The organism is Corynebacterium sputi DSM 45148, from assembly GCF_000427865.1.
In the GTDB taxonomy this organism is placed as follows: domain Bacteria; phylum Actinomycetota; class Actinomycetes; order Mycobacteriales; family Mycobacteriaceae; genus Corynebacterium; species Corynebacterium sputi.
Genome location: NZ_ATYV01000014.1, coordinates 1 through 57551, shown reverse-complemented (window position 1 = coordinate 57551; position 57551 = coordinate 1). Strand labels below are relative to the sequence as shown.

General features: G+C 61.6%; 55 protein-coding genes and 1 pseudogene (1 of these 56 running past the window's edge). 41 read left to right on the top strand and 15 right to left on the bottom strand.

All coding sequences use genetic code 11. The features are described from left to right. The 3 genes from metH to YWU_RS0108645 all read left to right on the top strand — a co-directional run. Positions 1-1605 carry the final stretch of a methionine synthase gene (gene metH, locus YWU_RS0108655; protein WP_027020167.1) on the top strand. It extends 1992 nt beyond the left edge of the window, so 1605 of the gene's 3597 nt are visible here — the last part of the coding sequence; its start codon lies off the left edge, out of view; it ends in the stop codon at positions 1603-1605. Positions 1606-1821: 216 nt separating this feature from the next. After that, positions 1822-3132 (top strand): glycoside hydrolase domain-containing protein, encoded by a 1311-nt coding sequence (locus YWU_RS17585; protein ID WP_051260203.1) that lies wholly within the window; start codon positions 1822-1824, stop codon positions 3130-3132. A gap of 324 nt (positions 3133-3456) precedes the next feature. Continuing rightward, entirely contained in the window at positions 3457-4125 is a 669-nt protein-coding gene (locus YWU_RS0108645; RefSeq protein WP_027020166.1) for a glycoside hydrolase family 25 protein, read from the top strand. Here the strand turns inward: YWU_RS0108645 and YWU_RS15985 are convergent. From YWU_RS15985 to YWU_RS0108630, 3 genes are all read right to left on the bottom strand, one after another. Next, complete coding sequence (locus YWU_RS15985; protein WP_051260202.1) at positions 4122-4982, bottom strand: thioesterase family protein; 861 nt, start codon at positions 4980-4982, stop codon at positions 4122-4124. The two genes, YWU_RS0108645 and YWU_RS15985, sit on opposite strands and share 4 nt — an antisense overlap. Before the next feature lie 54 nt (positions 4983-5036). Beyond that, positions 5037-7304: a UvrD-helicase domain-containing protein gene (locus YWU_RS0108635; protein WP_027020165.1), complete on the bottom strand. Its 2268-nt coding sequence runs from the start codon at positions 7302-7304 to the stop codon at positions 5037-5039. A gap of 212 nt (positions 7305-7516) precedes the next feature. Further along, positions 7517-8089, bottom strand: a complete 573-nt coding sequence (locus tag YWU_RS0108630; RefSeq protein ID WP_027020164.1) for a TetR/AcrR family transcriptional regulator — start codon at positions 8087-8089, stop codon at positions 7517-7519. An 84-nt stretch (positions 8090-8173) separates the two neighbouring features. Between YWU_RS0108630 and YWU_RS0108625 the strand changes: the two genes are divergently transcribed. Continuing rightward, complete coding sequence (locus YWU_RS0108625) at positions 8174-9184, top strand: alpha/beta fold hydrolase (RefSeq protein WP_084142006.1); 1011 nt, start codon at positions 8174-8176, stop codon at positions 9182-9184. A gap of 22 nt (positions 9185-9206) precedes the next feature. Here YWU_RS0108625 and YWU_RS0108620 read toward each other — a convergent pair whose 3' ends face one another. Next, complete coding sequence (locus YWU_RS0108620; protein ID WP_156892772.1) at positions 9207-9590, bottom strand: hypothetical protein; 384 nt, start codon at positions 9588-9590, stop codon at positions 9207-9209. Between the two features lie 80 nt (positions 9591-9670). Beyond that, a complete protein-coding gene (locus YWU_RS0108615; RefSeq protein WP_156892771.1) occupies positions 9671-10498 on the bottom strand; it encodes a DUF4352 domain-containing protein in 828 nt (275 codons plus the stop codon). Between the two features lie 56 nt (positions 10499-10554). Between YWU_RS0108615 and YWU_RS0108610 the strand changes: the two genes are divergently transcribed. The 6 genes from YWU_RS0108610 to YWU_RS17580 all read left to right on the top strand — a co-directional run bounded on the left by YWU_RS0108610 (position 10555) and on the right by YWU_RS17580 (position 15559). After that, positions 10555-11346: an HAD family hydrolase gene (locus YWU_RS0108610; protein WP_084142004.1), complete on the top strand. Its 792-nt coding sequence runs from the start codon at positions 10555-10557 to the stop codon at positions 11344-11346. A gap of 34 nt (positions 11347-11380) precedes the next feature. Continuing rightward, positions 11381-11644 (top strand): phosphoribosyl-ATP diphosphatase, encoded by a 264-nt coding sequence (locus YWU_RS0108605; RefSeq protein WP_027020159.1) that lies wholly within the window; start codon positions 11381-11383, stop codon positions 11642-11644. Between the two features lie 51 nt (positions 11645-11695). After that, positions 11696-12541 (top strand): ATP phosphoribosyltransferase, encoded by an 846-nt coding sequence (gene hisG, locus YWU_RS0108600; RefSeq protein ID WP_027020158.1) that lies wholly within the window; start codon positions 11696-11698, stop codon positions 12539-12541. Between the two features lie 3 nt (positions 12542-12544). Further along, complete coding sequence (locus YWU_RS0108595) at positions 12545-13270, top strand: DUF1648 domain-containing protein (RefSeq protein WP_027020157.1); 726 nt, start codon at positions 12545-12547, stop codon at positions 13268-13270. 32 nt (positions 13271-13302) lie between these two features. Next, a complete protein-coding gene (aspA, locus tag YWU_RS15980) occupies positions 13303-14850 on the top strand; it encodes an aspartate ammonia-lyase (RefSeq protein WP_084142002.1) in 1548 nt (515 codons plus the stop codon). A gap of 178 nt (positions 14851-15028) precedes the next feature. After that, positions 15029-15559, top strand: coding sequence for a hypothetical protein (locus YWU_RS17580; protein ID WP_027020156.1), 531 nt, complete (start codon positions 15029-15031; stop codon positions 15557-15559). On the opposite strand, the gene YWU_RS0108580 is transcribed toward YWU_RS17580, so the two are convergent. After that, a complete protein-coding gene (locus YWU_RS0108580; RefSeq protein WP_051260199.1) occupies positions 15556-16377 on the bottom strand; it encodes a RecB family exonuclease in 822 nt (273 codons plus the stop codon). The genes YWU_RS17580 and YWU_RS0108580 overlap by 4 nt on opposite strands. Positions 16378-16449: 72 nt before the next feature. On the opposite strand from YWU_RS0108580, the gene YWU_RS0108575 reads away from it, so the two are divergent. The 10 genes from YWU_RS0108575 to YWU_RS0108530 all read left to right on the top strand — a co-directional run bounded on the left by YWU_RS0108575 (position 16450) and on the right by YWU_RS0108530 (position 27726). Then, positions 16450-17286 (top strand): tRNA (adenine-N1)-methyltransferase, encoded by an 837-nt coding sequence (locus YWU_RS0108575; RefSeq protein ID WP_027020154.1) that lies wholly within the window; start codon positions 16450-16452, stop codon positions 17284-17286. Positions 17287-17318: 32 nt separating this feature from the next. Next, a complete protein-coding gene (gene arc / locus YWU_RS0108570) occupies positions 17319-18908 on the top strand; it encodes a proteasome ATPase (protein WP_027020153.1) in 1590 nt (529 codons plus the stop codon). A 1-nt stretch (position 18909) separates the two neighbouring features. Next, positions 18910-20388, top strand: coding sequence for a depupylase/deamidase Dop (dop, locus tag YWU_RS0108565; RefSeq protein ID WP_027020152.1), 1479 nt, complete (start codon positions 18910-18912; stop codon positions 20386-20388). A 45-nt stretch (positions 20389-20433) separates the two neighbouring features. Next, complete coding sequence (locus YWU_RS0108560; RefSeq protein ID WP_027020151.1) at positions 20434-20625, top strand: ubiquitin-like protein Pup; 192 nt, start codon at positions 20434-20436, stop codon at positions 20623-20625. Then, complete coding sequence (gene pafA / locus YWU_RS0108555; protein WP_027020150.1) at positions 20625-22028, top strand: Pup--protein ligase; 1404 nt, start codon at positions 20625-20627, stop codon at positions 22026-22028. The genes YWU_RS0108560 and pafA overlap by 1 nt, the downstream gene beginning before the upstream one ends. Further along, positions 22025-22948 (top strand): helix-turn-helix transcriptional regulator, encoded by a 924-nt coding sequence (locus tag YWU_RS0108550; RefSeq protein ID WP_027020149.1) that lies wholly within the window; start codon positions 22025-22027, stop codon positions 22946-22948. The genes pafA and YWU_RS0108550 overlap by 4 nt, the downstream gene beginning before the upstream one ends. Beyond that, on the top strand, positions 22941-23885 hold the full coding sequence (locus tag YWU_RS17575) for a WYL domain-containing transcriptional regulator (RefSeq protein ID WP_051260198.1): 945 nt from the start codon (positions 22941-22943) through the stop codon (positions 23883-23885). Before YWU_RS0108550 ends, YWU_RS17575 begins: the two co-directional genes overlap by 8 nt. A 30-nt stretch (positions 23886-23915) precedes the next feature. Continuing rightward, the gene (gene tatA / locus YWU_RS18180) at positions 23916-24098 is read left to right on the top strand and encodes a Sec-independent protein translocase subunit TatA (RefSeq protein WP_034647564.1); all 183 of its coding nucleotides are present in this window, start codon (positions 23916-23918) and stop codon (positions 24096-24098) included. A gap of 69 nt (positions 24099-24167) precedes the next feature. Beyond that, positions 24168-25082: a twin-arginine translocase subunit TatC gene (gene tatC / locus YWU_RS0108535; protein WP_156892778.1), complete on the top strand. Its 915-nt coding sequence runs from the start codon at positions 24168-24170 to the stop codon at positions 25080-25082. Between the two features lie 13 nt (positions 25083-25095). Then, positions 25096-27726: a DEAD/DEAH box helicase gene (locus YWU_RS0108530; RefSeq protein WP_051260197.1), complete on the top strand. Its 2631-nt coding sequence runs from the start codon at positions 25096-25098 to the stop codon at positions 27724-27726. Between the two features lies 1 nt (position 27727). On the opposite strand, the gene YWU_RS0108525 is transcribed toward YWU_RS0108530, so the two are convergent. After that, positions 27728-28402, bottom strand: coding sequence for a potassium channel family protein (locus YWU_RS0108525; RefSeq protein ID WP_027020146.1), 675 nt, complete (start codon positions 28400-28402; stop codon positions 27728-27730). Between the two features lie 9 nt (positions 28403-28411). Next, complete coding sequence (locus YWU_RS0108520; protein WP_051260196.1) at positions 28412-29740, bottom strand: TrkH family potassium uptake protein; 1329 nt, start codon at positions 29738-29740, stop codon at positions 28412-28414. A gap of 32 nt (positions 29741-29772) precedes the next feature. Between YWU_RS0108520 and YWU_RS0108515 the strand changes: the two genes are divergently transcribed. The 7 genes and pseudogenes from YWU_RS0108515 to YWU_RS15955 all read left to right on the top strand — a co-directional run bounded on the left by YWU_RS0108515 (position 29773) and on the right by YWU_RS15955 (position 37002). Next, positions 29773-30858: a M24 family metallopeptidase gene (locus YWU_RS0108515; RefSeq protein ID WP_027020144.1), complete on the top strand. Its 1086-nt coding sequence runs from the start codon at positions 29773-29775 to the stop codon at positions 30856-30858. Next, positions 30855-31571, top strand: coding sequence for an SDR family NAD(P)-dependent oxidoreductase (locus tag YWU_RS0108510; RefSeq protein WP_027020143.1), 717 nt, complete (start codon positions 30855-30857; stop codon positions 31569-31571). Before YWU_RS0108515 ends, YWU_RS0108510 begins: the two co-directional genes overlap by 4 nt. Beyond that, on the top strand, positions 31532-32719 hold the full coding sequence (cbiE, locus tag YWU_RS0108505) for a precorrin-6y C5,15-methyltransferase (decarboxylating) subunit CbiE (RefSeq protein WP_240484095.1): 1188 nt from the start codon (positions 31532-31534) through the stop codon (positions 32717-32719). Before YWU_RS0108510 ends, cbiE begins: the two co-directional genes overlap by 40 nt. Beyond that, on the top strand, positions 32716-33480 hold the full coding sequence (gene cobM, locus YWU_RS0108500) for a precorrin-4 C(11)-methyltransferase (RefSeq protein ID WP_027020141.1): 765 nt from the start codon (positions 32716-32718) through the stop codon (positions 33478-33480). The genes cbiE and cobM overlap by 4 nt, the downstream gene beginning before the upstream one ends. After that, positions 33468-34217, top strand: a complete 750-nt coding sequence (locus YWU_RS0108495) for a cobalt-precorrin-6A reductase (RefSeq protein WP_027020140.1) — start codon at positions 33468-33470, stop codon at positions 34215-34217. Before cobM ends, YWU_RS0108495 begins: the two co-directional genes overlap by 13 nt. Continuing rightward, positions 34205-34936, top strand: a pseudogene (locus tag YWU_RS15960) (class I SAM-dependent methyltransferase). Before YWU_RS0108495 ends, YWU_RS15960 begins: the two are co-directional and overlap by 13 nt. Positions 34937-35286: 350 nt before the next feature. Then, positions 35287-37002, top strand: coding sequence for an HNH endonuclease signature motif containing protein (locus YWU_RS15955; protein WP_034647563.1), 1716 nt, complete (start codon positions 35287-35289; stop codon positions 37000-37002). Between the two features lie 58 nt (positions 37003-37060). Here YWU_RS15955 and cobJ read toward each other — a convergent pair whose 3' ends face one another. Genes cobJ through YWU_RS0108470 form a run of 3 tightly spaced genes read right to left on the bottom strand, consistent with a single transcriptional unit; the run spans position 37061 to position 40313 of the window. Beyond that, positions 37061-38578 (bottom strand): precorrin-3B C(17)-methyltransferase, encoded by a 1518-nt coding sequence (cobJ, locus tag YWU_RS15950; RefSeq protein ID WP_034647561.1) that lies wholly within the window; start codon positions 38576-38578, stop codon positions 37061-37063. Then, positions 38578-39216, bottom strand: coding sequence for a precorrin-8X methylmutase (locus YWU_RS0108475; protein ID WP_027020139.1), 639 nt, complete (start codon positions 39214-39216; stop codon positions 38578-38580). Before YWU_RS0108475 ends, cobJ begins: the two co-directional genes overlap by 1 nt. After that, the gene (locus YWU_RS0108470; RefSeq protein WP_027020138.1) at positions 39213-40313 is read right to left on the bottom strand and encodes a precorrin-3B synthase; all 1101 of its coding nucleotides are present in this window, start codon (positions 40311-40313) and stop codon (positions 39213-39215) included. Before YWU_RS0108470 ends, YWU_RS0108475 begins: the two co-directional genes overlap by 4 nt. Positions 40314-40461: 148 nt before the next feature. On the opposite strand from YWU_RS0108470, the gene YWU_RS0108465 reads away from it, so the two are divergent. After that, complete coding sequence (locus tag YWU_RS0108465; RefSeq protein WP_027020137.1) at positions 40462-43950, top strand: cobaltochelatase subunit CobN; 3489 nt, start codon at positions 40462-40464, stop codon at positions 43948-43950. On the opposite strand, the gene YWU_RS0108460 is transcribed toward YWU_RS0108465, so the two are convergent. Further along, positions 43951-44382 (bottom strand): VOC family protein, encoded by a 432-nt coding sequence (locus YWU_RS0108460; RefSeq protein WP_027020136.1) that lies wholly within the window; start codon positions 44380-44382, stop codon positions 43951-43953. A 42-nt stretch (positions 44383-44424) separates the two neighbouring features. After that, on the bottom strand, positions 44425-46410 hold the full coding sequence (locus tag YWU_RS0108455) for a PTS sugar transporter subunit IIABC (protein ID WP_027020135.1): 1986 nt from the start codon (positions 46408-46410) through the stop codon (positions 44425-44427). 123 nt (positions 46411-46533) lie between these two features. On the opposite strand from YWU_RS0108455, the gene YWU_RS0108450 reads away from it, so the two are divergent. Genes YWU_RS0108450 through YWU_RS0108440 form a run of 3 tightly spaced genes read left to right on the top strand, consistent with a single transcriptional unit; the run spans position 46534 to position 49305 of the window. Then, complete coding sequence (locus YWU_RS0108450) at positions 46534-47022, top strand: FxsA family protein (protein WP_027020134.1); 489 nt, start codon at positions 46534-46536, stop codon at positions 47020-47022. Continuing rightward, a complete protein-coding gene (gene lnt, locus YWU_RS0108445; protein WP_027020133.1) occupies positions 47019-48539 on the top strand; it encodes an apolipoprotein N-acyltransferase in 1521 nt (506 codons plus the stop codon). The genes YWU_RS0108450 and lnt overlap by 4 nt, the downstream gene beginning before the upstream one ends. Next, on the top strand, positions 48532-49305 hold the full coding sequence (locus YWU_RS0108440) for a polyprenol monophosphomannose synthase (RefSeq protein ID WP_027020132.1): 774 nt from the start codon (positions 48532-48534) through the stop codon (positions 49303-49305). Before lnt ends, YWU_RS0108440 begins: the two co-directional genes overlap by 8 nt. Positions 49306-49338: 33 nt before the next feature. On the opposite strand, the gene YWU_RS0108435 is transcribed toward YWU_RS0108440, so the two are convergent. After that, positions 49339-49728: an RNA polymerase-binding protein RbpA gene (locus YWU_RS0108435; protein ID WP_027020131.1), complete on the bottom strand. Its 390-nt coding sequence runs from the start codon at positions 49726-49728 to the stop codon at positions 49339-49341. Positions 49729-49831: 103 nt separating this feature from the next. Between YWU_RS0108435 and YWU_RS0108430 the strand changes: the two genes are divergently transcribed. The 9 genes from YWU_RS0108430 to YWU_RS15940 all read left to right on the top strand — a co-directional run bounded on the left by YWU_RS0108430 (position 49832) and on the right by YWU_RS15940 (position 56716). Beyond that, complete coding sequence (locus YWU_RS0108430; RefSeq protein WP_027020130.1) at positions 49832-50140, top strand: hypothetical protein; 309 nt, start codon at positions 49832-49834, stop codon at positions 50138-50140. A 43-nt stretch (positions 50141-50183) separates the two neighbouring features. Then, a complete protein-coding gene (locus YWU_RS0108425) occupies positions 50184-50867 on the top strand; it encodes a YceI family protein (protein ID WP_027020129.1) in 684 nt (227 codons plus the stop codon). Positions 50868-50876: 9 nt separating this feature from the next. Continuing rightward, a complete protein-coding gene (locus YWU_RS0108420; RefSeq protein WP_027020128.1) occupies positions 50877-51083 on the top strand; it encodes a hypothetical protein in 207 nt (68 codons plus the stop codon). Between the two features lie 172 nt (positions 51084-51255). After that, on the top strand, positions 51256-53973 hold the full coding sequence (locus YWU_RS15945) for a DUF4040 family protein (RefSeq protein WP_084141996.1): 2718 nt from the start codon (positions 51256-51258) through the stop codon (positions 53971-53973). Further along, the gene (locus YWU_RS0108410; RefSeq protein WP_027020127.1) at positions 53970-54302 is read left to right on the top strand and encodes a cation:proton antiporter subunit C; all 333 of its coding nucleotides are present in this window, start codon (positions 53970-53972) and stop codon (positions 54300-54302) included. Before YWU_RS15945 ends, YWU_RS0108410 begins: the two co-directional genes overlap by 4 nt. After that, positions 54299-55774, top strand: a complete 1476-nt coding sequence (locus YWU_RS0108405; protein WP_027020126.1) for a monovalent cation/H+ antiporter subunit D family protein — start codon at positions 54299-54301, stop codon at positions 55772-55774. The genes YWU_RS0108410 and YWU_RS0108405 overlap by 4 nt, the downstream gene beginning before the upstream one ends. Next, the gene (locus tag YWU_RS0108400; protein WP_338025280.1) at positions 55771-56130 is read left to right on the top strand and encodes a Na+/H+ antiporter subunit E; all 360 of its coding nucleotides are present in this window, start codon (positions 55771-55773) and stop codon (positions 56128-56130) included. The genes YWU_RS0108405 and YWU_RS0108400 overlap by 4 nt, the downstream gene beginning before the upstream one ends. Further along, on the top strand, positions 56127-56384 hold the full coding sequence (locus tag YWU_RS0108395; protein ID WP_027020124.1) for an MrpF/PhaF family protein: 258 nt from the start codon (positions 56127-56129) through the stop codon (positions 56382-56384). Before YWU_RS0108400 ends, YWU_RS0108395 begins: the two co-directional genes overlap by 4 nt. Beyond that, positions 56381-56716 carry a cation:proton antiporter gene (locus tag YWU_RS15940; protein WP_034647560.1) on the top strand — a complete coding sequence of 112 codons (336 nt, stop codon included), beginning with the start codon at positions 56381-56383 and terminating at the stop codon, positions 56714-56716. Before YWU_RS0108395 ends, YWU_RS15940 begins: the two co-directional genes overlap by 4 nt. Here YWU_RS15940 and YWU_RS15935 read toward each other — a convergent pair. After that, positions 56713-57306: an amidohydrolase family protein gene (locus YWU_RS15935; protein ID WP_084141993.1), complete on the bottom strand. Its 594-nt coding sequence runs from the start codon at positions 57304-57306 to the stop codon at positions 56713-56715. The two genes, YWU_RS15940 and YWU_RS15935, sit on opposite strands and share 4 nt — an antisense overlap. A gap of 19 nt (positions 57307-57325) precedes the next feature. Between YWU_RS15935 and YWU_RS0108380 the strand changes: the two genes are divergently transcribed. Then, positions 57326-57551, top strand: a 226-nt coding sequence (locus YWU_RS0108380) for a transposase (RefSeq protein ID WP_034647558.1), incomplete at its 3' end; no start/stop codon positions are given.

Genomic DNA, 57551 nt, shown 5'->3' with positions numbered 1-57551 from the left:
CTCGACGCCGGCATGCAGGAGAAGGCCCCGATCCAGATCATTAACGAAGATCTGCTCAACGGTATGAAGACTGTCGGCGAACTATTCGGCTCCGGCCAGATGCAGCTGCCGTTCGTTCTGCAGTCCGCAGAGACGATGAAGACCGCCGTGGCGTACCTGGAGCAGTTCATGGACGCCGAGGACTCCACCGGGTCCAAGGGCAAGATCGTCCTGGCGACGGTCAAGGGCGACGTGCACGACATCGGCAAGAACCTCGTGGACATCATCATGTCTAACAACGGCTACGAGACCGTCAACATCGGCATCAAGCAGCCGATCGCCAACATCCTCACCGCTGCCCACGACAACAATGCTGATGTCATCGGCATGTCCGGCCTGCTGGTGAAGTCCACCGTCATCATGAAGGAAAACCTGGAGGAGATGAACTCCTCCGGCGACTCCCAGTATCCGGTGATCCTCGGTGGCGCGGCGCTGACTCGAAGCTACGTCGAGGACGACCTCGACGAGGTCTACCAGGGCGACGTTCACTACGCCCGCGACGCCTTCGAAGGCCTGCGACTGATGGACGAGATCATGGCTCTCAAGCGTGGTGACACCTCGGGAATTGACGCCGAAGAAGCGGAAAAGGCCGCCAAAAAGCGCGAAGAGCGCAAGGCCCGCCGCGAGCGGTCCCAGCGCATCGCTGCCAAGCGCGAGGCAGAGAAGGAACCGGTCATCGTGCCGGAGCGTTCCGACGTCGCCGTCGACGTCCCCGTCGCCACCCCTCCCTTCTGGGGCACCCGCACCATCAAGGGCGTGTCCCTGAACGATTACCTGACCTGCCTGGATGAGCGTGCGCTCTTCATGGGCCAGTGGGGACTGCGCGGAACTCGCGGCGCTGATGGCCCGTCTTACGAGGACCTCGTTGAGACCGAAGGCCGTCCGCGCCTGCGGTCCTGGTTGGACCGACTGTCGACCGCCGGCGTTTTGCAGCACGCCGCTGTGGTCTACGGGTACTTCCCGGCTGTCTCTGAAGGTGACACCGTCCACATTCTGCCGCTGCCAGCTGAGGGTGAGCAGCCGGATCCGTCCGCAGAACCGGTGGTCTCCTTCGACTTCCCGCGTCAGCAGCGCGGCCGTTTCCTGTGCATTTCGGACTTCGTCCGTTCCCGTGAGGTGGCGATCGAGAAGGGCCAGACCGATGTCTTCCCGTTCCAGCTGGTCACCATGGGCCAGCCGATCGCGGATGTGGCCAATGATCTCTTCGCCAAGGATGAGTACCGCGAGTACCTCGAGATCCACGGTGTCGGCGTGCAGCTGACCGAGGCTCTCGCGGAGTACTGGCACTCGCGAGTTCGCTCTGAGCTTGCCCTGTCTGACGGCCGCAGCGCCGGCGACGAAGACTCTGACAACACCGAAGACTTCTTCGACCTGAAGTACCGCGGTGCCCGTTACTCCTTCGGCTATGGCTCCTGCCCGGACCTGGAGTCGCGCATCGACATGGTCAAGCTGCTGCAGCCTGAGCGCATCGGTGTGGAGCTCTCTGAGGAGCTGCAGCTGCACCCGGAGCAGTCCACGGACGCGTTCGTGCTGTACCACCCGGAGGCGAAGTACTTTAACGTCTAGATTCGGCTCGGGCGCAGAGTAGGAGGAGTCTCTGCAGCGCGTTGTCACCTATAGGTGACAACGCGCTGCGAAGGCACCTCTTGGAGCTACCGCAATCACAGTGATTCCGGTGGATAGCAGTCTCGTGAGAAATCCTGCGGTGTCAGGGGGCTAGCTGATCTCTAGTTCCAGAACCCCTTCGTGGCATAAATGCTGTGCCCTGGGACACAATGGAGAATGGCTGAAATTCTCGACTACGCATCCGGTCCGCCGCGCGCCGCCGACATCGCCGCGGACGGATTCATTGGAGTCATCCGTTACCTCAGCCCGACTCGACCGGGCGCCGAAGGCTGGATGACCGGAAAACCCCTCCGCAGAGCCGAGGTCCATGACCTACAGGTCCATGGTCTCGGTATCGCTGCCTGCTGGCAGTTCGGTGCAGGGTCGGTGGGGGAGTCGGACGTCATGCGCGGCTATGAAGGTGGACTTCAAGACGCCCGCGCCGCCGACAACACCCTGGCAGATCTTGACCTTGGAGCATTGCCAGTGTTCTTCGCCGTTGACTTCGACATTTCCCTGGATCAGTGGAACAACACCGCGGTGCATTATTTCCGAGGCTGCGTTGACGTTCTTGGAGTCGAGCGGGTCGGGATCTACGGACACTCGCGAGCATGTGACTGGGCCCGCGAGGACGGAGTGATCGGCCCTGCTGGCCCGAACCATCACCTGATGTGGCAGACGACTGCATGGTCCGGCGGTGTCGTTCATTCGCGGGCGGTGTTGTTGCAGTATCGGCACAATGTTCCGGGGCCGTCGGGAGTGCTGGTTGATGTCAATGCAGTGCGACACCCCTGGTGGGGTCAGAGCCCACCAGGTGTGGAGCCTGGCACCGAAACCCCGGTGGAGCCACCACCGATGAACTTAATTTTTTCAACCGAGCAGTTCCTCGCTGACCGAGACCTTTTGACAAGCCGGGACACGGGCGTTCGTAATGAACGACGGCTGTGGGTGTGTCTGCACACCGACGAATCGGCAGTGAACAATCCGGCCGGGCCCGCCTGGACCGCGGACAGGCTTGCTGAGTACAACCGGGAGGTCACCGACCCGATGGGTGCTCGCGGGTCGTATCACCTGGGGATCGATCGGACTGGGCGCGTCGTAAGGCAAAACGATGACATCTTCGGCTCCTGGTCGGTTGCCTCCAGCGGGAATAACACTGCTTTCCATATCTGTTTGACCGGTACCGCTCACCAGAGTCGCGACCAGTGGTTTTCGCACGTGGATCAGCTCACCAAGGCAGCGGACGTCGTGGCGCATTACTGCCTGTTGTACGGAATCGACATCCGCCGAGCGGTGGCAGGTGACCTGCGGGCAAACGTGTCTGGGATCTGCGGACACGGTGACTTCACTGCCGGCCTCGGAGGAACCACGCACTGGGATCCGGGTGGATACGGAGACATGTATCCAGGCGTTGTCGCTGGTGGTGGAGGGTTTCCGTGGGATGACTTTGTGGGGATGGTCCATGAGGCTGCTGACCGTAGGCGGTAGGCGTTGGTTGAGGAAAAGGCGTCGGGAGCAGTTGTAAAACCGAACCGGAAATCAGTGACAGCGAAGTAGCTATTTCGAAAGAAACCTGAAATGCGGTGCCCATAATTTAATAGGCAGTTCCCCGGAAAACCTAGGAACACCGCATAAGAGAAGGAGCTTTTCCGTGGGTCTTGTTGCTGGTCTCATTGCTATTGTTGGTGATCTTTTGAGTCTGCTGCTCGGGGGTCTCTGAGCTCAGGCGCAGTAATTTTGGGTAGGTGGACCCCCGGCCGGATATTCCGGTCGGGGGTCCGTCATGTCCGGTGGAACTTCTACACTGAAGAGATGATCGGCATCGATGTCAGCGAGCACCAGGACGGCTTGTCGCTAGTGCAGGCCCGCTCGGAAGGCGTGGAATTCGTGATCATCCGGCTGTGCGACGGCACGTACGTCGACCGGGTCTTCCAGTCTCATCTCGATGACGCAGAGATGTGCGGGCTGCCCGTTTCTACGTACTGGTATCTGCGGGCGCCGAGCGAGGGAACGACGATCGCCGAGCAAGTCGACGTCATTGACTCCCAGATGAACGGCCGCCGCGATCTTGGCGTGTGGATCGACGTGGAATCAACTGGCAAGTTCCGGAAGAAACTGCTGACACTCAACGACATCACTTTCGCCCGCACCGAACTCCTGAGCCGCGGATACCGAGTCTGCGGGATCTATACCGGTGCTTGGTACTGGCGGAAGATCAGGGGAGGGGAGCCGTCCATGACCGGTCTTGGCTATCTGTGGGCCAGCAATTACGGGCACAATCACGTCGGCGTGCCGGCGCAGTTGTACGAGGCTGACGGTGGCGACGACCATCCTGGCTGGGACTACCCGCTCGGCAATCGCATCCCTGACATACTCCAGTTCGGCTCGCGAGGGACCGTCGCCGGCCGCGAGGTCGATATCAACGCGTTTCGTGGCACGCCGAATGAGCTGAAGAAGATCTTCTACGGCGGACGGGTTTAGCTCCCAGGCCTAAACGGGTCGAATCCGCTGTCCTTTGGCTGCGGCTGAACCAGCAGAGTCTGGAGGGAGCGGCCGATGGGGCCGTGTTCGTCGTGAAGCGAAGCTGAAGTCATTCCCACGCCATCCGGGCCGATGCTGCCGTGCGCGGAGATCCCAGTCCACGGCGACACCGGCAGTCGGTGCAGGTGCACGACCAAGTCAGTGTTCATGAAGGAGTACTCGCGAGGGTCGAGAGTCGCGCCGATGCCATTGGCGGTGTCGACGACACTCATTAGGCTCTGCCATGGCGTCGGGACTTCACCCTCGACGACTGGGTGGTCGGTGCGCACCCAATGGGCCTGCGGTGACTCACCCGGGATCGAACGCGCATCGATCGAATCGATGTAGCCGCCGCTCCAACGGCTCAAGGGAGAGTCTCCCGCCTCGCCGACCCCGGGAATAGGGGAGTCGAAGGTGCGCTCGACGGCGGAGGTATCGATGGTGGAAAGCAACCACGCGCTTCCCGACGCCACCTGCCTCCACACCCCCTTTACCTCTGCAAGGAGCTCCGACTCAACCATGCTGATCTGTTTTCCCGGTCGGGTGACCCAAGTCCTGGTGCGGAGCGCTGTGTAGGGCACCGGACCCAGCAGATTCGTCGCGACCCGGGAGATCCGCATCCCCTCCGGAATGCCTTGCTCCATGCACCTGGTGAGGAGCGCCGGCGGCGGCGAGCCGTGCTGGAACGGGCCCCACGGCCCGTGGGTGTGCTCGGTCGGCTGGAAACGCTCGACGGTGACAGCAGTTCCGGCAGACGAAGTCTCGTCAGGGAGCTGGCCGAGGGGGATGAAGTACGCGTCGCTAGTAGGTGCGGTCATGAGGTGGACGTTACTTAATCGGCTTTCGGCGGGTAGCTCCGCCCGACCGGCTGATTACGGCAAGATCGGGGACTTGCGGCCCGTGCAGGTGATCATCAGCTGGTCACGGGCGCGAGAGGCGGCCACGTACAGCAGTGACCGCGCACGAAGAATCACGTCCGCTCGGTCAGTGTCATTGAGCCCTGCGAGCTCCCGCTTGTTGGGAATCGCATCTTCGCTAATACCGACGAGGATGACATGGGTGAACTCCATGCCCTTGGCGCCCTGCATGGTCAGAACGGAGATGCTGGTCTCGGCGATCTTGGCTGCGTTCCTGGTGCGGACAGCTTCGACATTTCGGTCCGCCAGACCCGTGACGATCTTGTTGATCAGGCGACGGTCATCCAAGGTCAGGATGCCGATACGGGCACTGTCATCGTCCTCAACCCAGCGGCTCGCGGTCTCTGCGACGGCGTCGAGTTCTTCGTCGAAGGTGGCGCATTCGGCGATGACCGGTGCCGGGCCGGTACGAACCGAGCGATACCCGGTGAGGTTGTCTTCTTCACCTTCGGAGTCGACCCATTCCTCTCCCTGCAGCATTTGCGACGCATAGGCAAGGTTCTGGCGGGTAGTGCGATAGTTCATCGTTAGTCGACGCGAACGGCCGCTGGTGTTGACTCCGAATCGCGACAGGACGAGCCTTTGGCCGTAGATCCGCTGATGGGAATCTTCCGCCAGGAAAATGTCGTCGGTACCTTCCGGCACTGCGGCGCGCAGCAGACTCCAGTGGCCGGCGTGGAAGTCCTGGGCCTCGTCGACAAGCACGTGATCGAACATGTACCCGGAATCGGAAACTCGGGACCTGAGGATGTGTGCGGCCATCATCGACTGAGCGGCGAAGGTGAATCGTCCCGAGGCTCGGCACGCCTGGAGGAACTCTTCGATGACGGACCACACCTTCTTCCGAGACTCCGGAAGTAGGGCACTGCCGCGGCCGCTGCGGTCGACGGCCAGATACTGCTCCAGGTCCGTGACCTGCTGAGCGAGCACAACATTGCGGTACTCCTGCGCCAGGAACTCCGGGTGCGCAGCATCACCGCGAGGCGGAACCTCGACTGCGGAGAGCGCATCGCGCCACTGCAGGAGCTCTTCAGGGTCACCAAGAGGCAGCGGCGCCGCGGTCTGTTTCTGACCGGCAATAGCGAAGGTAGCCCCTTCGATCTCTTCCTCGGTGGCATTTTTCAGGATGGACTGTGCGAGCGCGTCGATGTTGCTGGTCCAAACGCCCTTAGCACCTGGATAGTCAGCCTCGAGGCTGTCCGGGTTTAGCACCATGAGCTGCGAGCGCAACGAGTCCGCCAGGCCACGAGTGAACGTGGTGACAAACACCGACGGCACCTCGCCGGTGCGCTTGCGTGCCTTCTTCAGCAGTGAGGTAGCGCGGTGCACGATCACCACGGTTTTGCCAGTTCCGGCGCCACCGGTGACGCGGGCAGGGCCGGTGAAGTCTCGGTCGACCAGGCCCTGCTGCGAGGGGTGGAGGAAGACGCGCCACTTGTCGAAGTCGCCACCTTCGATGATGTGGCGCACCGCGTCCGAGCTGCTCCCCACGTAGTGGAATTCACTAGCCGCGGCGTCCATCAGCAGTCCTGCGATGGTCTCTGCGTCGGTGTCGGTGGTCTGTTCGGAGCCGGCCTCCTCGTCTACATCCAACGCCAGATCCGAGCGAACTCCCTCAATGTCCATGCCAGACGCCAGCGCCATCAAGGCACTGGACTCCCATGAGGTGCTGTTCGCAAGTGCAGCGTTGAGATCGTTTTCAGTTGTGAGGTGACGGACTGCCTCAAAAGCCTCTGGAGTGATTCCCAGTTCTTCATGAAGCTGCTCGGCGGTGAAGCCGGCGAGACCCTCACTCGGGTTCTTCAGCGTCACCTCGGCGACGGTGACATCGGAAACGGACGGCTTCGCTGACGGCTCCGGAGTCTCAGTATTGGTCTTCGCTGGCACCTCTGCCATGAACTTCACACTGGTGACTCCCGAGCGAGGATCCACAACCAGCGTCGAGGTGCGGGCTTTAGCGATGGCCTCCTCGCGAAGCTTGGTGCCGATGTACGCGTAGTGCATCGACTTTTCGTCGGAGAGCTCGAACAACACCACCGAGTGGTCGTCATCGACGGAGGAAATGCGGATACGCGAGTCGGCGGCATCGTCTACCGGAAGCAGGCGCTTACGGGCTGCGGGAGTGTCCTTCTGCAGGTCGACCAGCAGTCGGCTTGCCTCTTCGAGGACCTCCTTAGGCAGAGCCTTGTCGTCTGGTGCGTTGCGCATTGTCAAGGTGCTCATGCGAGAGGGAGGCTCCTTCGGAGGTGGTGTAACTGCCCGATGAGGGGACTGTGTAACGGGACCACCCTAGACGATTGAATCTCAGAAGGACCCCAAACGCGGGGACTGGCTGATCGAACACGATAACGAAAACTCATCGCTTCCCGACGTCCCCGCCTGAGGTGCCGGATTCGGCCAGTCGGACAACGCGTCGAATTCTTGGCAGGTCTGCTCTACTGTCCCTCGCCGAACGTCTGCCTGAGCACATCCACCTCTTCACTGACCAACCCCAGCGCCTCATACGCTGGCATTACTCCGATCAGCACTCGCTGCGTCAGTCCGTTACTTAATCCGACGAGGCGTGCTGCTGTGCGAGGGGATGAGTTGGTGGGCACGTGGCCACTGTTGAGCAATTCCTCTGCCCTCGCCACCTGGACGCGCGAGGCCTGCGCGACGATGGCGCCGATCTCTGCGTTGACCACGCCATGGGCCATGTACGCGTACCAAACAGCTGCGCCGAGTCTGAAGGCTGAAGTTTGGGGGATAGGTGAGGTGAGGAGCTCGAAAAGCACTTGCCACGGATCGTCGCCGGTAGGTCGCAACGCCTCGTCGACCATCGCCTGGCAACCGGCCACCACGAGATCGTCCTTGGACTCGAAGTAGTGCTGGATCCGCCCGACGGAGATCCTCGCGGCTGCGGCTACCCGCGCGTACGTGACTCCCTCGATGCCGCGCTCACTGATCACGGCCCAGAGTCCCTGGATCACTTCATTGCGGCGTTCTTCGTGGTCAACGACTTTTGGCATACTTTAAACAGTATCACTATATTGCGAACGTTTGCGATATGAGCGTACTGTAAAAAAGAAACATTCATCCAAGGACGTGCAGATATGCCCGAGACATCCAATGCCGCCTCAGATTCGCCCATAGCCCCTCGAGGTCGCCGTTTGCGGAAAACTGGGGTCGCGCTTCTGGTGGTCCTAGCCCTCATTGGCACCTGGGCTACGTACCGCTTTTTCTTCGGGGCGCCCGGCGTAGGTAATTTCCGCTCTGCCCAGGGCTTCGTTGAATACTGCGAGCTCTATGACGACGCGATGGGCCGCCTTCCGACTCTCGACGCCATTCACGACATCCCCACCGATCACGGCACCGTCCGCGTTTACGAATGGGAAGGAGAAGGCATCCCCGTTGTGCTTTTCCCTGGTCGCGCCTCAGGCACGCCGATGTGGTCGGAGAATCTCCCTGGTTTCGTTGAGAATCGCCGTGTCCTCGCCTTCGACCTCATTGGGGACGCGGGAATGTCGGCCCAGGCAGCTCCTCTCACGTCTTTCGACGAGCAGGCTGTCTGGATCGACCAGGCGCTCAGTGACTTGGCTCCCGATGGTGCTCACGTGGTCGGTCATTCATTCGGCGGGGCCGTCGCGGCGACCTATGCATCGTCCTATCCAGAGAACGTGAAGTCTCTCGCGCTTCTTGAACCAGTCTTCACCGTCGCTTATCCACCGCCGTCGATGCTGTTCTGGTCGATGGCCGTGTCTTTGCCATGGCTGCCGGGTGGTCTGCGCGACACGGCGATGGAGCGTGTCGGCGGTGCGGAGCCAGGGGAGATGGACGGCCAAGATGATCCGGTGGCGCTCATGATCGCCGCCGCCACCGAGCATTACTCCTCGTCGCTGCCGACCCCGACACCGCTCTCAGACGAGCAGGCGTCCCGCCTAACAATGCCGGTCTATATCGCCCTAGCTGATCGGGACTCCCTCGCCGGCAGTGAGGAAAAAGCGAAAAACATGCTTCCCGACGCCTCCATCACCACCTGGCCCGACACCACACACTCGTTGCCGATGCAGGTCCCGGAAGACCTGAACGTTGTGTTGCAGCAGTTTTGGACACGAGCCAGTTAGTTGCTCGGTTTTACGACTCCGTCTATTGCAATCCCCGCCCATCAGGATCGGGAAGGTAGTTGGTGACAAATTTCAGGTGTTCGGTCTGGTGCATAAGTATGGTCTGGGCTTGCTCGCGGACGTACTTAGAGATGCTCCAGAACTCTTTATCGTCGTCCAGGCTTTCCTCCAACCGCTTGCATGCAAGGAGTAAAAGGCCTGCGCTCATTCGCACGACATACGCTTCATCCTCTGACCGGTCTATTGGGCCACGGTTCATAATCAATGATCTGGACACTCCTGAGCCACCGTCGATCTCATGAGCCTGATGAATCATGTTGTTGATTAAGTCCTCCAGAAGGTCGACGACGTATTGCCTCGACGTGAGAACCTGCTGGCGGTGCTTTGGGTCATCAAAGAATTCCATGTGGCGCAAGGTACTGACGGGGCAGACAATCGCCCCCTGGACGCACTCGAAAACCGCGAGGTGTGTTCGAAAACCTAGGTTTAAGGTGACCACGGCTCCTCGCCGTACATGTCATTGAGCTGCCCACATAGCGCGGGATCGTCGATGTAGCCTTCGGCGCAGCCGTAGTGGGCTTGAGATTCTCCGGAACTTCGATAAGGAAACTCATCCGGATTAGCGGCGGGAGGAGCTTCTGGGGCGACTGCAGCTGGGTTGTCCGGCGCAGGGGCGACAGCTTCTGGGGCCGAGTCCACTGGTGCCGGAGGTGTTGGATCTTCGGTTTCTATGGTGGCATCAGTGAGGTCGATGTAGGTGAGGTCGTCGTACGCGACATTGGGGTCGGCGAATCCGAGGTAGCCGACCTCGAAACTCTCCGGCACCTCGTAAATCCACGACATCGTAGTGCTGAATCCTGGATTGAGTGGGTCTCCACAAGTCGGATTTCCCGGAACCCGATAGAGGTCCCCGATGTCGGTGTACTGCCTGTCATCCGAACTGAAGAGCTCAGTTTGTACCGAGAAACTGCATGTCAGGTCCCAGGGTTCTTTGCCGGTGTTCTCGACCTCAGTATCGACACGAAAGAATTTCCCGCCATCGCGGGCCTCGACGGTCTCCTCTGGCATCGTTCCTTCCTCGAAACCCTCGGCAGTCAGGGAAAGCTGCTCCGATTCCGTCAATGCGGTGACGGTCATCGTGACGCCATCTGCGACCACTGGTTCTCCGATAGTTCCTGAAGGGGCAGCAGACGAGGTCGTAGTCTCTGGTGCTGAACTCTCAGCAGGTTCATCTGCGTCGCTAGCGCAGGCGGTAACGAGCATCGGAATGGTGAGAATCGCGGCGAGCAGTCGCCATCGGGGAGTCGTAGTCAAGGTGGTCCTTGTCTGGAGAGAACGCGATAGGTGAACAGAGTTAAACGTTAGCCTCTATGTATTTACTGGGGAAAGTAGATTTCGCGGATTGGCAGCGCCAGGGGAGCCATTGCACCGCTTCGCTTGCCCGCTTCAAGGCGGCTACAGTGCCGTACGTGATACCTGCAATTCTTTGGGACATGGACGGCACTCTCATCGACACCGAGCTCCTATGGGGCGAAGCGGTGTTCACGATGTCTGAGGCGATGGGACGGCGAGCCTCATTGGAGGTCCGCGAGTCGACAATGGGCACCAACGGCCCCTTCACCGTTCGCGCCTGCGCTGACTATGCGGGTCTCGAGCTCACCGATGAGGAAGAGCGCCAGTGGGTTAAGCGTCTCTTCGAGATGTTCCTGGAGAAGCTCTCCAATGGCGCTGATTTGTGTGCCGGCATCCCGGAAATTCTTGCTGAAGGTCGCGAGCAGGGCATTCCCATGATCATTGCTACGAACACCGTGCGGGTGATTGCGGACAAGACCATCGACATCATCGGTCGAGACTGGTTCATCGACACTGTCTGCGGCGACGAGGTTCCCAGCGGCAAGCCGGCACCGGATATCTACCTCGAGGCCGCCCGACGCACCGGCGTTGCACCCGAGGACTGCCTAGCCGTTGAGGACTCCTTCACCGGTTCCTCTGCAGCGGTTGCTGCCGGTTGCCGCACGCTCGGCGCGCCCATCGAAGACAACGGTGAGATCGCCGACGGCGCGCACCGGTTGTCGCAGTTGATCCCCGGTCGCACGGACTTCTCCGGAATGACCCTGGCGGATCTGGAAGAGCTGTACCAGCGGATCGGTACCCCGAACTAAGCACTTGTGCACCTGGCGTGAAAGAATGGCCGACGTGAAAAACTTTGACACCCTGTTCGCGGAACTCAAGGACCGTGCCGAGAAGCGCCCTGAGGGCTCTTCGACCGTCGAGATGCTCGACAAGGGCGTGCATGCGCAGGGCAAGAAGATCATGGAAGAGGCTGGCGAAGTGTGGCTCGCAGCCGAGTATGAGTCCGATGAGGAGCTCGCTGAGGAAATCTCGCAGCTCATCTACTGGCTCCAGGTGATCATGGTCGGTCGGGGACTTACCCCGGAAGACGTCTACAAGCATCTGTAGTCGTCCGCTTCCGAACCCCACCTCACACTCCACCAAAGGACCATCTCTTCAATGTTGCGCGTAGCTGTCCCCAACAAGGGCTCCCTGTCCGAAGCCGCGATGGAAATCCTCGGCGAGGCCGGATATCCCGGCCGCGGCGACTCCAAGCGTCTGACCGTTGCCGATGAGGCCAATGGCATCGAGTTCTTTTTCCTACGTCCGAAGGACATCCCGATTTACGTCGGAAAAGGGCACCTAGACCTCGGCATCACCGGCCGCGATCTGGCTGCTGATTCCCTCGCTCCGGTCACCGAAGTGCTCAACCTCGGTTTCGGAGATTCGACCTTCCGCTACGCAGCCCCGAAGGAAGAGGGCTGGAGCCTGGAGAAGCTCGAAGGCTCTCGCATCGCTACCTCTTACCCGAACCTGGTCCGCGAGGACCTCAAGGCTCGCGGCATCGAGGCCACTGTCTTGCGTCTGGACGGCGCGGTGGAGATCTCCATCCGCCTCGGTGTCGCTGACGTAATCGCAGATGTTGTCTCCACCGGCCGGACCCTGCGCAATCAGGGACTGGAGCCGTTCGGTGACGTGATGGTCACCTCTGAGGCCGTCGTTGTTGGCCAGGACGACCGTGAGCTCGGCCGCGAGGAGCAGGTCTTCCTCAACCGCATCCAGGGCATCCTGCACGCGAAGAACTACCTGATGCTCGACTACAACATCTCCCGCGATCTGCTTGACGACGCCGCCGCCATCACCCCGGGCCTGTCTGCTCCCACGGTCTCTCCGTTGGCGGAGGAGAACTGGGTTGCGGTTCGCGCGATGGTTCCGCGCAAGGACGCCAACGACGTCATGGACCAGATTTCCGGTATCGGCGCCAAGGCCGTCCTAGCCACCGATATTCGTATCGCCCGCCTGTAGTTCATGGCTCGGCGAGAAGAGGCGACGTCCAGGCAATGGCCCTGGTACGTCGCCTCGGTCGTTGTTGCGGCCCTCGCGGGCGGCGTCGTTCTCTCCTTTTACGATCAGATCCCTGACCCATTCCCGACACACTGGGGACCCTCCGGTGAGCCCGGCAATTTCCGGGATAAGTCAGTCAGCAATGTTCTGACGTACCTGCTGATGGTGCCGTTATTCATGCTCTTGATCTTCGGTATCGTTGCAATCGCGGTGGGGGCTGCAGCAAAAAGCGCGGACCGGGAGCCGACCCGATTCGAGTCCGCTGAAGACCTTGGTCGCAAGCGCATGCTGATGTCGGTGACTCTCTGGCACCTTGGGTGGTATCAGTTCGTCATCATCTCGATGCTCACTGTGATGGTGGGGTATGGGTTGTGGATGGGGGCGTCGGGAAGCGGGTTTGTGTTCTGGGCCTGCATGTCGGTGATGATCGCCGCGACGGTGGCGAACATCGTGGCATTGGCGCGACACCAAAAGCGCACGGACAAAGAGATCCCGCCGACGAACTACGACCCGGACAAACTCAAAGCCGGGATGATCTACTGGGACCCTGACGATGAACGGTTATTCATTTCGCAGGCCGACGGCATGAATATGATCCCTAACCTGGCCAGGTCCGGTGCGTGGGGCCTGATGGGAGCCTTGCTGCTGCCTGCGGCCATCGTGACTCTCATAGTCGTTTTAGCAGGATGAAACATCGATGAAACACCGGTAGCCTTACCCGCATGGCTACCGATAGCGCATCTTCTACCTCCGTCCGCACCGAAGTAGACCTCCTCGGTGAACGAGAGGTCCCGGCATCGGCGTACTGGGGAATCCACACCCTCCGCGCGATGGAAAATTTCCCCATTTCCGGCGACACCATCAGTTCTGTTCCGGAGTTTGTCCGCGGCATGGTGATGGTGAAAAAGGCGGCCGCGATGGCGAACCGTCGGATGCACACGATCCCCAAGGATGTTGCTGACGCGATCTCCTACGCCTGCGACCAGATCCTCGACGAGGGCCGGTGCATGGACCAGTTCCCGATCGATCAGTTCCAGGGCGGCGCCGGCACCAGCTTGAACATGAACACCAACGAGGTAGTGGCGAACCTCGCGCTGGAGCACTTGGGGTTCGAGAAGGGGCGTTACGACGTCATCAATCCCAACGACGACGTCAATCAGTGCCAGTCCACCAATGATGCGTACCCGACCGGTTTCCGCCTGGCACTGAACATGGCGCTGAATGGCCTGGTGGTGGAGCTCGACATGCTCGCGGAGACGCTGCACATCAAGGGCGATGAGTTCGTTGACTACATCACCATGGGTCGTACCCAGCTCCAGGATGCTGTGCCGATCACAGTCGGCCAGGAGTTCCACGCCTTCGCCAACAACATCGAGGAGGAGAAGGCGACGATCATGCGTGTCGCCGACATGCTCCTTGAGATCAACCTCGGCGCTACCGCGATCGGTACCGGGGTCAACGCACCGAAGGGCTACCGTGAGGCCGCTGTACAGGCGCTGCGGGAGATCTCTGGCATGTCAGTGATGTCCGCTAAGGACCTCGTGGAGGCAACCTCCGACACCGGTGCCTACGTTAACGCCCACAGCGCGGTGAAGCGCGCAGCGATGAAGATGTCCAAGATGTGCAATGACCTACGACTGCTGTCCTCGGGCCCGCGTGCTGGTTTCAATGAGATCAACCTCCCAGAGATGCAGGCCGGCTCGTCGATCATGCCGGCGAAGGTCAATCCGGTCATTCCTGAGGTCGTCAACCAGGTGTGTTTCAAGGTCTTCGGCAATGACGTCACCTTGTCTATGGCCGCTGAGGCCGGTCAGTTGCAGCTCAATGTGATGGAGCCGGTTATTGGCCAGTGCCTGTTTGAGTCGATCCACTTGCTGCGTCGCGCTTCCCAGACCCTGCGTTTGAAGTGCATCGCTGGTATCACCGTGAACCCAGAGGTCTGCCGTGCGTACGTGGACAACTCCATCGGCATCATCACCTACCTCAACCCCGTGATCGGTCACCACATGGGTGACGTGATCGGCAGTGAGGCTGCCGCTACCGGACGCTCGGTCCGCGAATTGGTTCTGGAGAAGGGGCTTATCGACGAAAAGGAACTAGACCGCATCCTCTCCGTCAACAACCTCATGCACCCGGATTATCTGGGCCGCAGGTACGTGGAGGGTGAGTCCCGCCTTGACGAGGTCCGCGCGCGCGAAGACAAGCGTTCGCAGGAAGAGACTGCCGCGGCGACAGCGACGGCTCGTCAGATCGACAGTCAGGAGCGGTAACCCACGCATGGGGGTGAGGGGTCTCAAGCCTGAAGGTTGAGACCTGTTGTCATGACACCCTTCTGCGTTCCCGAGCCGCTACGCGGCACTGTGGGAGGCGCGTCCCCAATCTGAGAAAAGTTCAGCCAACGGGTGATTTTCCTATTAGGCTCGGCCTTCTCCAAGCCAGGAGTTGCCTATGACAGCGCCACAGTTCTCCTCCCCGCCGCCAGGGGCGGATGTGCTGATGCCGGCAAAACAGCGCAAAAGCACCTCGACATTGCTGCTGTCGCTGGTGCTTCTGGTGACCGTAGTTCTGCTGGTGGTGTTCACGCCGGTGCGGGCAGAGGAGGCATCCGATCAGCAGGAGGTCCCCGCAGCGCTGATCACCACCAGGGAGGCGCCTGTACAGGAACCATCCGGCCCGTCCACGCTGCCGTGCGACGGTAGGGGAATCCTCATTCTGGAGTCCGTCGTTGTCCCAGAGGGACGCGAAGCCGCCCCGAAGATCAACGCTGCGGTGGCGAAATGGAGCCGGTCCCTTAACCCGGTGCGGTACGCAGAGCCCGGCGGCTGCCCGTCGCTGCGCTCAGAGCTCAACGGTGACGCGATCTACCCTGTGTTCGTCGATTACGGGTTCAATACCGGCGAGCTGTGCAGCGCCATGCGCAACCACGGAGGCAATGCCCGCACCGTCAGCGAGCGCCCCGAATTCCTCAGTCCCTGTTAGTCGCCGACCGCGCCGGGCCAGCCCGGGTACTCCGGCGGTTCATTGCCGAAGGCGGGGCACAAAGTGTCCTTGAAACTGCACCAGTTGCAGAGCTTCGAAGTTTTCGGAGCAAAGTCCCCGAACTTCCCGTCGCGGACGATCTCAGACCACAGCTGGGTAAGTTCGGTCTGGAATCGCTCCAACTCGTGGGAGTTAGGGACATGCACTAGATCGTCTCCGACCTTGAGGTACATCAGGCGAAGCTGGTCGGGGATCCGACCGTGCAGGCGCCAATATGCCAGTGCGTAGAACCGCATCTGGAACAAGGCCTCGGCCTGGAATCTGGGGGAGGGCTTCTTACCGGTCTTGTAGTCGACGATGCGCACTTCTCCAGAGGGAGCGACGTCGATGCGGTCAATGAAACCGCGGGCAGGGACGTCGTCAAGCATGAGGTTGATGAACTGCTCCAGCGAGGCAGCGTCGAACCCCTGGGGGTTCTCCATGATGAAGTAGCCCTTCAGCAAGGCGCGGCACTCGACGAGGTACTCCATCAGATCGTCCTCGGGAACCAGTTCGAGAAGTTCGTCGTCCTTTGCGCACATCTCCTCCCACGTCGGCTTAAGCCTCGCAACCGCCGACGGATAGGTGCGCTCCTCCCGTGGCCACGCATGCATTTGCTCCAGTACCGCGTGGACCAGAGTTCCCTTCACCTGTGCCACGGTCTGTGGCTCTGGGATGCGGTCAATGGAACGGAGCCGGTACTTGAGCGGACACTGTCGATATTCCAATCCCCGGGACGGGGACAAGGCGAGCTTCTTGCGGATGGAGGCGGCTGGCATAGATGTCAGGGTAACCGCTGATATAGTCACCTGCGCTAATCCCAGCGCGACACCCACAACCCCGGAGGCAACATGGCGAACAGCGGTCCGTTCCAGGTCGGAGACCGAGTCCAGCTCACAGACGGAAAGAGCCGGAAGTTCACGATCACTCTGGCTGAAGGGGACCGGTTCTTCACCCACCGCGGCCCGATCGCCCACGATGACATCATCGGCAGCGACGAAGGCACTACTGTCATCTCCGGTGAAGGCACCTCGTACTTGGCGCAGCGGCACACCCTGTTCGACTACGTGCTGTCCATGCCCCGCGGCGCCGCAGTGATCTACCCGAAAGATGCCTCGCAGATCCTCGTTGAGGGAGACATCTTCCCCGGCGCCCGCGTCCTGGAGGCAGGTGCCGGCTCCGGCGCGATGAGCCTCTACCTCCTGCGCGCACTGGGGCCGCAAGGCAAGCTCATCTCCTATGAGATCCGCGAGGATCACCTGGAGTACGCACAGAAGAACGTCACCGAATTCCTCGGTGAGATGCCCGAGAACTGGGACCTGCGCCTGGGTGACTTGAACGAGACCTCCGTCGAGGCCCTTGGCGGACCGGTCGACCGCGTCATCCTCGACATGCTCGAGCCGTGGGAGTGCCTGCAGACCGCCAAGAACGTGCTGCAGCCGGGCGGCATGCTCATCGGATACGTCGCCACGGTGACGCAGCTCTCCAAGATCGTGGAGGGAATCCGCGAACTGGGCTGCTTCACCGAGCCGCGCGCCTGGGAAACGATGGTCCGCGACTGGCACGTTGTCGACCTCGCTGTGCGGCCTGTCCATAAAATGCAGGCGCACACCGCATTTCTCGTCACCGCCCGACGACTGGCTGATGGAACGGTGGCGCCGCGGCCGCAGCGACGGAACCGTCGTTAAGCAAATTTTCTTAGGTAGGTAAGGTCAGGGATATGACCGACCTCCAGCAGAACAGTAAGATTCGCGCCCTCGAACAGAAGAACTCAGTTCTCAGCGACAGGAACACGAAACTCATTGAGGCGTTGCGGGAGTCCCGCAACCAGCTGGATCTCCTGCGCCAGGACCTCGACTCCATGACGCAGCCGCCGTCGACCTACGGCACTTTCCTGTCTGGTAGTTCGGCGAATAACACCGCCGAGGTCTACACCGGCAACCGCCGGATGCGCCTGAACGCGCTGGACAAACTGGACGTTAGCTCCATTAAGCCCGGCGCGATGGTGCGCATCTCTGAAGGTGCCGTAGTTGTTGAAGACTGCGGTTACCAGGATCACGGCGATCTTGCGCTGGTCCGCGAGACCCTGGAGGACCGCCGCCGGGTGCTGGTCTCTAACACCCATGGTGAGGAGTCGGTGCTCACCCTCGCCGGCGCGATTACCCCGAAGGTCGGCGACACGGTCCTCATCGACGATAAGGCCGGATACGCCTTCGAGGTCATCCCCAAGGCCGAGGTTGAGAACCTCGTCCTGGAGGAAGTCCCCAATGTTGAGTACTCCGATATCGGTGGCCTGACTAAGCAGATCGAGCAGATTCACGACGCCGTCGAGATGCCCTTCCTACACCCAGAACTCTTCGAGGCTTACGACCTGCGCCCGCCCAAGGGTGTCTTGCTCTATGGGCCTCCCGGTAACGGCAAGACACTCATCGCGAAGGCCGTGGCCAATTCGCTTGCCCGCAAGATCGCTGCATCCCGCGGCGTCGGGGAAGAAGAGGCGCGCCGGGCACAGGCGTACTTCCTCAACGTGAAGGGCCCGGAGCTGCTCAACAAATTTGTTGGTGAGACCGAGCGCCAGATCCGCCTGATTTTCGACCGCGCCCGGGACATCGCCGAGGATGGCCGCCCGGTCATCGTGTTCTTCGATGAGATGGACTCGATCTTCCGTACCCGCGGCTCGGGAGTTAGCTCCGATATGGAGAACACCGTCGTGCCGCAGCTGCTGGCTGAACTCGATGGCGTGGAGGGGTTGACCAATGTCATCGTCATCGGTGCCACTAACCGCGAGGAAATGATCGACCCGGCGATCTTGCGCCCGGGCCGCCTGGACGTGAAGATCCGCATCGAGCGCCCTGATGCGGACGCCGCGCGCGAGATCTTCAGCAAGTACCTCACCGCTTCTTTGCCGTACGACGCCTCCGAGGTCGCCACTCACGGTTCCCCCGAGTCCGCTGCAGCAGCCCTCACTGATCTGACCGTTGAGCGCATGTACCGAACCTCCACGGAGAACGAGTACGTGAACGTGCGGTATGTCGATGGGACTGTCGACACGCTGCACTTCCGCGACTTCAACTCTGGCGCGATGATCTCCAACATCGTGGATCGGGCGAAGAAGCTCGCAATCAAGGAGGTCATCGCCGGTACCGGCGACGGCATCACCGGCACGCACCTGCTGGAGGCGGTGGCCGAGGAGTTCTCGCAGAACGAGGACCTGCCGAACACCTCTAACCCGGATGAGTGGGCGCGGATTTCCGGACGCCCGGCCGGCCGAGTCCTGGACGTCACCGTGATCAGCCACGAGGAGAACTGATATGCCACGCATCCTGGGCACTGAGATCGAATACGGCATCGTCGCACCGGAGGATCAGGACATCAGCCCGATCATGACCTCCACGATGGCGATCCTGGCGTATGCGAAGAAGCACACCACCGCTAATGGCCGCCGCGCCCGCTGGGACTACGAGCCCGAGTCGCCGCTGCGCGATACTCGTGGTTTCGACCTGCGCCGCTACCGCCAGACGCCGATCGTGGATCCGGACGCTGTGGGCGCGGCGAACATGATCCTCACCAATGGCGCGCGTTTCTATGTCGATCACGCGCATCCGGAGTACTCAGCCCCAGAGACCACCGACCCGATGTCCGCTGTCATCGCCGACCGTGCCGGAGATGTGATCATGCAGGAAGCAGCGGATCTCTCCGAGGTCGAACTGAAGATCTACCGCAACAATGTCGACGGCAAGGGCGCCTCCTACGGAGCCCACGAAAACTACCGGTTCTCCCGCGACACCGACTGGGACACTGTCGCCGCAGCTCTCATCCCATTTTTCGTCACCCGGCAGGTGTACACCGGCGCCGGTCGGGTCGGGCTGGGGCAGCAGGGCCAAGAGGCTGGCTTCCAGATCAGCCAGCGCGCCGACTACATCGAGACCGAGATCAGCCTCGAGACGACCCTCAACCGCGGAATCATCAACACCCGCGATGAGCCGCACTCCAACCCCGACCAGTGGCGCCGCCTCCACGTGATCATCGGCGACGCCAACATGTCCGAAACCGCCACTTACCTCAAGCTCGGCGCGACCTCCTTGGTCCTGGACGCCATCGAAGATGGAGTGGACTTCACCGACCTCACCCTGCGCGACCCGGTCGCCGATGTTCAGCGCATCAGCCGCGACCTCACCTGCACCGAGCGTTTGCAGCACGACGACCACGTCACCCACCGCACCGCCATCGAGATTCAGCGCGAATATCTCCGTCGGGTGCGGAAATATGATGTGGATGGGGACGTCGTAAAGCGGTGGGAGGAAGTTCTCGACTTGCTTGACGACGACCCGATGCGCACCTCCGACATCCTCGACTGGACGGCGAAACTTTCGCTGTTGGAAGGCCTTCGTCAACGCGGAAACCTTGACTGGTCGCATCCAAAGCTGGCTCTCATCGATATCCAGTACACCGACATCGACCCCGCCCGCGGCCTGTATTTCGCACTCGCCTCGCGTGGCCGGATCCGTCGTCTGACTACCGACGAGCAGATCGCCGAAGCGGTGGCCAACGCACCGCGCGACACCCGTGCATACCTGCGCGGCGGATTGCTGCGACGGTTCCCGGACGATGTCGTCGCCGCTAGTTGGGACAGTCTCATCGTCACCGCCGATGGAGACATGGTCAAACTCCAAATCCATGACGTGGAGGGCCTTGGCGCAGACTCGCTGGACAACATCGTCGAGGAAGCGCCGGACATGGCGACACTCGTGGAGGGGCTGCGCCAGCGTGGCCTGGCAGGACTGGCGTAGAATTAACCCGGTTTATTCATTTAGTTAGGGGTAACAATGGCAGGCATTTCCGGAGCACAGGTCCAGGGCGGCGGTTCAGGAGGTGACGACGATGACGAGGTCGCCGACGCAGCCTCATCCGGCCAGGTTCAGGAGCACCTGAGCTCGACCGATGATCTGCTTGATGAGATCGACGGTCTCCTGGAGTCCAACGCGGAGGAGTTCGTCCGCTCGTACGTCCAGAAGGGCGGACAGTAGTGGCGCTGACCAGGCGTATCACCGGTATCGAGACCGAGTTTGGCATTAGCTGCACCCTCGACGGTAAGACGCGCCTGGGCCCGGAGGAGACCGCACGGCGGATGTTCCGCCCGGTCATTGAGCAGTTCGGTGCCACGAACATCTTCACCGGCAACGGTGGGCGGCTGTACCTGGATGTGGGTTCGCACCCGGAGTTCGCGACCGCCGAGTGTGACTCGGTGTCGCAGGTGATCGCGCACGACCGTGCTGGTGAGCGCATTCTTGACGACCTCGCCCAGCAGGCCGAAGCCGCACTTGAGCAAGAGGGCATCGGCGGCAAAGTCCACCTGCTGAAGAACAACACCGACTCGGCCGGTAACTCCTACGGCTGCCACGAGAATTACCTCGTCGGCCGGTCCATGAGTCTCAAGGGCCTGGCCAAGCAGCTGCTGCCGTTCCTGGTGACCCGCCAGTTGATCTGCGGCGCTGGCAAAATTGCCCGTCCCTACCCAGGCAGTCCGTACGAGAACGAGCCGGAGCAGTACTGCTTCTCCCAGCGCGCTGATCACGTGTGGGAAGGCGTCTCTTCCGCGACTACCCGTTCGCGCCCGATGATCAACACCCGGGATGAGCCCCATGCGGACTCAACTCGGTTCCGTCGTCTGCATGTCATCGTCGGTGACTCCAACATGTCTGAGACGACCACCGCTTTGAAGATCGCCTCCACCCAGCTGGTGCTGGAATTGATCGAGGATGAGCGCCCCTTGCCGGACTTGGAGGTCGCCAACGAGACCAAGGCGATCCGCGCCGTCAGCCGCGATCTCACCGGTGCTGCTCAGATCAGGCTGCGACAGGGCGGAGAGATGAGCGCTTTGGAGATCCAGCGGATTTACCTCGACGCGGTGACCTCCTGGTTGGACGAGCGCGTCGAAGACGGCACCGGAACCACCAACGAGGAAATGCGCCGCGCCGTCGAATTGTGGGACCGCGCGCTCACCGCCGTGGAAACAGGCGACCACTCGCTGATCGATCGCGACATCGATTGGGCCATCAAGAAGGCCCTCATCGACCGCTACGTGGAGCGTGGCCTGGAGCTCAACGATCCTCGCCTGGCGCAGGTCGATCTGATGTACCACGACACCCGCCCGGGCCGCGGTATCTTCCACGTCCTGGAGTCCCGAGGCGCCGTGTCTCGCTGGATCGACGACGAGGCAATCAACGCCGCAATCACCGGCCCGCCGACCACCACCCGTGCTGTCCTGCGCGGTCAGTTCCTCGACCGCACCCGCCGTGCTGGTGTGCCCACCGTTGTCGACTGGACGCACCTGAAGATCGCCGGTGACGATCCAGTCACCCTCGTCGTAGACGATCCTTTCGCTGTGGAGGACCCACGTCTGGACGCACTCCTGGAATCCATCGAATGAAAAGCCACCGCCAGTTTGAGCTGCTCCTCCTACTCCTGGACCACCCGTCGGGTCTGAGCCAGGAGGAGATCGCCGCCCGCATCCCCGCATTCGCCGAGGGCACGAAGGACGCCGCCGCGAAGCGCCTCGAGCGAGATCTTAAGGAACTGGAGGAGATCGGAATTCCGGTTCGGTCCCTTGGTGGCCGCCATCTGGTCGATCACGCCCGGTGGCGAATGGATGACCTGGAACTCACCGAAGATGAGTCCCACGTCATTGCCCTGGCCGGTGGCGCCAGATTCCGCGAGCCGTCGCTGCAGAAGCAAGCAGAGCGCGCATGGCGGAAGATCGCTGGCGTTGCTTCTCGCTCCGATCTGCGATCGACAAGGGCCCGCTCACTCATTGCGGATCCGATGTATCTGACGGCTGAGGACGTCGGGGCGCTGCAGAACGCCTGGAGTACCGGCCGCCGCGTCACCTTCTGGCATGTGCCCCAGTACGGTGTGCCGGATAAGCAGCGGATACTTGAGCCCTGGGGCATCGTCAACATTGGTGGGCGCAATTACCTCGTCGGCTACGACATTCACCGCGATGGCCCCAGGTCCTACCGCCTGAATCGGATCACCTCTGTCGAACCCGCCGGCGATGCCTTCCACCCGCGCCCCAGCGCGGACGCTCTGGAGGAGCTCGCGCGCGGTGTCCTGCGTAGGGGAGAGGCCACCGTTCGCGCGGTGGTGCGCGTCAAGGAGGACACGTGCCCGGAGGTCACGCGAAACGCAGAAATGCTTCCCGACGCTCACTGGCTCCTCCCTGACCTCACCCTCCCGGAAATCATCGAAATTGGTTTGAATCACGCCGGTGATCTGGTGATCGTCGAACCGCAGCAGGCCCGAGACAAGGTCGTGCAGACCCTGAAGGAGATCGTGGACGCATATGAGTGACCTCTCCCAGCTCTTGGCTGTCGCGGTGTACTTCGCCGATGAACCCCGCACGTTCACTGAGGCGGCCACCGAGCTGCACATGGATTACCAGGAAGTGAAGTCTGCAGTGGCGACCCTCGCTGACGCCGAGATCCCCGGCCAGACGGCCATCCCTGCGACCATTGTGAACTCAGATGCCCGTCAGGCAAGCATCGTTGAGACGCGAATTCCCTTGCTCACCGAGCCGCTGCGGATCACCCCGCAGGAGGCTGTGACCCTGCTGATGACGCTGGAGACCCTGGAGAACGCCGCCGACCTCGTCGACCCAGATGTGGTCCGTACCGCCACGGCGAAACTGCGGCGAATCGCCGGGGGATTGGTCGTAGACGTCACCCCAGTGGCGGTCCCGACGTCTGATGAGGTCGCCGTCGTTCGCGATGCCGTAACCGCGGGCCGAGTGCTGCGCATCGGATACCGAGACGCCGCCGGACGACGCTCTGAACGCCTCCTCGACCCCCAACAGATGTTCTGGGCCGACGGCTGGACCTTCCTTCGCGCCAGCGACCACGGCGATACAGTCGTGAAGTCCTTCCGCACTGATCGGATCGAGTCCGCAGAGATGCTGGACGAGCCTGCCCGCAGCATCCCTCTGGAGAGCGTCGAAGCCGATGACCCGCACGGGCTGCTCATCGACGACGGCACCGCGTGGGCTCGGGTCGCTGTCGCTCCGGATGCCACCTGGGTTACCGATTACGCCCCGCTGGCTTTGGATACTGATGAAGGCACGGACGAGGACGGCCGGTACCCCGGATGGATTCCAGTCGGTGGTGTCGAGCAAGCGACCCGCTTCCTGCTGCGCACATTTCCCGGGGTTCAGGCGAACGAGCCAGAGTGGGTGCGTGAGGCAGTTCACAGTCGTGCTCAGGCGGCACTCAGGGAGTATGCTGCTGTGGAATAAGAACCACCAGCTCCACGGAAGGTCGTCATCATGCCCAATCTCGGTATGACCGAATTGCTTCTCATTCTGGCCGTCGTCATCCTCCTCTTTGGTGCGAAGCGACTGCCGGACGCGGCTCGTTCCCTTGGCCGTTCCATGCGCATCTTCAAGTCTGAGGTCCGCGAGATGAACAACGAAAACGCAGACTCCGACCAGACGGCGCGGCCCGCGTAAACCGTGACTTCCAACAGCCCGGCCAAGAAGCGCAGCCTCCGACGCAAGCCGAAGAACCCCGAGGGCGTGATGTCCGTCGTGGAGCATCTGCAGGAGCTGCGCAAGCGCTTCCTGCGGGCGCTGGCAGCGATCGCCGTCGGCACGATTATTGGTTACGCCTGGTACCAGGTGTCTTTCAGCATCGGGGCCTTCCGCGTTCATTCGCTCGGTGAGATCCTCAAGGGGCCGTATTGTTCCCTGGATCCGTCGATGCGTTTCGGCGCTCAGCCAGGCGATGAGTGTCGCCTATTGGCTATCGCGCCATTTGAGATGTTCATGCTGCGCTTGAAGGTCGGTGCTTTGGCTGGCTTGGTGTTGTCCTCGCCAATCTGGCTGTATCAGATCTGGGCATTCATCACCCCAGGCCTGGTAAGCAAAGAGAAGCGCAATACCTTCGTCGCTGTTAGTGCTGCGGTTGTGCTGTTTACCTCTGGTGCAGTGCTCGCATACGTCGTCGTCTCTTACGGACTGGAGTTCCTGCTGGGTATCGGTCGTGAGGCTCAGGAAGCAGCACTGACCGGTAATCTCTACTTCAACTTCCTGCTCAGCCTGATTGTGATCTTCGGTGTCAGTTTCTTGATCCCGCTGTTCATGGTGATGCTCAACATCGCCGGGGTGCTGCAATACGAGACCCTCAAGGGCAAGCGCCGGATCACCATCCTGTGCATCTTCATCTTTGCCGCGTTCATGACTCCCGGTCAGGACCCGGTGACGATGTCCGTCATGGCCGTGTCGCTGTGCCTGCTGATGGAAATTGCGATGCAGATCTGCCGTTTCAACGACCGCCGGAAAAAGAAAAAACAGCCGGACTGGATGAACCTCGACGATGAGGAGGCCTCCGGCCCCGTGGAGGCTCCCGAAGCAATTGCGCAAGGAACGCAGGTCAGCGGACCTACTCACGTGCGTCGCGCGACCCCGGTCACCGACTTCGACGACGTCTTGTGACATTCTGGGGACCATGTCACAGACGGTCCTCGACTCGTTTATCGAGCCTCTCAGCTACACCCCCGACGACTTCCAGCTCACCGCGTGCCGCTCCCTAGAGGACGGCCGCGGTGTTCTGGTGTGCGCGCCCACCGGCGCCGGTAAGACGTTCGTTGGCGAATTCGCCATCCACCTGGCGCACAGCCAGGGCACCAAGTGCTTTTACACCACTCCGATCAAGGCGCTGAGCAATCAGAAGTACGCCGACCTGGTCGAGGTATACGGCGACGATGAGGTTGGCCTGCTCACCGGTGACGTGAGCATCAATGGCAACGCGGACATCGTGGTGATGACCACCGAGGTGCTGCGCAATATGATCTACGCGCAGTCGGAGACCCTGCAGCGGCTCTCGCACGTGGTCATGGATGAGATCCACTACCTGGCCGACCGTGACCGCGGCGCCGTGTGGGAGGAGGTCATCCTCGGCCTGCACGAGGACATCCGAGTGGTCGGCCTGTCGGCGACGGTCTCTAACTCTGAGGAGTTCGCCCGCTGGCTCACAACCGTGCGCGGCGACACTGACATCGTGGTCACCGACCACCGCCCGGTTCCGCTGAATCAGTTCATGCTCGTGGGCAACCGCATGCTGCCGCTGTTCGAGAAGGACGGGCAGAAGGTCAACCGCGAGCTTCTCGACGTCTGCGCCTCCGCCGAAGAACGCAGGGTTCGCTTCGCGCGCCGCCCGGACGTCGTGAAGCTTCTTGAAAACCGCGACATGCTCCCGGCTATCATCTTCATCTTCTCCCGCGCCGGCTGCGAGGGCGCGCTGGCGCAGATGGGCAGCTCCAAGTTCGACCTGACGGACTCGGATGAGCGCGAGCGTATCGACGCGATTATCGACGCCGGCATCGACGGCATCCCTCGCGCCGACCTGGACGTGCTCGACTTCTACCGCTGGCGCAACATCGTCCGCCGCGGCTTTGCTGCGCACCATGCGGGCATGCTGCCGGCGTTCCGCCATATCGTCGAGAAGCTCTTTAATGCAGGCCTGGTGAAGGTCGTCTTCGCCACCGAGACCCTCGCTTTGGGCATCAACATGCCGGCGCGCTCGGTGATGATGGAACGGCTAGTGAAGTACGACGGCGAGGCCCACGTCGACCTCACCCCGGGCCAGTACACCCAGATGACCGGTCGCGCTGGACGCCGTGGCATCGACACCATCGGCAACGCGGTGGTGCAGTGGACTCAGGCAATGGACCCCCGGTGGGTTGCGGGGCTTGCCTCCACCCGCACGTACCCGCTGAACTCCACCTTCACACCGGGCTACAACATGGCCGTCAACCTCCTGCGCAATGGCGGCTACCTGGAGTCCAAGACCACCCTGGAGAAGTCTTTCGCGCAGTTCCAGTCTGACGGTGACGTGGTCAGTTCGGTGCGGGCACTGGAAAAGGCACAAGAGCGTGTCGACGCCCTCACCACCACCATCGGCGCCGACCCAGACGGACTGGACTCCTTGATGGAGTATCTGGATCTGCGCGAGGCAATTACTGCTGAGGAGCGTCGAGCCAAGCGCCATGCAATAGAAGATCGCTTCGAGCAATCAGTGGTGGCCCTGCGGCGGCTGCGCCGTGGTGAGGTCGTTGCGATGCCGCGTGGCAAGAAGATTGAGCGCGTCGCGGTGGTGCGGGAGGATTCCTCCGGTCCGAACCCGCGGCCGCTGGTCGTCGGCGCTGGTGGGTTCACCGGACGGATCGACGCGGGAATGTTCCCATCGGCACCGGTGGTGCTCGGCCGCATCCGGATTCCAGCAGATGCCGGACGACGCCCCAAGCGCGCCATCGGCCTCATCCAGTCCGAGATGGACCGCCAGGACATCCGCGGGCCGAAGCGGCTGAAGAAGGCCACCTCCAAGCCCTCGGCGAAACTGAAGGGTTTGAAGAAGGATCTGCGCCAGCATCCTCTGCACGGGGACCCATCCATCGACGCCGCCGCCAAGTCCATGCGCGAGCTCCGTTCCGCACGAGCAGAGGTTGTGAAGCTGCAGGGAACTATCGAGAAGGCGTCTGACACCCTGGCTCGGACCTTTGACCGCATCTTGGACCTGCTGCAGGAGATGGATTACGTAGAGAAGACCGGAACCGACCAGTGGCACGTCACTGAAGAGGGCGATCGCCTGGCACGGATCCACAACAGCTCTGACCTGCTTGTCGCGACCTGTCTGCGCCGTGGCATCTGGGATGACTTGGACCCGGCGGAGCTGGCAGGGGCGGTCTCCACCCTCGTTTTCGAGAACCGTCGCGAGACCCCCGGCACCGACGTGGTGCCAACGGAGAACCTCTCGACGGCGATCTCTCACGTGATGCGCATCTGGGACGAGCTCACCGAGGACGAGCAGCGCCACCGCCTGCCGCTGACTCGAGTCCCGGACACTTCATTCGCCGCCGCGATTCACCAGTGGGCTGCGGGTGCTCCTCTGGCATACGCCTTGGGCGCTGCCGCAGAAAACGGCGCAGAGCTAACTGCCGGCGACTTCGTGCGCTGGTGCCGCCAGGTCATCGATCTGCTGGACCAGGTCCGCGCTACCGCCTACAGCGACGAGGTCCGCACAAATGCACGTAAGGCCTCCCGTGCGATCCGCCGTGGGGTTGTCGCGATCGGCCAATAGGTCACTTCAGTTTCGAGAATTCCTCGACACCCTTGGTTGGTCCCACCACGAGGATCTGGCAACCCTCGTGCAGAACAGTGGTCGACTCGGTGTGAACCCAGGTGCCATCGGCAGCTTGGTACGCGGTGACGATGACCTTGTACTGTCGGGCGGTTTTTGGGTTGGCGACGAGTTGTTTGGGCGTCGCCATCTTCACCATCGCGTACCCAGGGTCAATCTCCACGTAATCGGAGGCTTGTCCACGGATTAGGTGTGCGACGCGCCGGCCCATGTCTCGCTCTGGCTGCAGAACCTTGTGCACCCCGAGCTGTTCGAGAATCATCGCGTGCTGCTGGTCGTCGCCCTTGGCCCACACCACGGGAACGCCCAGTCGAAGTACCAGGGACGCGGTGAGGATCGACGCCTTCACGTCGGCGCCAATGGCCACGACCACGCGGTCGAACTCAGCGATGCTTAGATCCTCGAGAACGTCCTCCTTTGTCGTGTCGGCTTGGACTGCCTGGGTGATCCGGTTGCTGAGGGCTTGCACTGGCTCGATGTCGATGTCAACGCCGAGAACATCGGTGCCAGTCTCAGTGAGCTCTACACACAAAGCGCGGCCAAACCTGCCGAGTCCCAAGACTGCGACCGAGTCATTTGCCGCGAGGCGCTCGTGACGAGAAGGGAAGATGGACATGGGTTACCTCTATCCGATGATCGGGCGTTCGACGGGATACGCGTAGTTCTGTCTGCGGTAGCGTACGGCCAGAGCCGCGGCCATAGCGATCGGGCCGATTCGGCCCATCACCATAAGTACCGCCAAGACATATTTGTCTGAGTTTGTCGCCTCTGCAGAGAAGCCGGTGGTGAGCCCACAAGTGGCGAAAGCGGAGATCGTCTCGAAGAGTATGCGGTCTAGAGTCGTCTCACTGCCCAGCGACAGCAGCGTTGCCGCAGAAAGCACCAGGATCAGGCCCAGGAACGCGACACTGACTGCCAGGCGCAGGGTGCTGTAGGCAATGGTCCGGCCCATAGCGGTGGTGTCTACGGTGCCGCGAGCCTCAGCGATGATGGCGAGAAGTAGTACTGCGAACGTCGTCACCTTGATACCGCCGGCTGTCGAGGCCGAGCCGCCGCCAATGAACATCAGGACACTGCTGAGCATCGTCGCTGTCGGTGTGATCTCGTCCATGTCCACCACAGCGAAGCCGCCAGAGCGCAACATGATTGAAGAGAACACACCATCGCCGATCTTCTCCCACCACCGCAGATGTCCCACCGTGTTCCCGTTGAGCCACTCGGCCCCTGCCCAAGCAAGGGCACCGAAGATCAGCAGGATCACCGTGGTGTTGATCGTCAACTTCGTATGCAGTGTCCAGCGATTGCGCTTCAACAGGTTCAGCAGCACCGGGAAGCCCAATGACCCCACGAACACACCCACCGCGATCGGCACCAACACGAACAAGTTGCCCGCAAACGGCAACAGCCCATCAACATCTGGACTGAACCCGGCATTACAGAACGCCGAGACCGCGTAGAACACCGCGAACCACACCGCCCGCGGCACCGAATCCTCCGAATACAGGAATGACGGTAACAGGAACACCGCCAGGGCAGCCTCCAAAACGAACGTCACCGTCACCACGATCCAGAACAACTGCTTCACATCACCTGGACCCAAACTCTCCCGGGCAAACAATCGTCCCGTGAGCCCCAGCCGGTGGGTGACCATCACCATGAGAAGCAGCGACAGCGTCACCACTCCCAGGCCACCGGTCTGGATTGCTAGCAGAATCACCACCTGACCGAAGAGTGACCAATGCTCGCCAGTGTTCACAGTTGTTAGGCCAGTGACGGAAACGGCGGATGCGGCGGTGAAGACTGCGTCGGGAAGCGGAGTTCTTTGCCCGTCCGCGGCCGCTACGGGAAGAGACAGCAGCACCGTGAAGAATGCGGTGACAGCGAAAAAGGCCAACACGGCGGCCCTGGACGGGGAGTGGCCAAGGGCCCTCCGCAGTCGCGCCCTGATATTCATGGATCAAAGTTATACCCCTTATCATCAGTTCTATGACTGAGCTCTTTTCCGCCGACGTGTATCTCACCCGAATGACCCGAGCCGCCGCCCTGGCAGAGGGCCGTGGCATCGCCGCGCTGGTGTTCGGTACCGGTACCGATTTCGAGTACCTGCTGGGAAGCAAGATCAGCTCCCACGAGCGCCTCACCGCACTGGTTCTACGCCCGGGCCACAAGCCCCTCCTCGTTGTTCCCGCAGTTGAGCGCAGTGACGTTCCTGACCTCGACGTCGACATGCACTTCTGGAGGGACGGGCAGAACCCGCATCAGATCGTCGCCGATCTCATTCCGGCGAACGCCACCGTCGGCTTCGGAGGCTCCCTTACTGCTGACCACCTCCTGCCGATCCTGGAACTGACCGGAGCGCGCCCAGTCCTTGCGACCGAATCGCTCAAGGAACAGTTCATGCGCAAGGACACTGAGGAGATCGCGCAGCTCCGTCTCGCCGGCGCCGCCATTGACCGCGTCCACGCCGCCGTGCCCGACCTGCTCGCCCCAGGTCGTACCGAGGAAGAAGTCGCCCACGAACTGCGCACCCTCATCCTTAAGGAGCACGCCTCCGTCGACTTCATCATCGTCGGCTCCGGCCCCAATGGTGCCAACCCGCACCACGACTACTCCGACCGCGTTATTCACAATGGTGACGTCGTAGTCGTCGACATCGGCGGCACCCTCCCCAGCGGTTACCACTCCGACTGCACCCGCACCTATGTGATGGGGGAGAACGAAAAAGCACAGATGCTTTACGACGTCCTCCGCACCGCCCAAGAAACCGCCGTCCGCGCCGTCAAACCCGGCGTTAAGGCCAAGGACATCGACGCCATCACCCGCGAAATCATCATCGCCAATGGCTACGAAGACCTCATCATGCACCGCACTGGCCACGGAATCGGCCTGAGCCTGCACGAGGAGCCCTTCATCATGGAAGGCAACGACCTTGTCCTTGAAGAAGGCATGACCTTCTCCGTCGAGCCCGGCCTCTACCTCGAGGGGGAAATCGGCATGCGACTGGAGGACATCGTCACCGTCACCGCAGACGGAGTCGAAACACTCAACAACGCTGACCGGAGCCTGCGATGAGCCACGTCCTCATCCTCGGCGGCACCTCCGAAATTGGAGAAGAAGTCGCAGCACGTCTCGCGCCGGGCAATCGCGTGACCCTCGCGGCGCGCCGGGTGGACGCACTGGGCCCGGTTGAGGAGCGCATGTACGCCTGCGGGGCTACCGAGGTGCACCGGCTTTTCTTCAACGCCGACGACATTGCCGCGCAGCCCGGCGTCCTCGATGAGGCATGGGCCCACGAGCCCGTAGACACCGCTGTCATTGCTTTCGGCATTCTCGGCAACCAAGAGCAGGACGAGGTCAGCGGTGAACGTGCCGCCGCGATCATCCACACTGACTTCACGGCGCACGCGTCTGTGGTCACCGAACTGGTCAATCGCATGGAGTCCGGCCGTATCCTGGCGTTCTCGTCGATCGCCGGCTCCCGTGTCCGCCGCGCCAATTACGTCTACGGCTCCGCGAAGGCGGGCCTTGATGGCTTCTTGCAAGGCCTGCAGGATCGCCTCCACGGTGGACCTGTGCAGTTGACGATCGCTCGACCCGGCTTCGTCATCGGCCGCATGACCGATGGCATGAGCCCCGCTCCCATGTCGAGCACCCCAGATCAGGTCGCCGACGAGGCGGTCAAAGCTCTCGGCAAGCCGCACGTATGGATTCCGTTCGGAGTCGGTGTACTCGGCTGGATCTCCAGGTGGGTCCCGCGCGCAATCTGGAGGCGGATGCCGCGATGATCCCCGTCGTGGGCATCGGCGCGGACGGCTGGGAGTCACTGTCTCTTAAAGCCCAAAACACGCTTCACGACGCCCCCATCATCCACGGCTCACCCCGCCAGTTAGACCTCATCCGGGATTACGTAAACGCTGACCTCCGGCCATGGCCGAGCCCGCTCGTACCGGCCCTGCCAGACATCGATTTCACTGGCTCCGCCGTCCTGGCCAGCGGTGACCCAATGTTCCATGGAATCGGCACGACATTGGCAAAGCTCCTTGGTGCGGATGCACTGGAGGTGATCCCGGCGCCGTCGTCGGTGTCATTGGCGTGTGCGCGCCTTGGCTGGGCTGTTAATGAGACGCCCGTGGTGTCTCTCGTAACCGGCGAAACCGGAGCCGTGGTGACCCAGGCGGACTTCGGTCAGCGATTCCTGGTCCTTGGCCGCTCGGCACAGTCTGCCGCTGATATCGCCGCGGCACTCGCACACCGCCCGGGAACCCGGCTGACGGCACTGATGGATCTTGGTGGAGTGGGGGAGAGGGTTGTGGAGGGGGACGTCGGGAAGCCTCCTATCACTACCTCCAACCTGTGCATCATCGCGGTGGAACCGGCAGGGCCCACTCGCCCCTGGCTTTCCGACGCCGACCTCACCACCGATGGCCAACTCACCAAAAGCCCCATCCGAGAGACAACCGTTTGTGCCCTCGGTCCGACGCCGGGGCGCCTGCTGTGGGATATCGGAGGCGGAACGGGTTCGATTTCCGTGGAATGGGTGCGCCACGGTGGGCGAGCTGTGTGCGTCGAGCAGCAGGAAACGCGTGTGTCGCAGATTCGCGACAATGCCCGCGGCACCTTTGACGTGATCCATGGCTCAGCACCGGAGACCCTGCCGGAAGGAACTCCAGAGGCGATCTTCATCGGCGGCGGCGTGACAGTCGACGGAATGGTCGACGCCCTCTGGTCCGCACTTGCCCCTGGCGGACGCCTCGTCGTCAACGCAGTGACCCTCGAATCCGAGGCCGTGCTGTGGGAGTCACGGAAGAAGCTGGGAGGGGAGGTGCGTCGAATTAGCATCGAGCGTGCCGGTACCGTGGGGTCGTTCACGGTGCTAAGACCGGCGCTGCCCGTGCTGCAGTGGATCGCCGACAAACCAGGAGGACTTTCGTGACTGTCTACTTCATCGGAGCAGGCCCTGGTGCCGCAGATCTGCTGACCCTGCGGGCGGACCGTCTCATCAAGTCATGCCCGGTGTGTCTGTATGCAGGCTCGATCGTTCCTGAGGACGTACTGCCTGCTGACGCCGAATTGATCAACACCGCTCGGATGCCGCTGGACGAGATCATCTCGATCATCGCCCGCGCAGATTCCAAGGGCAAAGATGTTGCTCGCCTCCAGTCCGGAGACCCCTCCGTCTGGTCTGCGCTGGCTGAGCAGGCACGACGCCTCACCGAACAGGACATCGCCTACGAGATCGTCCCCGGCGTTCCAGCCTTCGCAGCCGCGGCCGCAAGCCTCGGCCATGAACTGACGGTCCCGACGGTCGGTCAGTCCCTCATCCTCACCCGCGTGTCCGGCCGAGCCTCCGCAATGCCATCAGGGGAGACCCTCGAGAACTTCGGACGCACCGGCGCTACCCTGGCGATTCACCTCGCTGCCCACGACGCCCACCGCGTCGTCACAGAACTCCTTCCGCATTACGGCGAGGACTGCCCAACCGCCGTCGTCGCATTCGCTTCCCGTCCGGAGGAGCAAATCCTCCGCGGCCGACTTGCCGATCTTGCAGACGCCATCACTGATGCCGGCATCACCCGCACCGCCGTCATTTTTGTCGGACCTGTCCTCGGGGCCGAACAGTTCCCTGATTCGTACCTTTACTCCGAGGCCCGCCCCCGAGACGAGCATGGCAGGACGATCCCATGCGTGCTCTGATCCTTGGCGGTACCTCAGAAGCGCGAGCTCTCGCGCGCCGTCTGGTGGCCGAAGGCTGGTACGTGACCTCGTCCTTGGCTGGCCGCGTCGCTGAGCCAAAGCTCCCCGTCGGCCAGGTCCGCATCGGCGGCTTCGGTGGACCCGCAGGTCTTGCCCGTTGGCTTTTGGACAATGACACTGTCGTCGTCATCGATGCCACCCACCCGTTTGCCGAGCGGATCAGCGTCTCTGCCGCTGAAGCATCCAGAGCTACCGGCGTTCCTCTCATCGCTTTGCATCGCCCGGCGTGGGAGCAGACTAAGGGCGACCAGTGGCTTGCAGTCTCCTCAATGTCCGAGGCTGCTGCCCTAGTGGCGGATCGGTTCCAGTCGCCGTTCCTGGCCGTCGGGAGGCAGCAGTTAGCGCACTTCGCCGACGACGCTCACGGCCGCTACCTCATCCGCTGCGTCGAACAACCCTCCGCTCCGCTGCCTCCCAAGCGACGGATCGTGCTCTCCCGCGGTCCTTTCGACGTCGCCGAAGAACGCAAAATCATGCGCGACTACGCCATCGATTGCCTCGTCACGAAGAACTCAGGCGGCTCGATGACTTATGCGAAAATCGAGGCTGCCCGCGACCTAAAGAAGCCGGTCGTCATGGTCCAACGTCCCGTGCTGCCAGGTGCAGACTTCGCCTCTGTCGTGCATTCGGTCGATGACGCTGTCCACATAGCGAGGAAGATCGCGTGGACAGCGTAGAGACCCTCATCGCCGATGCTGAGGCCGCTGACGGCACCGGTTGGGGCTTCGGATTCCTTGACGGCCGCGCCACTGAGGAGCGTCCGCCGTGGGGTTATGCCCGCATGATGGCCGAGCGAGCGCCTCGCGCGGGTCGAGTCCGCCCTTGACCTGGACACCGGCGGTGGGGAAGTGCTCGCTGAGGCTCCGGTCCTGCCACCTCGAATGTGCGCCACCGAGGCGTGACCGTCCAACGCTGCGGTCGCCCGCGAGCGCTTGTGGTTCTCTCGGACTCCTTGCCTTACGACGCCCATACCTTCCACCTCATCACCTCCCGCCACCCCGTAACCCCACAGTGGTCTGAGATTCACCGGGTCTTGCGACCAGGCGGCGAGTATCTGGGACAGCACGTCGGACCTGCCTCTGCTTTCGATCTCATTGAGCTCTTCCTCGGCCCATTGCCCAGAGAACGACGCCTCCGCGATCCCGCCATAGAAATTGCCAATGCCGAGGCTGCTGGCCTCGAGATCGTGGACCTGCGCACTGCTGAGTGCGCGATGGAGTTTTACGATGTCGGCGCCATTGTCTGGATCCTCCGGAAGTGCGTGTGGTGGGTGCCGGACTTCTCTGTAGAGAAGTACCGTTCCGTGCTCCTAGACCTCGACGCTCAAATGCGCTCCGGATCCCCCGTTACCGCAACCTCAACCCGTCATCTCATAATCGCGCGTAAACTGTCATGACCTGGATGACCCTCGCCGCCCTATTCGCTTTACGAGGCGTTCGCCTTGCTGGCTGACGATTCACCCGGCTGGGGCGCCGTGTCACATGGTGGCGTCTCTACTACGGCGGATGGCAGAGGTACCTGTATCCGGTGGTAGCGGTTGCAGCGCTTGGTGCACCTGGCGTGCTCGATCGAGGGTGCACGTAACTACAAGTTATGGACCGTATCATCGCCGTCGAATGCGTACCAACGGGTGAATATTCGATAACTCTATCGAAACAAGGCACTGACCTCTTGTGATGGCTTACTCCTTCTGCAATGATCGAACATGTAGGCGAAACTGTTCGATCTCCAGAAAGGGGCAAGATAATGACCACTACCAAGTCCACTGAAACCTGCCCCTTTGATGCTGCGCTCTCGGAGGAGGCGCCGAAGTGGGGCCACGAAAATGATTCGCTCCGTGCCGGCCTGGCTCTCGCCCGGAATCGCGTCGATCTCGACCTTGCAGCTGCATGCTTGTGTGCTCCTGAGGATGATGCTCGCCACCACGTCACATGTCTTTGTGCTGACTTGGGGCAGTCCGACGCGGCCGCCCGCGATTACCGTCGTATTGGTCTGATGCTCGAGCGCATGCCGAAGTTGACGAAGGTCCTGACTGTTCGTGGCTTCGCGCCGTTGTCTCTCTTGAAGAAGCTTTCTAGTGCAACGCAGCCGGTATCGGAGGAGCGGTGCCCAGAGTTGGAGCCTTTGCTTCTGGAGGCGCTGCTTCCTGGCGTTGACAAGCTCGCCATGCGTACCTGGAAAGATCTATTTCCGGCGATTCAGCGTGCCATCGACACTGTCGAGCATTCTGCGCGTCCGCAGGACCTGAATGGTCCGCCACCTCCGAACGATGTCGAAGAGACTTTCTCCCGTCGTAAGTCCCAGGGAGCCGACAAGGCTCATCGCATCGCACTGAACCTTGCTCCTGCACACGCGGAAGAAGCGCACCGAGTGATCAGCACTATTGCCGCGACTCAAGAGTGTGACGGTGCCGAGGCATTCATGCATTTGGTTCGAGGCACCGCCGAGGCCAGCGTGAGCCTTCACCTTTACCGCAGCATTGATGGAGGGTCGGTCTGGATGCCCGGCGTCGGCGTACTTTCTGAGGCGTTGACGGAGGAGTACCTCTCCATGGTCACGTCCGTGGACACCCTGACTCCATCTGCTGCTAGCGGTTACGCCGCAACTGATGGTCAGCGTGCGTTCATCATGGGCCGTGATGGTACCTGCATGTTCCCCGGCTGTTCGAGGAGCCCCGCCGGGGCAGACATGGACCACATTACAAACCATGCTGATGGCGGTCCCACCAGTACTGACAACCTGCACGCACTGTGCAGACGGCATCACAACGAGAAGACCAAGGGGCTGTGGGATGTCACTCGATCACTATCGGGGACCGAGTATTGGACCAGTGCGTCTTCAGGTGTCCAGGTGGCTACCGAGCCGACTGGGCCGCTATCCCATCCCGGAGCAGTGCCTTTTGCTGCCAGTATTCGCAAGGCCAAGGCGCTTCGCGCTGAGCGCAACGAGCATCGTGATGATGTCCGCGCCCGCTACCGAGACGGTGTCGCTCAGGCTCGCAATGTACAGCCTGTGGTCCGAATGCTTCAGCAGATTCGAGTCATTGGGGAGGACGAGTCCTCCACTGATTTCATTAACTCGATTACCAAGCACGCGGCCCAGGTCGCCGTCGAGGCTGATGAGCAGCGTGCACGCGACCGCCACGAACGCCAGCGCATCAAGCTCGCACGATTCCGTGCGCAGGTGGAGGGCATCGGGCCTATCAAGGACCCGGATCCGCCAACTGTAGAGCCTGCGGATTCGGTCGGGGAGATGCTGCAGGTTTACCTCAACGAACGAAATCCCGTAACTGCACTCACCGCGATTGGACGACTACTGGCAAAGATTGACCCGGGGGAGATCAAGGAGTGGCAGCACAGTTTTGCCGATCCCAGTCCGCTGCGCCAGCGCATTGCCGAGTGTCAACTAACCGGATTTCGACAGAAGGTCCGACGAATCCGACGAAAGAATAAGCCTACGTAATTTAAAGTTACGGACCGTATCATCGCCGCCGAACGGCCTTCGGCGAGACCTGATGGCGTTAGGTAAATCCAGGACTAAAAGAAAGCTGTGTCGTGCCGCCGCCGGCATAGTGTCGTGCCGTAAATACGCGCGTCTGACCTGCACCATCGATGTAAGCCCGGGTGGTGGAAGATCCGACGATGATCATCGTCCGCATGTCCACGATGTCCGGGTCGAAATTGGCAACGGTCGTGACGGTCACGGATTCTTCGGGAGCTCCGACGGCACGGGCGACGATGATTGGAGTGTCGGGTGACTGGTGCTTTGCGACGATGTCCCGAAGCTCGGCTACCTGCCTGCGGCGGGTCTTCGATGCGGGGTTGTAGACGGCGAAGGCCATGTCGGCGCCGGAGATGGCGTCGATACGCTTTGCGACGGTCTCCCATGGTTTCAGGCGGTCCGACAGAGAAATCATCGCGAAATCGTGGCCAAGGGGAGCGCCTACTCGGCTCGCAACGGCCTGAGCAGCAGTCATACCCGGGACAATACGCACGGAGACATCGCGCCATCGCGGGTCATCGGCGACTTCGAGGACAGCGGCGGCCATGGCAAAGACACCGGGGTCACCGGAGCTGACGACGGCTACACGGGAGCCCTCGAGCGCCATGTCCAGTGCCATGGCGGCACGCTCGGCTTCGACGCGGTTATCAGAAGCGTGACGACGCTGACCTGGTCGCAACGGCACTCGATTGACGTACGTGGAATAGCCGACCACATCGGTGGCACGGGCGAGCTCGGCGCGTGCCTCCGGAGTCAGCCACCGGGACGGTCCGGGGCCGAGGCCGACGACGGTGACCTCGCCGACCGAATCGCTAGTCGACGGAACGAAACCGGAGGATTGGGTGCCGACGACGGCGACGGCGAAGTAGGGGACGTCGTCGGCATTGATGGTGTTCAGGGGAGCGGTCCAGCCATCATCCATCGTTGCGCGGACAACAACCTGCGCCCGGTCGAGATGTCCGGATTCGCGGAGGATCGACCGTACCTGCTCGACGTGGCCGCCGAGTTTCATCACCACGAGGCAATCTGCCGAGGCTGCGGCCGCTGCGAGTCGGGCCGGATCAGCAGTGGCAGGGAGAATAGTGAGGATGTCTTCAGCCTCTGACAACGGGTGCGCCAGCTCAGCGGCGGCGGCAGTGACAGAGGGAACGCCGGGAACGATCTCGGTGGGGAAGTCACTGCTCAGAGCCCGATGGAGGTGCTGGTAGGAGCTGTACAGCAACGGGTCGCCGAGGCTGATGACTGCGACGGAGCGTCCCGCTGACAGATGAGCCGCGAGACGAGCGGTTGCTTCCGAGTAGAAGGAGGCCATGAGCTCTGTGTAGTCGTCGCCACCGTTGACCGTGACTGGATAGACCAGGTGTTCTTCGATCGCCGGGGTGTCTCGTGAATCGAGCAGATCAGAGGCGATTTTCCGGGCGGTCGATCCGCGCGAACCGGAGTGATATGCCACCACGTCGGCGGTCTGGATGAGTTCGGCGCCGCGCAGCGTGATCAGGCCTGGGTCGCCAGGGCCAAGGCCCACTCCGTACAGCACTAGAAGATCTCCTCTTTGCGTGCCAACGCATTGAGCGCGGCGACGGTGATCGCGGAGCCACCACGGCGGCCGAGAACGGTGACGTACTCGACGCTTCCAGCCTCGACAGTTGCGTCCTTTGACTCGACGGCGCCGACAAATCCGACGGGGAGGGCGAGGACGGCAGCGGGGGTGGGGAAGCGGCCGTCGGAAAGCCCTTCTAGAAGGTGGAACAGTGCGGTCGGCGCATTGCCGATCGCGACGACGGCCCCATCCAACTTGTCGCCCCAAAGCTCCAAAGCAGCCGCAGTGCGGGTCGTGCCGAGGTCCTTCGCCAAGTCGGGCACGCGGGGATCAGACAATGCACAGATGACTTCGTTGTCTGCAGGGAGTCGACGCCTAGTGATGCCGGTGGACACCATCGACGCATCACACAGAATCGGCGCGCCCGCCTCAAGTGCAGTTCGAGCCGCGCTAACCACGCCGTCAGTCATCCGGATATCGCTGGCCAGGGAGGTGTCCCCGGCGGCGTGGATCATCCGGACGGCGACGATCTCCTGATCCGCATCAAACGCACTGAGGTCAGATTCTTCACGGATCATGGAAAATGACCGACGGTAAATTGCCGCACCGTCGGTCTCGTAGTCATAGCGGGTCATGGAGAGACATCGTACTCACCGTCTCCGGTGGCTACGTACTCGACATGTGCCGACTTGGGTGCTCCGCAGCGGCGGGAGCATCCGGAAAAGTGGATGCGGGCGTCGGGAAGCATTCCTGAAGCGATGCCCTGGGCAGCGTCTGCGCGGACGTCCGAGAGCGCCTTCGCGCAGCCTGGCATGCCGGTGCAGGCGGTGACGCGGAGCCATGGGGAACGCTCGTCGAATTCGAATCCGTTCGGCGCGAGGACGCGGACGACCTGTTCGGCGACGGCCTCATCGAAGTCGTGGAACACCAGCGAGTACCACGGCGTGACGTGAACGGGCACCTCCGTCACTGCGATTATGCGAGCCATCTGAGCAGGCAGGACGCCAAACCGAAGACCGGCGCCGAGGCTGACGAGGCCGTCGGTCTGCTCGATCCAACCGATTCGTCGGGCGTCGCCCTCCGCAGAAGCTGCTTCCCGACGTTCCCAGCCTCCCACCACCTCTTCTGCCAATCCGGACTCAGCGATACGCCAGGCGGTGCCGCGGATGCGGGACCAGGTGAGGGCGGCATCGGTAAGCAATTCCGGAGCGTTGGCGCGCGAGGCGGTGACGCCGGTGGTGCGGCCGGCGACGATGAGGTCGAACGTGTCGTGGTCGACTGCGAGAAGGCCTAGGTCAGGGGCCTCGGAGAGGACGTCGCCGCGGCCGTCATCGATGGCGAAAAGGGTTCGACCGGGTAGATCGGCGAGTTGGGGTTGGGAGCAGAGTGCCTCGTCAACGTCGTCGGTAAGCGAGGTGACGTCGGTGCGACCGCCTACTCGGCCGGTGAGCGGGGATTTGAGGATGTTCCGCATGCGGTCATGTTCGGGATAAGGGAGGTCGACGGACTCGGTGAAGCCGACGGTGTCTCGGATGCCCCGGATCTGAACATTGCCGCGGGACGTCAGGTGCAGGTCGCCGTCGCCGAAGGAATCGGCAAGATCGGCGAGCATCGTGAAGTCAGCGGGGCTGAGAAGTCCACCGGGAAAACGCAGTCGACCGATTGCGCCGTCGTCGGCGAGGTGGAGCTTGAGTGCTCCTGGGCACTGGTCGGGGCGGTCACGGTGACTCATGCCTCAATCGTACGACGCGGCAACGTAGAATCCGACATAGTCCACAATCGGGGAAAAGGGTGAGAGTCCCTGCGGTCGCGCCACTGTTACAGCCAGACCTCCGATCCACGCTTCGCGGGGCGCGTATACCCCGGGAAAGGCACGCTGCATGATTCTGCTCTTGTCGACCTCTGACACCGATCTTCTTTCCGCCAGGGCCGCGGAGGGGGCTGAATACCGGTGGGCAAACCCGTCCAGGCTTCCGTCCGGGCCACTGGATCTGGAGGGGGTCGACATTGCGGTCGTTCGCCTGCTGGGTGGGCGTCGGGCGTGGGAGGAGGGTGTTGATCAGCTTCGTGCCTCCGGGATTCCCACGGTCTTCGTCTCTGGTGAGCAGGCTCCCGATGCGGAGTTGACTGAGCTCTCCACTGTCCCCGCGAACGTCGCCACCACCGCACATACCTATTTGGCAGAGGGCGGCCCGGAAAATCTCCGACAGCTCCATAACTTCCTGTCCGACACACTGTTGCTGACCGGGCATGGGTTCTCCGAGCCGGTTCGCCTGCCGAGTTGGGGCCACCTGGACCGGCAGAGTACTCGGGGAGCTGGCCGCGTCGGCATCGTCTACTACCGCGCGCAGCACTTGGCAGGGAATACCGCGTACATTGAGGCGCTTGCGGGGGCCGTCGAGGAGCGAGGTTTTGAGGCGGTGCCGGTCTATGCAGCGTCATTGCGAACCGCTCCGGATGACCTCCTGTCCGAACTCGGCTCCTGCGACGTCATCATCACCACTGTCCTTGCTGCCGGCGGCACCCGTCCGGCCAAGGCGCAGGCTGGCGGAGAAGACGAGTCGTGGGATGTCGCGGCATTGGCTGCGCTGGATCGCCCGATTATCCAGGGCCTGGCCTTGACTGCACCTCGCGATCAGTGGGAAGAAGCAGATTCGGGTCTGAGTCCGCTGGATGTTGCCACGCAGGTGGCAGTGCCGGAGTTCGATGGCCGATTGATCGGTGTGCCGTTCTCCTTCAAGGAAGTCGACGACGACCAGCTCATCACCTACGTACCTGACCGCGAGCGCTGCTCCCGTCTAGCAGGCATCGCGATTAATCACGCGAAGCTGCGGCACAAGGAGAACACCGACAAGAAGATCGCGATCGTGCTGTCGGCGTACCCGACCAAGCACGCCCGCATCGGCAACGCCGTCGGCTTGGATTCTGCGGCATCCACGCTTCGAGTTCTTCATGCGCTTCACGACGCCGGCTACGACATCGGCGACCCCGATTCACTGCCTGCCGACGGCGACACCTTGATGCACGCAATGATCGACGCCGGTGGCTTGGATCCGCAGTGGCTCACCGAAGAGGTGATGGAAAATAACCCACTGAAACTCTCGGCCGAGAAGTATCGCGAGTACTTCGGCACACTGCCGGAGTGTCTGCGCGAGGAGATGACCGAACAGCATGGTGAGGCTCCGGGCGAACTCTACGTCCACGATGGGCAGATCTATATCGCTGGTCTGACCTTCGGAAATGTCGTCGTGATGGTGCAGCCGCCGCGTGGCTTTGGAGACAACCCCGTCGGCATCTATCACGATCCGGATTTGGCACCGACACACCACTACCTCGCCTGCTACGAGTGGCTGCGCAGCGATTTTGGTGCAGACGCCGTGGTCCACATGGGCAAGCACGGGAACTTGGAGTGGCTGCCGGGCAAGGATGTTGGGCTTTCTGCAGAGTGTGGCCCTGACCAGGCCATCGGCGAATTGCCGATGATCTACCCGTTCCTCATCAACGACCCAGGCGAAGGCACTCAGGCCAAGCGCCGGGCCCATGCCACCCTCGTCGGGCACATGATTCCGCCGATGGCTCGAGCGGAGTCCTACGGGGACATCACCCGGCTGGAGCAGCTCCTCGACGAACACCAAAACATCTCCGCCATGGACCCGGCCAAGTTGCCGGCCATCCGCCAGGACATCTGGTCGCTCATCACCGCAGCTCAGATGGACAGTGATCTGGGATGGGAAGAGCGTCCCGACGAAGAGGTCTTCGACGACATGCTCATGCACGTCGATGGCTGGTTGTGTGAGATTAAGGACGTCGCAATCCGAGGTGGACTTCACATCCTCGGTGAGGCACCGGATGGGGATCAGCTCGCTGAAACCGTCGCGACCATGCTTCGGGCACGGCAGCTCTGGGGCGGCGAGTGGACCCTGCCGGGGCTGCGCGAAGCGCTCGGTCTGGCCGAGGATGGCTCTGACAGTAGGGGAGATGTCGACGACATCGACGCCCTCGCCACCGACCTTGTGCGCAGGCTGATCGCCGGTGAAGAGCCGGAGGAGTTGTCGGAGAAGGGGGGCGTCGTAAAGCTTCTGTCCTTTACTCGCGATGAAATCCTGCCGCGCCTTGCCGATACGGCGCAGGAGATTCCGCGGATTCTGCATGCGCTCAATGGTGGATTCATCCCGGCGGGTCCGTCCGGATCACCTCTGCGTGGCCTGGTGAACGTGCTGCCGACCGGTCGGAATTTCTACTCCGTCGACCCGAAGGCCGTGCCGTCGCGATTGGCCTGGGAGACCGGTCAGCTACTGGCCGATAGCCTCGTCGAGCGGTATCTCGCTGACAAGGGCGAGTACCCGACGTCGGTGGGCTTGTCGGTCTGGGGTACCTCGGCGATGCGTACCTCGGGCGATGACATTGCCCAGGTGCTCGCGCTGCTGGGTGTCCGACCAGTGTGGGATGAGGCCTCGCGTCGAGTCACCGGCCTGGAGGTCATCGACCTGGAGGAGCTCGGGCGCCCGCGTATCGACGTTACAGTGCGTATCTCCGGCTTCTTCCGCGATGCATTCCCGCACGTCATCTCGATGCTTGACGACGCAGTGCAGTTGGTCGCCGGCCTCGACGAGGACAACGCGATCCGCGCCCACGCTGAAGCCGATGGCCACACCCGCCGCATCTTCGGTTCCAAGCCGGGCACCTACGGCGCCGGTCTGCTGGAACTGATCGACTCGGGATCATGGCGTGACGACGCCGACCTTGCGGCCGTCTACACCACCTGGGGCGGCTACGCCTACGGCCGTGGCGTCGATGGAGTGGAGGCCGCTGACGACATGCGCTCGGCGTACCGACGCATCCAGGTCGCAGCGAAGAACACCGACACCCGCGAGCACGACATCGCCGATTCGGACGACTACTTCCAGTTCCACGGCGGCATGGTCGCTACCGTTCGCGCTCTGACCGGTGAGGATCCGGAAGCCTACATCGGTGACTCCACGCGTCCGGACTCCGTGCGTACCCGCACCCTGCACGAAGAGACCCGCCGAGTGTTCCGTGCCCGCGTTGCCAACCCGCGCTGGATCTCCGCAATGCAGAAGCACGGGTACAAGGGCGCATTCGAAATGGCCGCGACGGTCGACTACCTCTTCGGGTACGACGCCACGACCAATGTCCTCGATGACTGGATGTACGAGACCCTCACCGATACCTACGTGGAGGAAAACCGCGAGTTCTTCGAGAAGTCGAACCCGTGGGCACTGCATGACATCTCCGAGCGACTGCTCGAGGCTGCGGACCGAGGACTCTGGGAGAACCCGGATCCGGCGCGCCTGGAACTGCTTAAGGAGACGTTCCTCGAGACCGAAGGTGATCTCGAGGGCCGTTAGCTATTTCGGTGACGGGATGTTGAACATCCACACGATGCCGAACTGATCGGCCAACATCCCGAAGCGGTCGCCCCACGGGGCGGCCACTAGCGGCTGGCGCACATCTGCGTCGGCCGCGAGCTTTTCCCAGGCCTCGACGAGGAAATCGCCGTCGGCCGGGTCATCGCCGTCAGAGGAGAGCGAGATGTCGACGCGGCCGTTTTCATTGAACGTGCCCATTTCCGGGGGCGTGTCTGAGGCCATGATGTGACGGCCAGGGCCAAAGTACAGAGACGAGTGCATGACCTGGTCGGCCAGGTCGCCTTCGCCCTGGCCGAATTCGCCGAAGGTGCCGATGGACAACTCGCCACCGAACACGTGCTGGTAGAAGGTCATCGCCGCGCGGGCATCGCCATTGATGAAGTGGATATAGGGGGTTACTCCGACGCTCATCGGATCGTCCTTTCCTCAAGGTGTGACCGCCAGCATAGGTTGCTAATTCGGTTCTCGTCTGCCGAGGCGGACCTTTTTCACTTCCCGTTCGCTATCGACATCCGCATCTTTAAACCCGAAGAACCATGTCAGGGTGAAGGCCACGGCCAGAGCAACACCGGAGGCGATCAGATATCCCCAGAAACTAAAGTCGATCCCCTCGGGATTGACGAACGAGGTAAATCCGATGAGGGCGCCGGTGAATCCCCACATGTTCACGTTGAACAGCCCGGTGAGCAGGCCACCCGTTGCGCCACCGATGGACGCCATGATGAATACGCGTCCGTACTTCAGGTTGACGCCGTACATCGCCGGCTCAGTAATACCGCAGAACGCGGAGATGGCCGCGGGTCCGGAGAGCACTTTGATCTTCTGGATTTTCGTTTTGAGGAACACAGCCAGGACCGCGCCACCTTGGGCGACCATCGTCGCGGAGATGATGGCATTGAGGTACGAATTGCCGCTGACTGCGATGTCCTGCGCTACCAGCGGAATGACTGCCCAGTGCAGGCCGAAGATCACGAGCGCCTGGTAGAAGCCACCGATCAGCGTGCCGGAGATAGTCGGGGAGAGGTCGTACAGTCCCTGGATGGCGCCCGCGATACCTGTCGAGATGAACATGACGATCGGGCCGAGGATGAAGAGAATCGCCATCGACACGATGACCACCTCAAGCAGCGGGACGAAGATCATGCGGACCATGTTCGGGATGATCCGCTTCAGCCACGGTTCGATCAGCGAGGCCAGCCAGGCGGCGACGATGATCGGGAAGATCGAGTACGAGTAACTAGCCATGTGGAACGGGATTCCAAAGAAGTCCGAGTTCAGCGGCATACCGAGGATCGCGCCACTGCCGGACTCGCCTGACATCTCGACGAGAGTGGGATAGCAGAGCACACCACCGATGATCGCGACGATGATTGGGTCGGCTCCGAGTCTCTTCGCTGCGGTGAAGCCGACAAAGATCGGCAGGAAGAAGAACACCGAGTCACTCATCGCTTCGATGAGCAGGTAGGTATTCGAATCATCGGTGATGACGTCGAAGGTCAACAGCAGGGACAGAATTCCCTTGATGATTCCGGCAGCGGCGAGGAGGCCGATGATCGGAATCATCGAACCGGTGATGACGCCGATCAGTTCCGAGAATCCGTACTTCACCCAACCCCATGCGGTGGTGGGTTTCTCTCGGACCTCCTTTTCCTCCTCGGCCTTGTCTCCGAGCTGATTCTCAATCGCGTCGTAGACGTCTTCTACGTCCGCACCTATGACGACCTGATATTGCCCGCCGGCCTTGACCACGTCGATGACGCCGTCCAGGTCCGCGACGGTCTTGTCGTCCGCTTTGGACTCGTCCTTGAGGTAGAAGCGAACTCGCGTAATGCAGTGCGTGAAACTGCGGACGTTCTCCGCGCCACCAACGTTGTCGATGATGTCCCAAGCGGTCGCGTCGAAACCGGTGAGGTCGGAAGGTCGTGCGCTTGACGACGGCTCCACCTCCGCCTTCTTTTCCTCCACTTCCTCCGTCACCTTGAGATGTGCGGTGGCCACAGTATCGCCGGCTTCGGCGTCACCGAAGGTGACGTCGACGTCGTCAAGCTTCTTCTTGGAGTTGGTGATGATCACGACCGTCGCGGTCGACTTTCCCTCATCGTCAATGACCTTCGTGTCCATCGTCGCGATCTTCTGGCCGACGGTGATCTCATCGCCCTTGACCACATCGACGGTGAAAGGTCGACCCTCTAGTTCGACAGTGTCGATACCCAGGTGGACGAGATACTGCAGGCCAGACTCGGTTTTGATGCCCACAGCGTGTTTAGTCCTAGCCACGAGCATTACTTTTCCAGAGACGGGTGCTAGGACATCACCGCCCGGGCTGTTGATAATCCCGAACCCCACACCCATCGTTTTTTTGGCGAAGATCGGATCTGGCACCTCGGCCAGATCAATGATCTCTCCCGCGATCGGGGTAGCCACCTGCTCAGTCGTCATGGAATGCTCCTGAAAGTGAACCTGAGTCCCGTGTAGATCTCAGATGAGTCTTCCCTGAAGACGTTACGCGCGGCTGGTAGCACGGGCCACGGGCCTGTCGCTGCGGCAGCTACAGTTGGGGCCATGATGCGGGTTCTTCCATTTCTGTACATTTTCGTTGAGGCGATCGCCTTCTGGGCGGTCGCTCAGTGGATCGGGTGGGGTTGGGCCTTCTTGGCTCTCTTCCTAGTGTTTTTCTTTGGCCTGATGTTCTCCTCGATGGAGTTCCGTTCGGTGTCCGCCCGTGCCGCACACGGAGGGGATCCCGCCCGGACATTGGGCGATACCGGCCTGTTGATCGTCGGATCGATCCTTATTGCCGTTCCGGGCTTCGTCACTGCCGTGATTGGCCTGTTCATGGTGATACCGCCGACTCGCGCCCTGATCCGCGGCGCCATCGGCCGCAAGGTTAATAAGTGGCTGGAAAGCCAGGCACACCAGTCGATGATGTTCGTGCAGCAGCACCAGCCGGGCGCGCAGCCGGTGGTCATTGACATGCCCGAAGACGTGGATTTCACCGTCCCGGAGCCAGAAGATTTCCTCGATGACGATGAGAAGCGGAATAACGAATGAGACAAACTCTCATGCGACTGCTGGGCGCGGCAGTTGCTGGCTTCGCGCTGTACGGATCATTTCAGCCCATTGGTTGGTGGTGGGCCGGTTGGGTGTCTGTCGCACTGATGGTCGTGGTGCTCTCCGGGCGCCCGTCGTGGAAGGTAACCGCAGGTGCTGGTTTCCTTTGGGGGTTCACCACGGCTCTGGCGGCGTTGCCGTGGATTCAGACGATGGTGGGTCTGCTCCCGTGGGTCGCATTGAGTGTTGTCCTCGGTCTACTGCAGATTCTCGTGGCTCTCGGCATCCGAGCGATTCTCGGAGCGCGATTGCCGTTGTTGTTGCGCGGGCTCGGTGCCGCAGCGTGGATCGTGGCCTTTGAAGCGGTCCTTGCGCGGTGGCCCTTCGGTGGTTTCCCGTGGCTGCGCTATGCGTTCGGTCAGGTCGGCGGTCCTCTGGAGAAGGCCGCGACGATCGGTAGTGCTCCGCTGGTGACCTTCCTCGCCGCGGTGATCGGCGCCGGCGTTGCCGTGTCGATTATCGGGCGAGATCGTCTCAACGTTGCAGGTGGTCTCGGTGTTGCGGTGCTGGCAGTAGTGGCTGGGGTCGTCGTACCGCAAAACACGCTTGACGACGCCCCATCCTCCATCCGCGTCGCCGCCGTCCAGGGCAACGTCCCTCGTCTGGGTCTGGAATTCAATGCTCAGCAGAGGGCGGTGTTGTCTAACCATGTGGACGCGACGAAGGAACTTGCGCAGAGGGTCCGCGACGGTGAGGAGGAACAGCCGGATTTGGTGATTTGGCCAGAGAACTCCTCCGATATAAGTCCCTTCACTGATCCACTCGCCGAGCGTCTAATTGACGAGGCCGCTAGCGAAATTGGCGTACCGATCATCGTTGGCACCTTCTCGTACGAAAACGGAACGCAGAACACGATGGTTGTCTGGGATCCCGAGACGGGACCGGGAGATATGCACGAGAAGATTTATCTGCAGCCGTTTGGTGAAACGATGCCGTACCGCGACTTGCTTCGGAAGGTCACTCCGCTGGTGGACATGGCCGGAGACATGACTCCAGGTGAGGGTGATGCTGTCGTCGATGCGGGTGGTGCCCGCGTGGGTCTGGCGACCTGCTTCGAAGTTATCTTCGACCGCGCGGTCCGCGACTCGGTCAACAATGGCGCCAACCTGCTGGCCACCCCAACAAACAACGCGACCTTCGGTTACACCGACATGACATATCAGCAGCTCGCAATGAGCCGCTTCCGGGCAATCGAGCACGACCGCGCCGTTGTCGTCGCCGCAACCTCCGGTGTCAGCGCTATCGTGGAGCCAAACGGCACCGTGCAACAGGAGACCGAGATCTTCGAACAGAAGGTTCTCACCGCGACTCTTCCGCTGAAGGACGATCGGACCTTCGCCACACGATACGGTGTAGTAGTTGAAGCGGTACTCGTTCTTTTCGCGTTAGTTGTCTTCGGCGCGAGCTTGTACCGGCGACCCCACCCCATTTCAGACAAAGGAGCCCCCGGTGAGTGACAGCACTCTCGTCATCATCCCGACCTACAACGAGAAGGACAGCCTTCCGGAGGTCATAGAGCGGCTGACCGCCGCCCAGCCTGAGGTCGACGTTCTGGTGGTGGACGATTCCTCACCGGACGGAACCGGTGACATCGCAGACAAGCGGGCTGCAGACAACCCGCGCATTAATGTTCTGCACCGCGCAGAAAAGACCGGCCTGTGGGGCGCATACAAGGCAGGTTTCGAATGGGGCCTGGAGCGCGACTACGCGATTCTCTGCGAGATGGATGCCGATGGTTCCCACGCGCCGGAGCAGCTCGGCCGCCTCCTGGATGGCATCGCCAGTGGCGCCGACATGGTTATTGGATCCCGCTACATCCGCGGTGGCTCGACGGTGAACTGGCCGGTCTCTCGGGAAGCGCTGTCCCGTGGCGGCAACCTGTACATCTCGATGGCTCTTGGAGCTGGCGTCCGCGACGTCACCGCGGGCTACCGTGCGATCCGTCGTGAGGTTCTCGAGAAGCTGGACCTGGACCGCATTGGCACCTCCGCCTACCTCTTCCAGACCGAGCTGGCGTGGCGCGCTGCCGTTGCCGGATTCATCGTCGAAGAGGTCCCGATTACCTTCACCGAGCGTAAGCACGGCGAGTCGAAGATGTCTGGAGGCTTCATCACTGAGTCCCTGGCACAGGTGACCAAGTGGGGGGCGAAGTACCGCTTCAATCAGGCGAAGTACCTCGCGAAGTACACCGTCGGCATGATTAAGCACGACCTCAAGGCATAGAAAACCCCTGGTCTGTGAGGGCCAGGGGTTCTTTTAGCTCTGCTGCTCGGCAGCTTCAGCCTCTTGCTGCTGCTTGAGCAGGCGGGCTGCGTTGCGTCGGCGCTTGCGGAGCAGGTCAATCCGCTCGTCGAGGAGCACGTCCAGCTCATCGATCGAACGACGCTCACGGAGCATGTCCCAGTGGGTGCGCGGGGGCTTAACGGGCTTGGCCTCGGTACCCTCACCTTCGATCAACTTGCCCAGCTGGCCGTTCTTGCACGTCCATTCGCTTGGGATCTCCGCCTCGTCGGCGAAGGGTACGTCGAAGACGCTTCCGTCCTCGGTCTGGTACTTCACCATGCGGCGCGGTGCCAGGTCGTGGTCGCGGTCCGTCTCGTACGAAACGGCGCCCATGCGGCTACCGCGCAAAACTCGATCTGCCATGTGAAACCTCCATCAGCTCACGGAACACCTTTCGGTGCGTCGACCATTTAGTATAACCCTGGCATTATTTCCGTGCCAACGGGGAGTGCGTAACCTTTGGGCTATGGCAGAAACTGAGCGGTTGAACTGCAGCTGGTGTGGTGTGGAGATTCCCCGGCCGTCGCGAGGGCGCCGTCCCAGGTACTGCGGGCGGTCTTGCCGTCAGCGTGCGTACGAGGTGCGCTCGGCCGGCGTCGGCACCATGGTGCTCGACGATGAGGCACTTCAGAGGCTTCACGACGGTCTCTATCAGCTCCGCTGCGCAGCCGAGGACCTCCGCACTGCTGTGTCAGAAGGGGCAGATCCGTCTGAGATTGGGAAGATGGCCGCCGAGATCGAGGAGTTGGCACAGGCGCTGGACAAGGTCCGTTGACCCGGTAGGGGACTGCCATAGTTATGGGTTTAAACTGGTCGCCATGAAGAAGACGTTCGTGACGTTGGTGGCTGTCGCTGTGGTGGCGCTGGCCATCGTGATCGTCGGCCCGGTGTTGTACCGTCTGATGTCCTCGCCGGGTGCCCACACCGGTGAATTCAACCTCGATGGCGCTCCGCGGGCAGAAGTCGGTGTGGATGGTGACTGGGAAGTCATTCATTCTGCTCTCGGTTTCGAGACTGGCGTCGGATACACCTTCGATGAGTTGCTGCCGGGCGATGCCCGCAACACCTCCGGGCTGACCCGGGACGTCACCGGTGGCGTCTCGGTGGTTGATGGCGAGCTGACCGGCGGTGATATCACCGTGAACATGGAAACGCTGACCACCGATAACCAGCGTCGTGACGTGAACGTACGCATGTCGCTCTTCGTCACCGACGAGTTCCCGGAAGCCACCTTCACGGTGACGGAACCGGTGGATGTCTCTGATGTCCCGGCGGATCCGACCGTGACGGTTGTCGACGTGGTGGGCGACCTCACCATTCGCGGAGTGACCCACGAAGTCACCGCCCCGATGGAAGTCACCCGCACGGGGGACTACGTTCTGCTGAGTTCGGACGTACCGATCAACCGTCTGGATTACGGTATTCGAACACCGGACTTCATCGCGGCCTCGATCGACGAAGAAGGCCTCCTCAACATCCGACTCGTGCTCGAGCAGACTTAAAGGACAGACATGACCCAAGACCCGTACCGCCCCATGAAGATCGCCCGTCGAGTGCGAATGGTGCTCTTGATCGGATTCGTTCTTTTCATGGCGTGGGAGGGCACGTGGTGGCTCGCAGCAGTCGGTGTTGGTCTGATCGCGTTGACGATCTGGCAGAACAAAAAGCTCGAAGAGCACATCGCCGAGCGCAAGGCAGCCGGAGAGCCAGTCGCTTAACGAGCTGTTAGCTCTGTCTCACCTCTTTGATACGGTTGTGTTCATGTCCGCACAGCCAACTCACCCGGGAACCAACGGGTATACAACGCAATGGGGTCCGTTCCTCTCGGGTACTACCCCTGTGTGACCTCACGCTCCGACGCATTGTTGTTCAGGTGAATGAGGTGAGTTTTTGCTGTTTGTATGTCTCGTCATACTTCTAGGGACTGCAGCTGTCGCCCCGGTTGTGACCCGGGGGACAGGTAGGAACGCAGGCTGGTTACTGGCTGCCCCGCTTCTTGTGGCCGCGGTGCTCCTTGGAGCAACCGCGCTGCCGCTCGAGCAGACGGTTCCGTGGATACCCTCTCTCGACATTGGTTTGTCGCTGAGACTCAACGGGCTGTCGCTGTTCTTCTCGATGCTGGTCCTCGTGATTGGCGCCGGGGTGCTGGCGTATGCCGCGCGATATCTCGGCAGGTCTGGAGATCACCGGACTTTTTACTTGCTGATGACGACGTTCGCGTTGTCGATGCTCCTCCTCGTCCTTACCGACGACCTCGTTGTTCTCTTCGTGGCCTGGGAAGCGACGACACTGTGTTCGTTCTTCCTCATCGCCCGCTCCGGAGAAAACGCCCGTGAGCCCGCTATCCGAACACTTCTGGTTACCGCCGCTGGTGGACTGGTTCTGCTGGCCGCGGTTGCGACGATGATTGTCGGGACCGGGACGTCCAGGATCAGTGATGTCCTGGCACATCCGATCTGGCAGGAGAACCAAGGATTTGTCACCGCAGTGGCGGTGTTGCTGGCAATTGCGGCGTTTACCAAGTCCGCTCAGTTCCCGTTCCAAGCGTGGTTGCCGGACTCGATGGTCGCGATCACCCCTGTCTCTGCGTACCTGCATGCGGCGGCGATGGTGAAGGCGGGTATTTACCTGCTGCTGCTGTTCTCCCCGGTGCTTGCCGGAAACACCGTGTGGTCGGTGATGCTGGTCGCCTGTGGTCTGATTACCGCGCTATTCGGTGCAGCCGCAGCGCTTCGCCGGTACGACCTGAAGGAACTGCTGGCGTACTCCACGATGAGTCAGTTGGGACTGATTGTGGCGATGATCGGCGTCGGCACCCCAGCAGCTATTACTGCCGCCGTGGTCCACACCGGATCCCACGCGCTGTTCAAGTCTGCGCTGTTCATGCTCATCGGTGTCATTGATCATCAGGCCGGGACCCGCGACATTCGCGAACTGCGGGGCAAGCAACTGAAGATGCCGTTCACCGGCGCTGCTCTTGTTCTCGCATCCGCTTCGATGGCAGGAGTTCCGCTTCTGCTGGGCTTTATCAGCAAGGAAATGATGTTCATGGCGTACATCGGGCTCCCGGTGGTACTCATCGTGGCAGCGGTCACGTCGGTTCTGACGTTCGCCTACTCCGCACGGATTGTCCTCGGAGCCTTCTCTGGATCTTCCGGACGGGTCGTCGACGAGGCTCCCATCACCTTCTGGGGCGTACCCGCCGTGGCAGCGGTAGCCAGCCTCGTGTTCGGTATTTTCCCCGGAGTCTTCGACTCCTTCGTCTCCGCTGCAGCCTCTGACGCCACGGGCACAGCCATCGACGAACATCTGTCGATCTGGCACGGATTCAACCTGCCGCTACTTGTCTCATCGATCGTCATCGCTACCGGGATTATCCTGGTGGTCTTCCGCGACCGCGTCCACGACATCGTGGAGCCGATGGCACTGCCAATCTCGGGCCTGGCGGTAGTGGATTGGCTGCGCAAGTCGATCATCCGGTTCGGAGGTGTCGTCGGATCTTGGACGGGGACCCGCCAGCCGGCGCTGCACCTCGCCATTCCGATGGTGTGCCTCTCGCTCATCGCTCTGGTCGGCGTGTTCACCCTCGACCTGCCTCCGCAGGTTGGCGACCCGTCCCAGCCGACTGACTGGGTACTTGTGGTCCTCATGCTCGTCGGTGTGTCATTCGCAGTTGTTGCTAAGACGCGGGTGTCGGCAGTGGTCATCGTCGGTGTCGTGGGCTTCTCCATGACCCTGTGGTTCTGGACTCTCGGCGCCGCTGATGTCGCCATCACTCAGCTTCTCGTAGAGATCCTCACCGTCGTTGTGATGGTTCTGCTCCTGCGCCGCCTGCCGAAGTCCTTCACGAAGGCCTCGAATCGCAGGCGCGTGGTCGCCGGCACCATCGCGGTGACCTCAGGGCTCGCAGCGGCTGCGGCGGTGTGGGCCCTTACAGGCCGTAGAGAGCTTTCCGACGCCGCCGTTTATTACCTCCGCGAAGGCGAAGACACTACCGGCGGATCCAACATCGTCAACACGATTCTGGTGGAGTTCCGTGCACTGGATACGCTCGGCGAATTGACCGTGCTCGGTGCCGCCGGTATCGCGGTCGCGGCGCTGTTGTATTCCCGGAAGCCTGCCCCTGTGCGGGAGGGAGAGTTCAACGAGACCAGTGCTATTGCCGATTCGGCGGAGAATGCGGTGTTTGTCCGGAGCGTCGGGAAGCTGCTTGGTCCTGTCATCGTCCTGGTGTCCCTCATCCTTCTGTTCCGTGGACACAACGAACCGGGCGGCGGATTCATTGCCGCGCTGGTCGGTGGTGCGGGACTGGCACTGTTCTATCTGGCGGCACCGAATGATGCGGCTTCGAAGATCCGAGTGCCGTTCATGGTGCTCATCGGATCCGGCATCGCCCTTGGCACGGCCACTGGATTTGTCGGCTTCATCCAGGGCTCGTTCCTGGCTCCGATGCACACCTATGTTCTCGGCTATCAGCTGTCCACCGCGCTCGTGTTTGACGTCGGTGTGTACCTCGCCGTGATGGGCATCGTGCTCGCCGCTCTCAACATGCTCGGCGGGGGCACAGACAAAACAGAGGAAGCGAAGCAAAAGGAGGAGGTTCGATGACCGTCGCACTAACAGTCGGCATCCTCGTTGCCGGTGCCGTGTACTTGTTCCTCCAGCGTGAGATGTTCCGGGTAATTCTCGGCTTCGTGCTGATCAGTCACGCGGCGAACCTCATCTTGTTCGCTGCCGGTGGAACCTCCCGGAGGGACGAGCCCTTTGGAAGTTTCACCGACCTGTCCTCGGTGGCGGATCCGCTCCCGCAGGCGTTTGTCCTGACGGCGATCGTGATCGCGTTCTCCATCACGATCTTCATGCTGGTGCTCGCCGTGACTGGCGGCAACAGCGACGACACCGAAGATGGCGCTACGGACGAGGAGGAGAAGGCATGATTGGAACGCTTCTTCCTCTGTTCGTAGGCGTACCGCTGTTTTTTGCAGGCGTCTTGGCACTATTCGGTGGACGTACGGTTATCCACGCAGTCTCGCTGTTTGCGGTGCTCATCGCGTCGTTCGGTTCGGCGATTGCCCTGGTGGTCGAGTTCCACTCCGGCGGTGCGGCCGCACATGGGGTAGGCAATTGGCCGTTTGGCATTGCGATCCCGTTCGTTGCTGACATGTTCAATGCTCTGATGTTGACGGTGACTGGGCTGCTGTTCATCACCTGCGTGGCCTTCGCTTACGCGGCCAAGGAGGGCGCACAGACGAGGTACTTCGCTCCGCTGATGCTGGTGCTTCTCGCCGGTGTCAATGGTGCTCTCTTGACGGCTGATCTGTTCAACCTGTTCGTGTTTATCGAGGTCATGCTCTTGCCGTCGTACGGCTTGTTTGTCCTAGCGAACCGAAACCGAGGCCCGATCGAACGCGTCGCGGCGACGCGTCTGTACGTCACGCTCAATCTGTTGACCTCAACGATCTTCCTGGTCGGTGTTGGCCTTATCTACGCCACTGCCGGCACTGTGAACATCGCAGAGCTCGCAGGTGCCGCACAGGAAGACCAGACGGTCGCGCTCTGCGCCTCGGTCTGTCTGCTTGCTCTGGGTATTAAGGCAGCGATCGTCCCGGTGCATGGATGGCTCGCTAAGGCGTACCCATCCACCTCTCCTGCGATGACGGCGCTGTTCTCTGGTCTGCACACCAAGGTCGCCATCTACGGTATCTACCGCATTTACGCGGTTGTCTTCGACGGTGATTCCAGGTGGCTGTGGATCGGCGTGGCGCTGTTCTGCGCGACAATGCTGCTCGGCGTCCTGGGTGCGGTGGGAGAGAAGACGACCCGGTCGATCCTTGCGTTTCACATGGTCAGCCAGATCGGTTACATCCTTATGGGTGTCGCACTGTTCACCGAGGCCGGCCTGACCGCCGGCATCTTCTACCTTCTGCACCACATGATCGTGAAGGCCTCGCTCTTCCTGTCCACCGGTGCGGTCGAAGTGAAGTACGGCACCGGCGCGATTGGTGGGGTTACCGGCATCGCCAAACGCGAGCCAATTATCGCGATTGCGTTCTTCATGGCGGCCCTGTCGCTGGCAGGTATTCCGCCGTTCTCTGGGTTCGTCGCGAAGCTGTCTTTGATTCTCGCTGCTCTGGAGATCCACCAGATCGCTGCAGTCGTGTTCATGCTTGTGGTCAGCATCATTACGTTGCTGTCGATGCTGAAGATCTGGGGTGGTGTCTTCTGGGGTAAGGCTCCAGAAGACACCACCAGGCGTATCGGGTTCTGGCTCGCGGCACCGTCCGTAGTCCTGGCTCTGACGACCCTCGGCTTGGGCCTGGGTGCCCAGTTGCTGATGTCCCTCTCCGGAATCGCGGCGGACGGACTCCTGAATACTGGCGCTTACGTGGAGGCGGTGATGGGATCATGACCTGGTTGACATGGCCGATCCGTGTGGTGGCATTTGGGCTTTGGTACGTCTGGGCGCTGTTCACGTCGAACTTCGCTGTCCTCAAGGACAACCTCACCCCAGGCCAAGATTCCACGACGGGAATCGCCCGGTATGAGGCTCACAGCCGCACCGACGGCGAACTGACTCTCATCGCAGCCCTGATCACTCTGACCCCAGGCACGCTGACACTCGGCACGGAAACGATGGCAGACGGTCAGCGCATTCTTTACGTGCATGGCCTTTACGCCGCGGACCCAGAAGAGCTGTGCGAGGAATTGGAGGACATGGAGACCCGGATGCTCCACGCGGTCCGACGGAACGGAGAGGTTCAATGATCGGTGTCTATATCGGAATTGTGCTGCTGGGCGTCGCCTGCGTCGTGGCAGCGGTCCGGATGTTTCTGGGGCCTAAGGAAGCAGACCGGGCAATTGCTGCGGACCTGCTGCTGTTCGGGTCAATTGGCTTGATCGCGCTGTTCGGTGTCCTCGGCGCTAGCCGGTTCACATTTGACGTGGTGCTGATTGCGGCTCTGGTCGGGTTCCTTGGATCCCTGTCCTTGGCTCGAGCACTGACGAGGGGGCGACGATGAGCATTCTGGAGATCACCGGAAACGTCCTGATCGTGATCGGTGCGCTGATCTTCGCGACCGGTGCACTTGGAATTCTTCGATTCCCGGATGCCTACACGCGCATCTCTGCGGTGGGTACAACCGGAGGCCTCGGCATCATCTTTGTCGTGGTTGGTTCGTTGCTGCTGCAGCCGACGATCACTGACACCGTCAAGGTGGTTCTGATTATCGGGCTGCAGCTGGCGACTTCTGCTGTCGGCACCATGGCCGTGGCGAGGTCAGCGGTGCTCGTGCGTACCCCGATGGTGAATCCGAAGTACGACGAGCTCGGCGTTGCCGAGGAGGAACGCTAGATCTCCTCGCCGCCGCGGAACACGGCGACGACGTTGGAGGACTCGTCTAGCGCAACGAGATCGGCGCGTCCTCCAACGTGCAGGCCGACCGTGTCGAGACCCATTGCGGTCGCCGGATTGACCGACGTTTGCCTGACTGCCTCCAAGAGGGCGCGGTCAGGGTTCTGGGGGCCGTGCTGCAGTGCGAAGCGGAACATACTGTCCATTGTCGCGGTGCTGCCAGCGATGGTGTCGGTTCCAGCGATGCGAGCAACACCGCCGTCGACACTCACAGCAAGGGACCCCAGACGGTAACTGCCGTCGGGCGTTCCCGCTGCGGACATGGCATCGGTGACCAGAGCGACGCGATGCGGGCCTGCTTGTTCGGTCACCACTCGATAGAGCGAAGGGTGCAGGTGCACACCGTCGCAGATCATCTCCACGGTGACCCGAGGATCCTCCACGAGCGCGGTGACCGGGCCGGGTTCGCGGTGGTGAACTGGCCGCATTGCGTTGAACAAGTGCGTGCCCACACGGGCGCCGGCATCAATCGCCTCAATGGTCTGCTCATAGGTGGTGGTTCGCCCCGGGTTTAATGGAGGGTAAGAAATTGGAAAAGGAAACCTTCACATGCCCGTCAAGTACACCCCGGAGCTCAAGCAGCGTGCTGTAGAACTCGTGCTCCGCGCCCAAGCCGATCCGGCAACCGCCCACGGCGCGGTCACCCGCATCGCCAATGAGCTCGGCCTCAGCAAAGAATCCCTGCGCGTCTGGGTCCGCAACCACAAACAATCCGGCGCCGACAGCCCCGCTGAATCCCTCGACCTGGAAGCAGAAAACCGCAGACTACGAGTCG

Bases quoted from the DNA above. Each gene is read 5' to 3' on its own strand.
- YWU_RS0108420 (WP_027020128.1), top strand. From the start codon at position 50,877: ATGACCCAAGACCCGTACCGCCCCATGAAGATCGCCCGTCGAGTGCGA.
- YWU_RS0108405 (WP_027020126.1), top strand. From the start codon at position 54,299: ATGATTGGAACGCTTCTTCCTCTGTTCGTAGGCGTACCGCTGTTTTTT.
- YWU_RS17580 (WP_027020156.1), top strand. From the start codon at position 15,029: ATGACAGCGCCACAGTTCTCCTCCCCGCCGCCAGGGGCGGATGTGCTG.
- YWU_RS0108400 (WP_338025280.1), top strand. From the start codon at position 55,771: ATGACCTGGTTGACATGGCCGATCCGTGTGGTGGCATTTGGGCTTTGG.
- YWU_RS0108465 (WP_027020137.1), top strand. From the start codon at position 40,462: ATGATTCTGCTCTTGTCGACCTCTGACACCGATCTTCTTTCCGCCAGG.
- YWU_RS0108460 (WP_027020136.1), bottom strand. From the start codon at position 44,382: ATGAGCGTCGGAGTAACCCCCTATATCCACTTCATCAATGGCGATGCC.
- YWU_RS0108630 (WP_027020164.1), bottom strand. From the start codon at position 8,089: ATGCCAAAAGTCGTTGACCACGAAGAACGCCGCAATGAAGTGATCCAG.
- YWU_RS15940 (WP_034647560.1), top strand. From the start codon at position 56,381: ATGAGCATTCTGGAGATCACCGGAAACGTCCTGATCGTGATCGGTGCG.
- YWU_RS0108470 (WP_027020138.1), bottom strand. From the start codon at position 40,313: ATGAGTCACCGTGACCGCCCCGACCAGTGCCCAGGAGCACTCAAGCTC.
- YWU_RS0108450 (WP_027020134.1), top strand. From the start codon at position 46,534: ATGATGCGGGTTCTTCCATTTCTGTACATTTTCGTTGAGGCGATCGCC.
- YWU_RS0108620 (WP_156892772.1), bottom strand. From the start codon at position 9,590: ATGGAATTCTTTGATGACCCAAAGCACCGCCAGCAGGTTCTCACGTCG.
- YWU_RS0108495 (WP_027020140.1), top strand. From the start codon at position 33,468: ATGCGTGCTCTGATCCTTGGCGGTACCTCAGAAGCGCGAGCTCTCGCG.
- YWU_RS0108475 (WP_027020139.1), bottom strand. From the start codon at position 39,216: ATGACCCGCTATGACTACGAGACCGACGGTGCGGCAATTTACCGTCGG.
- YWU_RS0108550 (WP_027020149.1), top strand. From the start codon at position 22,025: ATGAAAAGCCACCGCCAGTTTGAGCTGCTCCTCCTACTCCTGGACCAC.
- YWU_RS0108455 (WP_027020135.1), bottom strand. From the start codon at position 46,410: ATGACGACTGAGCAGGTGGCTACCCCGATCGCGGGAGAGATCATTGAT.
- tatA (WP_034647564.1), top strand. From the start codon at position 23,916: ATGCCCAATCTCGGTATGACCGAATTGCTTCTCATTCTGGCCGTCGTC.
- arc (WP_027020153.1), top strand. From the start codon at position 17,319: ATGACCGACCTCCAGCAGAACAGTAAGATTCGCGCCCTCGAACAGAAG.
- YWU_RS0108580 (WP_051260199.1), bottom strand. From the start codon at position 16,377: ATGCCAGCCGCCTCCATCCGCAAGAAGCTCGCCTTGTCCCCGTCCCGG.
- YWU_RS0108435 (WP_027020131.1), bottom strand. From the start codon at position 49,728: ATGGCAGATCGAGTTTTGCGCGGTAGCCGCATGGGCGCCGTTTCGTAC.
- YWU_RS0108635 (WP_027020165.1), bottom strand. From the start codon at position 7,304: ATGAGCACCTTGACAATGCGCAACGCACCAGACGACAAGGCTCTGCCT.
- dop (WP_027020152.1), top strand. From the start codon at position 18,910: ATGCCACGCATCCTGGGCACTGAGATCGAATACGGCATCGTCGCACCG.
- YWU_RS15985 (WP_051260202.1), bottom strand. From the start codon at position 4,982: ATGACCGCACCTACTAGCGACGCGTACTTCATCCCCCTCGGCCAGCTC.
- YWU_RS0108645 (WP_027020166.1), top strand. From the start codon at position 3,457: ATGATCGGCATCGATGTCAGCGAGCACCAGGACGGCTTGTCGCTAGTG.
- hisG (WP_027020158.1), top strand. From the start codon at position 11,696: ATGTTGCGCGTAGCTGTCCCCAACAAGGGCTCCCTGTCCGAAGCCGCG.
- YWU_RS0108525 (WP_027020146.1), bottom strand. From the start codon at position 28,402: ATGTCCATCTTCCCTTCTCGTCACGAGCGCCTCGCGGCAAATGACTCG.
- aspA (WP_084142002.1), top strand. From the start codon at position 13,303: ATGGCTACCGATAGCGCATCTTCTACCTCCGTCCGCACCGAAGTAGAC.
- YWU_RS0108610 (WP_084142004.1), top strand. From the start codon at position 10,555: ATGTATTTACTGGGGAAAGTAGATTTCGCGGATTGGCAGCGCCAGGGG.
- YWU_RS17575 (WP_051260198.1), top strand. From the start codon at position 22,941: ATGAGTGACCTCTCCCAGCTCTTGGCTGTCGCGGTGTACTTCGCCGAT.
- YWU_RS0108430 (WP_027020130.1), top strand. From the start codon at position 49,832: ATGGCAGAAACTGAGCGGTTGAACTGCAGCTGGTGTGGTGTGGAGATT.
- YWU_RS0108515 (WP_027020144.1), top strand. From the start codon at position 29,773: ATGACTGAGCTCTTTTCCGCCGACGTGTATCTCACCCGAATGACCCGA.
- YWU_RS15955 (WP_034647563.1), top strand. From the start codon at position 35,287: ATGACCACTACCAAGTCCACTGAAACCTGCCCCTTTGATGCTGCGCTC.
- YWU_RS17585 (WP_051260203.1), top strand. From the start codon at position 1,822: ATGGCTGAAATTCTCGACTACGCATCCGGTCCGCCGCGCGCCGCCGAC.
- YWU_RS0108595 (WP_027020157.1), top strand. From the start codon at position 12,545: ATGGCTCGGCGAGAAGAGGCGACGTCCAGGCAATGGCCCTGGTACGTC.
- YWU_RS0108520 (WP_051260196.1), bottom strand. From the start codon at position 29,740: ATGAATATCAGGGCGCGACTGCGGAGGGCCCTTGGCCACTCCCCGTCC.
- YWU_RS0108575 (WP_027020154.1), top strand. From the start codon at position 16,450: ATGGCGAACAGCGGTCCGTTCCAGGTCGGAGACCGAGTCCAGCTCACA.
- YWU_RS0108625 (WP_084142006.1), top strand. From the start codon at position 8,174: ATGCCCGAGACATCCAATGCCGCCTCAGATTCGCCCATAGCCCCTCGA.
- YWU_RS0108410 (WP_027020127.1), top strand. From the start codon at position 53,970: ATGACCGTCGCACTAACAGTCGGCATCCTCGTTGCCGGTGCCGTGTAC.
- YWU_RS0108510 (WP_027020143.1), top strand. From the start codon at position 30,855: ATGAGCCACGTCCTCATCCTCGGCGGCACCTCCGAAATTGGAGAAGAA.
- YWU_RS0108425 (WP_027020129.1), top strand. From the start codon at position 50,184: ATGAAGAAGACGTTCGTGACGTTGGTGGCTGTCGCTGTGGTGGCGCTG.
- tatC (WP_156892778.1), top strand. From the start codon at position 24,168: ATGTCCGTCGTGGAGCATCTGCAGGAGCTGCGCAAGCGCTTCCTGCGG.
- lnt (WP_027020133.1), top strand. From the start codon at position 47,019: ATGAGACAAACTCTCATGCGACTGCTGGGCGCGGCAGTTGCTGGCTTC.
- YWU_RS0108530 (WP_051260197.1), top strand. From the start codon at position 25,096: ATGTCACAGACGGTCCTCGACTCGTTTATCGAGCCTCTCAGCTACACC.
- YWU_RS0108395 (WP_027020124.1), top strand. From the start codon at position 56,127: ATGATCGGTGTCTATATCGGAATTGTGCTGCTGGGCGTCGCCTGCGTC.